The sequence below is a fragment of the Pseudomonas sp. fls2-241-R2A-110 genome, assembly GCF_030209165.1.
Classification (GTDB): domain Bacteria; phylum Pseudomonadota; class Gammaproteobacteria; order Pseudomonadales; family Pseudomonadaceae; genus Aquipseudomonas.
Genome location: NZ_JARVSN010000006.1, coordinates 226,498 through 273,088 on the forward strand (window position 1 = coordinate 226,498; position 46,591 = coordinate 273,088).

Here is a 46,591-nt window from a genome sequence, read left to right on the forward strand (position 1 = left end):
AAAAACCATGACGAGCAGCCTTGAGGCCGGCGCGAATACCCGCCAGTGGGCCCGGGAAATCACCTTCGTCGTCATGGACCAACTGGTCGGCGTAAGGCGCGTATTTGTCCAGGTTCCTGTTACAGGAGATGATCAGGTCATCGCTTAGCTCACGGGTTTTGCGATGCAGATGCGCGATCAGCGGCTCGCCATGCCATTGCAGCAGCCCTTTGTCCTGACCACCCATGCGTTGGCCTCGTCCCCCCGCCAGGAGCAGAATGGAGCAGGGCGGCAAATCTGTATTCGGGGTCATGGCAGGTCTCCATGGGGGCGTCGAAAAAATGAGGCGCTGTGATATAACACCGGGCTGTTTATCCTACAACTGGACGAGCCTATGAAAGCCAAGGCTGATGTACCTTTCGCGCCGCTCAATATCGCGGTGTTGACGGTCAGCGATACCCGTACCCTGGAAACCGATACCTCAGGACAGGTCTTTGTCGACCGCTTGAGCGCTGCCGGGCATTACCTGGCCGCTCGGGTTTTGCTTAAAGATGACCTCTACAAAATTCGTGCACAAGTCGCCAACTGGATTGCCGACGATGTCGTGCAAGTGGTGTTGATCACCGGTGGCACCGGGTTTACCGGTCGCGACAGCACACCGGAAGCAGTGAGTTGCCTTCTGGACAAGCAGGTCGATGGTTTCGGCGAGTTGTTCCGGCAGATTTCGGTAGCAGACATCGGCACTTCGACCGTTCAATCCCGAGCCTTGGCGGGGTTGGCCAATGGCACGCTGGTCTGCTGTTTGCCAGGTTCGACGAACGCGGTGCGCACCGGCTGGGACGGCATTCTTGCCGAGCAGCTGGATTCGCGGCACCGCCCCTGCAATTTCGTGGCTCATCTGAAACAGGCGGCACCCTGTGAATCCCGCGGGTAAGCCAGGTAAAACCGGCAGCCTCATGCCCGTCGAGGTAGCGCTGGCGCATCTGCTGGAAATGGCGGAGTCGTCAAAAATACCTGAGCGTGTACGCCTGCCGTTGGCGCAGGCCGAAGGGCGCGTGTTGGCCGAAGACCTGATCTCGACGCTCGATCTGCCGCCTTGGCCAAACAGTGCCATGGACGGCTATGCCTTGCGCATCGCTGACTGGACGGGAGAACCGCTGCCGGTCAGCCAGAAGATTTTTGCCGGTCAGGCACCTGAGCCGTTGAAGCCAGGAACCTGTGCCCGGATCTTCACCGGCGCACCGGTGCCCGCGGGGGCCGATTGCGTCGAGATGCAAGAGAATGCCGAGGTTCAGGCGGATGAGCGAGTCCGATTCATCGAGACCCTGAGTTCCGGTCAAAATATTCGGCCGCAAGGTCAGGAAACGACTGTTGGCGAGCTTGTATTGCCCGCAGGTACGCGCCTGGGTCCCATCGAGCTGGGCCTGGCGGCGTCGTTGGGACGCGCTGAGCTGGAGGTGGTGCGCAAGGTTCGGGTTGCAGTCCTGTCTACCGGGGACGAATTGGTCGAACCGGGTCAGGCGCTTGGGCCGGGACAGATTTACAACAGCAATCGCGTGCTGCTGTGCAGCTGGTTATGGCGCCTGGGTTGTGAAGTGATCGATGCCGGCATCCTTCCCGATGATTTATCGACCACCCGTGCTCGCCTGGAAGAGTTGAAGGATGTCGACCTGATCCTTTCTACCGGCGGCGTATCGGTGGGTGAGGCGGATTTCCTGGGCATTGCCTTACGCGAAGAAGGTGAATTGTCCTTGTGGAAACTTGCCATCAAACCTGGCAAACCGCTGACAGTCGGACATTTTCACGGTGTGCCGGTGATTGGCTTGCCCGGTAATCCGGCGTCGACCCTGGTCACCTTTGCCTTGTTGACCAGGCCCTATCTCTTGCGCCGTCAAGGGGTGCAAGAGGTTGAGCCGTTAAAGTTTCAGGTGCCCGCGGGATTCGACTGGCCCAAGGCTGGCAATCGCCGAGAATACCTGCGCGCACGCCTGGAAAATGGCCGGGCAATCATCTACAAGAACCAGAGCTCTGGCGTACTTCGCAGTGCCGCCTGGGCCGATGGTCTGGTCGAGGTGCTGGAAGATCGCACGCTGGTCGCCGGTGAATCTGTGAGCTTCATTGCGCTGAGCGAGTTGCTTGGCTGATCCCGGTCCCTTCGTAGTCGCGCAAGCCCGGTTGCATCTACCGGGCCTTGCGTGATGTTTGAGATCAACGTGCCAGAAGTGTCACGACCTGTTCAAAGCGGCTGTTGGCGACCCAGCCCAGCAACCCAAGGACCACGGCTGTTCCTCCCGCCGAATAGGCCAGCCGGTGTTTGATGGATTTAACGTCATTACGCACTTGGTCCATGTCTCTGCGGATGGATTTGAGGTGTGTCTCCAGTTCAATGACACGAGGTTCCATTTCAACGCCTCCAGTGGACTTTGCACTGTTCTCAGATTCAGCATGATGATTGATGCGACTTTCTGCGAGCGGTGGCACCGCACCGATCGGTAACCTGAAGTCATGGCTTTGCATGGGCTGAAACGCTCCTTGCATTGACATCACTGGAGCGGCCGATACCGCCGTCGATTGTGCTTTTCAGGGCTTTTGAAGCGGGGTTGTTCATTGCGTGCACGTCCTTGTGGGGTTGCTAATGATGATTGAGAACCACAGACACCACGGTCTACTAATCACCCTGGCTGGTCAATTGAGCCGATTCCTCACGTTTCGTAAGAAAAATCCCAGCCCTGTAGGACGCCAGCGCACTGGCGTTGAAATAATTCAATGTCTGCCGACTTTTATGGGCACCCCTGAGGTCAACATCTCTCATATGGATTTCAATCATGGGGGCGACAACAATGGGTGAGCGCAAGGCGCTGTTGATTCTGCACGGTAAGCAGGCACTCAACGAGGAGGTCCGCGCGGCCGTCGAAGGCAAGCGCAAGCAGGGCTGGGAGCTGGCCGTCCGATTGACCTGGGAAGCGGGTGACGCGCAGCGACTGGTAGGAGAAGCGCTGAGTGCAGGGTATACGCACCTGATTGCCGGCGGCGGTGATGGCACCCTGCGTGATATCGCCGAGGCCATGGCAGCGCAGTCGACCCAGGCCAGTCTGGTGCTGATGCCTCTGGGTACCGCAAACGATTTTGCTCGCGCCGCCGGCGTGCCGCTTGAGCCGGCGCCAGCCCTGGACCTGTTGGAGGCTGCGCCTCACGCCATCGATCTGGGGGAGGTTGGAGGGCAGATGTTTTTGAACATGGCCACCGGTGGATTCGGTAGTCGGGTCACGGCGAACACGTCCGAAGACTTGAAAAAGGTACTCGGCGGGGCCGCCTATCTGTTCACCGGTTTGTCGCGCTTCAGCGAGTTGCATGCCGCGTACGGTGAGTTGCAGGGCCCGGACTTTCACTGGAGTGGCGAGTTATTGGCCTTGGGCATCGGCAATGGCCGGCAAGCGGGCGGTGGCCATGTGCTGTGCCCGCACGCGCTGGCTGACGATGGTCTGCTGGATATCAGCATCTTGCCCGCGCCGCAGGAGGTGGTGAGTACGTTGAAGACGTTGCTGGCCGACGGATTCGGCATCGACAACATGTTTGTTCGAGCCCGCTTGCCATGGGTCGAGATCAAGGTTTCCGAAGGTCTGCACATTAATCTGGATGGCGAGCCCCTGGAGGGCGAAAATCTGCGCTTCAGTGCGCGGCCGGCAGCGTTGCGCGTGCATTTGCCTGAACACTCGCCACTGCTCAGTACATCGAAAAGCGGCTAGTCGTCCAGGCTGATGATTTGCTCGCGCACGGCAAACAGGACCAGGCCCGCCACGTCGTAGATCTGCAAGCGCTTCATGATCTGCGAGCGATGGGTTTCAACAGTCTTGATACTCAGGCCCAGGCCATTGGCGATTTCCCGGGTGGATTTTCCGCGGACAATCAGTCGCAGGATTTCCAGTTGCCGCGCGGTCAGGTTGTGCGAGTCCGTTGTCTGCTGCTGCTTCTGGTTGCGGATCAGTGCCTGGTTGATCACCGTGTGAGCGATGGCCGGGCTCAGATAACGTTCGTTGTTACGCAAGGCGTCCAGGGCATGTTCCAGCTCGGTCGCCGTGGTGTCCTTGAGCAAGTAGCCGTGGGCTCCGGATTCCAGCGCTTGCATGATGAGCGCAGGATCGGTGTGCATCGACAGGATCAGCACCTTGCTTTGCGGGCGCACCCGCTTGAGACGTTGCAAGGCTTCAAGGCCACCGGTCTCTCTCATGGAGATATCCAGCAGAACGATGTCGGGGGACAGCTTCTCGACCATTTCCAGTAGTTGCGAGCCGTCGTTGGCCTCGCCGATTACCGCGTAGCCAGGAATGTCCAGCACCAGAGCGCGCACGCCTGCCCTGATAAGCGAGTGGTCATCCACCAGAAGTAAGTTACAAGTCAATGCATAACCTTATTCGAACTGGCCCGTTCAAGCGCTCGGGGCGCCCAGGGAAAGAGTGCTTCGATTTGAGTGCCTTTACCCGGCTCGCTGGTCACGGCCAGGGTGCCGCCCAGTTGCTCGATCCGTTCCAGCATCCCGGCCATCCCGCGTTGTCCCTCTCTGCCGGGGTCGACTGCTGGCGCGAAACCCAGGCCGTCATCACTGATTAACAGCGTCAGGCCTTGAGGCAAACGTTGCAAGCGGACCAACAGATTTTTCGCTTCGGCGTGACGCTGAATATTAGTCACCGCTTCCTGGGTGATTCGAAAGGCGGCCACCGACATTTCCTCCGGTATTCCGGTCAGGCGCTGGTGGCATTCCAGGCTCCAGTGTATGGAGGTATTGGCCAGGGTCTTGAGCAGATGTGCCCGCAGGCTGGCTTCCAGGCCGAGACTGGTCAACTGTCTGGGGTTGAGGATGGCCGAGACATCGCGAACCTTGGCCAGGGTTTCGTCCAGAGTGTCGCAGAGCGTCGAACACTGGCCCTGCATTTCTTCCGGCATCCGGCGTTTGAGCCATTCACTTTGGAGTTTTGCAGCGGTCAGCAACTGGCCGATGTCGTCATGTAATTCGCGGCTGAGCCGGTGGCGTTCGTTTTCCTGGACTTGCAGCAGGCGGTCCGCCAGTTCTTGCGGCTCAAACTTGATCGACTTGCGTGAGAAATGTCCTTGCCCCCAGACAACCGCCAGCACCACCAGGTTGAGGACCAGCAAGCTTGCCGGCAGCGGTGCCGAAGCACTGAAAATCAGCACACTGCCAAGCGCCGAGCACAGGCATAACAAAAGCATGAGCCGTCGCGCATTTTTTGCGGAGGGTGGCCATGGCGTGAGTGATTTGAGGCTGGCGTACATAGCGGATGGAGCCAATGAATGTTCGCTGCGGGCAGATCCGCCATGGTCGCTGACGGGACTGTATTTGAAAATCTGTAGTGACTCGCTTCAAGCAATGTGCAGTCGCGCGATTTAGAAAGCTTCCAACTTGAATGGGCGCTGTTCTTGCTTCGGCGTCATCTTGCCATTAATTGACGTCAACTAATGGTCGGCATAATACCACTTAACATACCGTTGGTCGCGTTTGGTATATATGTCCATACGGTCAGGAAACAGGGCGTTTGGACGATGCTTCCACAATGGAAAAAGTTTACGAAAGGGGGGAGTTTTTATTTATATCGAACTGTCGTTGGCAGGTATGAAATATTCAATTGCGACATGAGCGTACTCAAGTTACCGAGCAGCTTCATGGCAATAAGAATAGGTAACACGGCAGGGTGTCTGACGAATTAAGCCTGGCGTTCCGAATAAGAAACGAGCGTGAACGGTTTGGAATTAACCGATGGCTGAAATGGACGGTGTCCGACCTGAAACGCAAAGGCTTCGATCAGGGAAGTCTGTTCACTGTCATCCAGGCTGAGCTGGCCGGTGGTCTGATCGATAAGTTCGAGTTGCCAGGCCATCAACGTGAAGCAGTCTTTCAAGGCATCCAGCGCCTGTTCATGCAGGTCCATGTGGTTTTGGGCGTGATTCAACAAACCATGAATATGCAGTGAAAATTCAGACACGGCTTCCAATGCGAGGGCGTCGGCCCTGCTCGCCAGTTTGAGCAGACTGCTGAGCATGCAATCGATTGCGTCTTTGTCATTGCTGATGAGTTGCAGATGGCTCAGGCACTCCTCCGACTTGGTCAGGAGCGTTTCAGCTTCGACAAGAAACTCGGGTAGCCGCTGGGCCCACTGCTTGGGTTGGTTTGGCATGCTTATCTCCACAACGTCTTGTCAAATGAGGGGATGTCGCGTGTGTCAACGCGGGCGTCCAGCGCCCTGACACTGCCATGCCGGCATGAGATCGCGCTCCGGCAAGCCTGGACGCAGGCTGGGGAACTCGAGAGGGTGGATGGCCACTTACCTGCGATCGCACACAAAAGCCTGACTCCGTTCATGCAATGAGAATGGCGTCACATTAATGGCTATTGGATATTGCGAACATCAGGTTGGGCCTGATTGTTACTAGGGGAATCCCTTACGCTTGGGAACCTAACGTGCAAACCGAGGTCGCGCCGCAGGGGAATGTAGCAGATGAAGTCACGTAGCCAGTAAAGCATGATGTTAATGTGACATCAATGTTCGTTCGTGGCATTTTGTCTTGGGGTCAAGATCCGGCGATAACAGCCGATAACTCCCTTTAGTGAATTCATCAGAACAAGCCCAGGAGTCATTGATGGCCGGCATTCTCGACACGGTAGACCAACGCACACAACTAGTGGGTGAGAATCGCCTGGAAATTCTCATGTTCCGGTTGGCCGGCCGGCAATTGTTCGCCATTAACGTCTTTAAGGTGCAGGAAGTGTTGCAACTGCCAAAACTGACGCTGATGCCGCAGCGCCATCCGTTTGTCTGTGGCGTGGTCAATCTGCGGGGCCAGACGTTGCCGGTGATCGACTTGTCCCAGGCCATCGGCATGCGTCCACTGGTGCCTAGCCCGACCAGCACGATTATCGTCACCGAATACAATCGCTCGGTACAGGCGTTCCTGGTGGGTGGCGTGGACCGCATCGTCAACATGAACTGGGAAGCGATCCTGCCACCTCCGACCAGCGCCGGCCGCCAGCATTACCTGACGGCCATCAGTAAAGTCGATGACCAGTTGGTGGAAATCATCGACGTCGAAAAAGTGCTGGCTGAAATCGTGCCGTACAACGCCAAGGTCTCCCGTGAAAAACTCGACGACCCGGTGCTGGAACGCGCCCGTGGTCGTGAAGTGCTGTTGGTGGACGACTCCAATGTGGCCCTGTCGCAATTGCGCGATACGCTGGGTCAGTTGGGCGTGAAGATGCACATCGCCAGTGACGGCTTGAAGGCGCTGAATATGCTCAAGGCATGGGCCGATACAGGCGTGTCCATGACCGACAAACTGTTGATGGTGTTCACCGACGCAGAAATGCCGGAAATGGACGGCTATCGCCTCACCACCGAAATCCGCAACGACCCGCGTCTGCGTGGCCTTTACGTTGTGTTGCACACTTCGTTGTCGGGCAGCTTCAACGACTCGATGGTGAAGAAGGTCGGCTGTGACAATTTCCTCTCCAAGTTCCAGCCGGACAAACTCGTTGACGTGGTGCGCCAGCGTCTGATGCTCGACGAAGTCCCTGCCTGATTACAGCCCGACAGGCTGGCGCTGATGCCAGCCTTTGATTCGGCGATCAAGCTCGTATAGGGTGGCGTTTTTTGTCCACCAGGGAGCTGGCCATGTTGCGTCTGAGCGCGCTTTACCGTTATCCATTGAAATCCGGCAAGGGCGAGAGCCTGCAATCGATCGGCCTCGATAAACTGGGGTTGCACGGTGATCGGCGCTGGATGCTGGTGGACGAGGCCAGCGGGCGCTTTCTGACCCAGCGTGCCGTGGCGCAGATGAGTCAGTTATCGGCGTTGTGGAACGCCGACGGCGGCTTGACCCTCAGCGCCCCAGGCCGAACATCCATCGACATCGCATTGCCTGCCAGCGACGCGGAACTGCGTGGCGTGACGATCTGGCGCGACACCTTGCGCGTGCCGGATGCCGGCGTTGAGGCGGCGGCCTGGGTCAGTGAATTCATCGGTAAACCGACGCGTCTGGTGCAAGTGCCGCTTGATCGCGCGCGAACGACCCAATCGGGTTACGGCAAGGACGATGATCAGGTCGCGTTCGCCGATGGCTTCCCGCTGTTGCTGATCGGCCAGGCGTCCCTGGAGGACTTGTCGCAAAAGGTCGGGCGCCCGCTGGAAATGCTGCGCTTTCGGCCCAACCTGGTGATCGAGGGCAGCGAGGCGTATGCCGAGGATGGCTGGAAGCGTCTGCGCATCGGCGATGTCGAGTTCCGTGTGGTCAAGTCTTGCGCGCGCTGCATTCTGACCACTATCGACCCGCAAACCGGTGAACGCAGCGAAGATCGCGAACCCTTGGCCACCTTGCAGAAATACCGTGCCGAGGCCGATGGCGCGATGTTCGGCCAGAATCTGGTCAACGACAGCAACGGCCAACTTGAAGTCGGTATGCCGGTGACGATCCTGGAATAAACCACCCTGAACAAAAATGCCCGCGTCCCAAAAGGACGCGGGCATTTTTTTGTTGCGGTGAAAACCCGGGGTTTTAGCCGCGGTATTCGCACAGGTAAGCGGTGTCGACGGCTACTTTCAGCTGGAACTTGCTGTTGGCGGGCACGTTGAACTGGCTGCCGGCGGCGAAGGTTTCCCAATCGGTGCTGTCAGGCAGTTTGACGGTCAGGGCGCCGGTCACCACGTGCATGATTTCACGCTGGCTGGTGCCGAATTCGTATTCGCCCGGAGCCATGACGCCGATGGTCGCAGGACCTTCAGCGGTGCCAAAGGCGATCGACTTGACGGTGCCGTCGAAGTACTCGTTGACTTTAAACATGGGCGATTCCTCGAAAAGGGCTAAAAAGGGCTGGCCAGTATGCACAAGGCCTCGAACGCCGTCACCTCTCGAGGGGGAGAACCTGCGGCAACAAACGCGCTGTATTGCGCGCATCTTCCAGTGCCCGGTGCTGTTGGCCATTGAACTGCATGCCCGCCAGTTGCAATGCGGCGTTGAGTCCCAGCGGACGCTCCAGGCGTCGGGCCTTGGCAAAGCGCTGTTTGAGATTCATGTGCGGCACGCTGCCCAGAGCACTGTCCAGTTGCAGACGCTGCCACTCTTGCAGCAGTTGCTTGCGATCGTAGTCGCCCCAACTGGCCCAGCCCTCCAGAATCGACTGATGTTGCTCCAGCCATTGCTCGAACGACGGCCATACCTCGCTCAGCGTCTGCGCTGCGTCGACATTGGCCTGAGTGATATGGGTCAGCTCCCGGCAAAACGGCGTCAGCAACGGCCGCTTCAACGGTCGAACGAAGCACTGGAAAAAATCCACTTCGCGCCCTTTACGGTCGACGAGGGTGGCACCGATTTCGATGATTTCCATTTCTGTAACAGGCCATCCACCGTCATCGGTGGTGGCTTCCAGATCGATTACCAGCCAATGAGGCATCGCAGGGTTCCTGGTATCCGCGTCCTGATAGGACTTGAGCGTAGCCAAACCCGACGGATCCGCCTAGCGGCTTATTCGACCTCCAACAAAATCTGACGATTTTTAACCTGATCGCCGACCCGGACCTGCAAGCGCTTGAGCACTCCGTCGATGCCTGACTTGAGCGGATGCTCCATTTTCATTGCTTCGAGCACCACCAGCAGCTGACCTTTGCTGACCGGGCTGCCTTCACTGACCAATACATCGACGATCGCCCCGTCCATCGGTGCCTTCAGGGTACCGCTGCTGACGCTGGCCTGAGCGCTGACCAGCGCCTGGGTCCGATCGATCAGCCGCAGGCTGCCGGGACGGGTGGACAGCCACAGTTGACCCGCGTCGAGACGGTAGGCATAGCGTTGGCGAATGCCATCGATGTCCAGCGTTGCCCAGCGCCCGTCGCACTGGATGACCTTCAAGTGGAGGGTTCGAGGACCGACCGTCAACCTGTAAGGTTGGTCAGGCAGAGCGTTCAGTTCCACCTGCCAGTCCTGATCTTCCACGCCGATGCGATAGTGCAGGGGCACACTGGCGTTGTTGCGCCAGCCGGCCAGCGGGGCGATGTAGGTCTGCGCCGAGGCGTGATAGAACAGCGCGGCAGCAATGGCCAGTTCTTCAGCGCCCGGAACGTGCGGATGCAGGCAAGGGTGGTCGGCGAAAAAGCTCGGGATGAACCCGGTGCTGAACTCGCCGCTGATGAACTGCGGGTGTTGCAGCAAACTGGCGAGTAAACGCTGATTGCTTTGCACCCCCAGCAACACGCTGTCCTGTACTGCCCGCAGCAACTTGCGCCGGGCCTCTTCGCGGGTAGCACCATGGGCGATGATTTTGCCGAGCATAGGGTCATAGAACGGGCTGATGGCCTGGCCTTCGATCAAGCCATGATCGATGCGCACACCGTCCTGCAACGCAAGTTCCCAGGCCTCGATCCGACCGGTTTGCGGCACAAAACCCTGCGCCGGATCTTCGGCGTACATGCGCACTTCCATGGCATGCCCGTTGAGTGGCACCTGCTCTTGTCGCAATGGCAGAGGCAAGCCTTCGGCGACGTGCAACTGCCAAGCCACGAGGTCCAGGCCGGTGATCAATTCGGTGACCGGATGCTCCACTTGCAGCCGGGTGTTCATCTCCAGGAAATAAAACTGCCCGCGCGCATCCAGCAGGAACTCCACGGTACCGGCGCCGATGTAATTGACTGCGCGCCCAGCCTTGAGCGCCGCGTCGCCCATGGCCTGACGCAATTCGGTGGTCATGACCGGGCAGGGCGCTTCTTCGATGACTTTTTGATGGCGCCGCTGGATCGAGCAGTCGCGCTCGCCGAGGTGGATCAAGTGACCGTGTTGGTCGCCGAACACTTGCACTTCGACATGCCGTGGATCGATCAGCGCTTGTTCGAGGATCAGCTCGTCGCTGCCAAACCCGTGCAGGGCCTCGGAGCGCGCGGTTCGCAATTGTTCCAGCAGGTCCCCAGCGCTGTGCACCAGGCGCATGCCGCGTCCGCCACCCCCGGCGCTGGCCTTGATCATCAGCGGGTAACCGATGCGCCCGGCTTCGCGGGTCAAGGTCGCATCGTCCTGTTCAGGGCCTTGATAGCCGTTGATGCAGGGTACGCCGGCCGCGAGCATGGCGAGCTTCGACAGGCGCTTGCTGCCCATCAGCTCAATGGCTTCGGGGCTGGGGCCGATGAAGGTGATGCCGGCGCGTTGGCAGGCGCGGGCGAATTCGGCGTTTTCGGAAAGAAAACCATAGCCGGGGTGAATCGCGTCGGCACCGGTGCGGCGGGCGGCGTCGAGGATGGCCGGGATGTTCAGGTAGGACTGCTGCACCGGGGCCGGGCCGATGTTGACGGCCTGGTCGGCCATTTGTACGTGCAGGGCGTCAGCGTCGGCATCGCTGAAGACAGCGACGGTGCGGTAGCCCAGGGCTTGGGCCGTGCGCTGGATGCGGCAGGCGATTTCACCACGGTTGGCGATCAGGATTTTTTTGAGGGCGGGCATTGGATCTTCTCTCAAGTTGTGCGGTGACAGTTATGGCCTCATCGCGAGCAGGCTCGCTCCCACAGGGAATGCATTGCAATGTGGGAACTGGCTTGCGTGCGATGCTTTTAAGAAGCCCACCCCGGTTTGCGTTTTTGCACGAACGCCATCGTCCCCTCGACCCCTTCCGCGCCAGTCACCGCTTCGCTGAACCACTCAGCCGCTTCGTCCAACAACGCATCGGATGGCTGGCCGGCGCTCGCCAGCAATAGCTTTTTCGTCGTCGCATTCGCCCCCGGCGCGCAGCACAGCACATGGGCGAGCACTTCATCGAGACGCTCGGCCAAGGCTTGTGCGTCATGCTCGACGAAATGCACCAGCCCCATGCGGCGCGCCTGGGTGCCATCGAACCGCGCCGCCGTCAGCGCCAGTCGACGTGCATGGGTCAAGCCGATGCGCTGGACCACGAACGGCGCAATCTGCGCCGGCAGCAGACCCAGGCTGGTTTCCGGCAGGCCGAATTGCGCGTTGTGATCGGCCAGGGCAATGTCGCTAACGCACGCCAGGCCCAATCCACCGCCGAGCACCGCGCCTTGCAGCACGGTGATGACCACTTGCGGCGCGTGTTGCACCGCTTGCAGCAGCGCACCGAAGGCTCTGTTCAAGTCGCGATAGGCGCTTGCCCCATGAGTGCGAGCATTGGCCATGTCCTTGATGTCGCCACCGGCGCAAAAATGCCCGCCGGCACCACCGATTACCACTGCGCGAACCGCTCGATCATCGTGCACCGTCGCCAGCACCGCGCGCAGTTCGTCGACCATCTGCAAGCTCATGGCGTTGCGGCTGTCCGGACGATTGAGGGTGATGTGCAGCACGCCGTTGTGTGATTCCAGCAGCAAGGTCTGACAAGCAGGCAGGGCGCTCATTTCTTTTTCCCCGGCAGGATGCCCATGAGTTTGCAGATGATCCCCAGCATGATTTCGTCGGCGCCGCCGCCAATCGACACCAGCCGCACGTCACGGTAGGCGCGGGCCACCGGGTTGTCCCACATGAAGCCCATGCCGCCCCAATATTGCAGGCAGCTGTCGCTGACCTCGCGGCCCAGGCGCCCGGCCTTGAGTTTGGCCATCGACGCCAGGCGCGTGACGTCCTGGCCTTTGATGTATTGCTCGGTGGCCTGGTAGACCAGTGCGCGCAAGCATTCGATTTCGGTTTGCAGTTCGGCGAGGCGGAAGTGAATGACCTGGTTATCGATCAGCGCGCTGCCGAACGTCTTGCGTTCCTTGCAATACTCGATGGTGCTGTCGACGCAGTATTCCAGGCCCTTGATCATGTTCGCCGCACCGAACAGGCGTTCTTCCTGGAACTGCAGCATCTGCATCATGAACCCCGCACCTTCGTGACCGATGCGGTTGCGCTGCGGCACGCGCACATTGTCGAAAAACACCTGGGCGGTTTCCGAACTGCGCATGCCGAGCTTGTCCAGGTGCGAGCTGAGGCTGATGCCCGGGGTGTTCATCGGCACCATGATCAGCGACTTGTTGACGTGCGGTTTGTCGTCCGAGGTGTTGGCCAGCAAACAGATGAAGTCGGCGCTCGGCGAGTTGGTGATCCACATTTTGCTGCCGTTGATCACGTAGTCGTCGCCGTCCTTGCGGGCGGTCGTTTTCAACCCGGCCACGTCGGAACCGGCGCCGACTTCGGAGACGCCGATGCAGCCAACCTGTTCGCCGGTAATCGCCGGGCGCAGGAACTCTTCGCGCAATTCATCGGAGCCGAAGCGGGCGAGGGCCGGTGTGCACATGTCGGTTTGCACGCCGATGGACATCGGAATCCCGCCGCAGTGGATGGTGCCGAACTCTTCGGCCGCAACGATCGAATAGCTGTAGTCGAGGCCCATGCCGCCAAACTTTTCCGGTTTGGAAATCCCCAGCAATCCGAGGTCACCGGCCTTGCGGAAGATCTCGTGAATCGGGAAGCGCCCGGCCTTTTCCCATTCATCGACGTGCGGGTTGATCTCATGATCGACGAACTGGCGGACGGTGCGACGCAGTGCTTCGTGTTCCTGGGTGAAGATCATTCTTATTGTTCTCCTGTGACCTGCGATCAGAATCTCGCGACGCCAAAACTGTTGGTTTGCAGCGGCCGTACGTCAGCGTCATGACAGATGTCCAGCAGATACCCGAGCAACGTGCGGGTATCGCGCGGATCGATCAAACCGTCGTCCCACAGATTGGCGCTGGCATAAAGTGCCGTGGACTGGCTGTCGAGTTTCTGCGCGGTGACCTGCTCCAGCATGTCGAGCATTTTCGGGTCGGGCACCAGACCGTCCTTGAGCTGCTTGGCCTCGGTGACGATGCGCAGCACTTTGCCGGCCTGGGCACCGCCCATCACCGCCGTGCGGCTGTTGGGCCAGGCGAAGATGAAGCGCGGGTCGAGACCACGGCCGCACATCGCGTAGTTGCCGGCGCCGTAGGAGCCGCCGACGACAATGGTCAGCTTGGGCACTCGGGCGTTGGCCACCGCTTGAATCATCTTCGCGCCATGCTTGATCACGCCTTGCTGTTCCGATTCGGTGCCGACCATGAACCCGGTGGTGTTGTGGAAAAACAGCAGCGGTGTCTGGCTCTGGTCACAGAGCTGAATGAACTGCGCCGCCTTGCTCGCCCCCCTGGGCGTGATCGGGCCGTTGTTGCCGATGAATCCGCAGGCGCGTCCCTGAATGTGCAAGTGACCGCAAACGGTCTGCTGATCGAATTCGCTCTTGAACTCGAGGAAGTTCGAAGCGTCGGCAATTCGCGCGATGATTTCGCGCACGTCATAGGGTTTTTTCGGGTCGTCGGGAATCAGCCCGAGCAGTTCGTCGATAGGGTAGAGCGGGTCTTCCCAATACCGGGCGGGCGCGGCGGGCAAGCGCGCGTTCCACGACAGCAGGCTGACGATTTCGCGTACCTGGCGCACGCCATCGGCGTCGTTCTCGGCCAGGTATTCGGCAGTACCGGCGGTTTGCGCGTGCATCTCGGCGCCCCCCAATTCTTCGTCGGTCGCGACCTCGCCGGTGGCGGCCTTGAGCAGCGGCGGGCCGGCCAGAAACAGCTTGGCTTTGCCCCGCACCACCACCACGTAATCCGAGAGGCCTGGCTGGTAAGCACCGCCCGCCGTGGCCGAGCCGTGGACCACGGTGATCTGCGGCAGGCCCATGGCTGACATTCGCGCCTGATTGGCAAAAGTGCGCGCGCCTTCAACGAAAATCTCTGCCGCGTAATTGAGGTTGGCGCCGCCGCTCTCGGCGAGGGTGATGACCGGCAGTTTGTTTTCCATGGCGATCTGCTGCAGGCGCAGGGATTTTTTCAAACCGCTGGGGGAAATGGTCCCGCCCTTGATCGCGCTGTTGTTCGCCACCACCAGCACCCGCACGCCGGAGACGTAGCCGATGCCGGCAATCAGACCGCCACCGGCCGAGCTGCCGTCCTTGTCGTCGTGCAGTTTATAGCCGGCCAGGCTCGCCAGTTCGAGGAACGGCGCGCCAGGGTCGAGCAGTAGATTGAGGCGCTCACGGGGCAGCAACTGGCCGCGCTTGTCGAACTTGTCTTTGGCTTCGGCTGCTTTGTTCAGCAGGTTTTGCTCAAGCTGTCGGACCTGCTCGATGCCGGCCAGCATCGCGGTTCGGTTGTGGGCGAACTGTTCACTGAGCGGGTCGACCTGAGACTGGATCACCGGCATGGCTTATTCCTTATCCTTGAGCACTTCGGGTAAGTACGCGCGGTGGAAACCGTTGTACGACACACTGTTGGTGGCCTTGTGAATCGGCCACGCACGGCCGCCCAGGCTCGCCGCGCCGTCGATACGCAAGGTGCTGCCGCTGATGAACGCGGCGGCCGGGCTCAGCAGGAAAACAATCGCCGCGCTCACTTCCGATTCCGTGCCGATGCGTTTGAGCGGCACGTGTTCGCGCAGGGTCGGAATCACCGCTTTGAACGCGCCCTCGTAAGTGTCCATGCCGCTGGAAGCGATCCAGCCCGGCGCCACGGCGTTGACCCGCACCCCGGCGTAACCCCATTCGAAGGCGGCGGTCTTGGTCAGGTTGTCCATGCCCGAACGCGCCGCGCCCGAGTGGCCCATGCCGGGCATGCCGCCCCACATGTCGGCGAGCATGTTGACGATGGCGCCGCCGTGCTTGCTCATGGATTGATTGAACACCTCCCGGGCCATCAGGAAGCCGCCCACCAGGTTAGTGCGCATCACGGTTTCAAAACCTTTCTGATTGATCGAGGCCAGCGGCGAGGGGTATTGCCCGCCGGCATTGTTGACCAGGCCATGAATCGGCCCGTGCTTGCGAATCAACTCGCTGACCAGGTGCGTGACCGCTTCTTCCTCGCGAATGTCGCAGATGGCCCAGTCCGCCGTGCCGCCGTCTTCGGCTATCTCGGCAGCGGCGCTTTTCAACTTGTCGGCCTTGCGTCCGACCAACAACACATGCGCGCCGAGGGCCGCCAGTTCGTGGGCGGTGCAACGGCCGATGCCACTGCCGCCGCCGGTGACGATGATGGTTTGGCCGGAAAACAGATCGGCTCTGAAAATCGAATCGTAAGCCATGGCGACAGTCCTCTAGTTGACCTGGTCGGCGATGCGCTGGGGCACCGGAATCTGGATCTCCAACAGCTGCTGGGCGAATGCCTTGCCTTGCGGATCGATGCGCAGGCTGGCCACGCCACCGCCGCCGAGCGCGTTCTCCAGAAGAAAATTGAAGCTGTGGGTGCCGGGCAAATACCAGCGTTCGACGCGTCCGTGAATCGGGTCGAGGACGTGGCTCATCCAATCGACCATCACTTCAGGCGTCAGGGCTTCGGCGATCCACGGCAGATACTCGGGCTCGCGGGCCATGACGCCGATGTTGCTGTGATTGCCTTTGTCACCCGAGCGGGCCACGGCGAGTTTGATCAGCGCCACGCTGGCATCGGCGCGGCCAGTGGGTTGTGGCGGATCGAACGGCACGGGCAGGTCAGCCGGGTCGAGCACATCGACGGCGGGCAGGGCGCACGGGTGGCGTTGCCCCTTGAGATCAATCTCCAACGTGCACGCAGTTTTGTCGATGAGGAACGAGAACAGCCGGATCAGCGGATACACCGTCGGGCGGCCCCCGACAATGCCGGTCAACCCCGGCGCCATGCCCGTCGCGGCCTGGGCGATTTCCCGGGAGAACACAATCAAGGCTTGTTTGCTCGGATGGCGCACGGCGAGCTTGATCACCACTTCGCGACTGTCCTGGCGCTGGCCGTGCGGGCCGTAGGTGGCTTCGCTGCCGAGCAGCTCGATGTTCACTTCGCTGTAGGGCGCCCAGCCGCGCTGGCTGAAGATTTCCGAGGTCTTGTTGATGATCGCCTCGCTGACTCGACGGGCCTTGTCGACCGCGTCGATCCCCGCGATCAGGCAACTGGCGGTGCAACGGAACCCGTCCGGGTACGTGGCGCTGACCTTGTACTGATCGGGGGACGGCAGGCCTTTTGCGCCGTGCACCTGAACCGCGTTTATGCCTTGTTGCACCAGTTTGACTTCAGTGAAATCGCAGACCACGTCCGGCAAAAGGTAGGCCTGCGGGTTGCCGATTTCATACAGCATCTGTTCGCCGACGGTCAGCGGCGTGACCAGTCCGCCGGAGCCTTCGGGTTTGCTGACGATAAATTGGCTGTCGGCGCTAACCTCGACGATGGGGAAACCGATGTGTTCGTAATCGGGCACGTCACGCCAATCGGTAAAATTGCCGCCGGTGCATTGGGCGCCGCATTCGATGATGTGCCCGGCCAGGGCGGCTTGGGCCAGCTTGTCGTAGTCATGCCAGGACCAGCCGAATTCATGCACCAGCGCGGCGCTGACCACCGCGCTGTCGACCACGCGTCCGGTGATGACGATGTCGGCACCCAGGCGCAGGGCTTCGACGATACCCGGTGCGCCGAGGTAGGCGTTGGTCGAGACGCACATCGGTGGCAAGGGCGCGCCGCTGAACATCTCCTGGGCGCCAAGGCTGCTCAGCTGTTTGAACTGCGGTTGCAAGTCATCGCCCAGCAGCACGGCGATTTTCAGCGCCACGCCGGCTTTGTCGCACGCTGATTGCAGGGCGGCGGCGCAGGCTTGCGGGTTGACCCCGCCAGCGTTGCTGATGACACGGATCTGTTGTTCGGCGAGTTGCCCCAGCAGCGGACTGAGGACTTCGATGAAGTCACCTGCATAGCCTGCCTGCGGGTCTTTCATCCGTGCGCCGGCCATGATCGACATCGTTATCTCGGCTAAATAGTCGAAGACCAGATAGTCCAGACGCCCACCTTCCACCAGTTGCGCGGCGGCGGTCGAGGTGTCGCCCCAGAACGCGCTGGCGCAGCCGATGCGAATCGTTTTAGGCACAGTCAATTCCATAACCCTCTCCGACAGAAGTGCATCGAGACTACCAAGCAAGCGCTTGGTTTGTAAACGGCTGAAATATCTTCTCCCCGAGCGCTTGCTTGGTAGCCGTTGCCAGCTTAAATTGCCCGCGCATCCCGCTGTTTTAGCGGCGAGCGGCGCCTCTGATTGATCGACTGTAGGAGAGAACGGGTGGACGAGCAAAAAGCCCTGAGGGTCATGCGCGAATTGGTAGACAGCGGCCAATTGACCGACCCGGACAGCGCCCGCGGCAAACTGCTGCAAGTGGCGGCTCACCTGTTTCGCAACAAAGGTTATGAACGCACCACCGTGCGCGATCTGGCCGGCGCCGTGGGCATTCAGTCGGGCAGTATTTTTCATCACTTCAAAAGCAAGGACGAAATCCTGCGGGCGGTGATGGAGGAGACTATCCGCTACAACACCGCGTTGATGCGCGCAGCCCTGGCGGAGGCGAGCAACGTGCGCGAACGGGTATTGGCGCTGATTCGCTGCGAATTGCAGTCGATCATGGGCGGCAGTGGTGAGGCGATGGCGGTGTTGGTGTATGAATGGCGTTCGCTTTCCGAAGACGGGCAGGCGCAAGTGCTGGCCTTGCGTGACATCTATGAAGCGCTTTGGCTGCAGGTGCTGGGGGAAGCCAAGGACGCCGGTTTTATCCGTGGGGATGTGTTCATTACGCGTCGCTTCCTGACGGGTGCATTGTCCTGGACCACCACCTGGTTTCGTGCCGATGGCAGCATGAGCCTCGATCAATTGGCCGATGAAGCACTGATTCTTGTACTCGAAGAAAAACATTAAGTTTGTTCTGAGGCCGCAGGAAACTGGCTAAGTGGCCGAAACCGCCTAGTTTGAATGCATTGATGCGTATTTTTGGGGAGTGGGTTGTTTTGATGTCTTCGCCAATCAGGATGGCCTCGCGGCTTTTGCTGGCATCGCTTGCAGCGTTATGCGTATTGCCGTCCCAGGCTGCGCAATTGGTGCGGATCGGTGCCGCCCATTTTCCACCCTATACCGTGCGCCCCGAATCCGGTGCCGACACGGGCCTGCTCCCGCAATTGGCGGAAGCCTTGAACCGGTTGCAGAGCGACTATCAGTTCGTCCTGGTACCGACGTCGATTCCCCGGCGATTCGGTGATTTCAAGCAAGGCCGGGTCGACATGGCGATTTTCGAGAACCCCGACTGGGGCTGGAAGGACATTCCCCACACCAGTGTCGACATGGGGCTTGAAGACGCCGAAATTTTTGTCGCGCAACGCCAGCCTGATCGCCAGCAAAACTATTTTGCCGATCTCACCGGCAAACGTCTGGCGCTGTTCAGCGGCTATCACTACGAGTTCGCCAACTTCAATGCCGAACCGAAATTTCTCGCGCAAAACTACAACGCCACGCTGACCTATTCCCACGACAGCAACCTGCTGATGGTGCTGCGCGGGCGGGCGGACATTGCCCTGGTGACGCGCTCCTACCTGAGCGATTACCTGCTGCGCAACGAGAAAGTCGCCGACCAGTTGCTGGTGTCCCAGCGCATCGATCAGGTGTATCACCACTACGCCATCCTCAGCCCGGCCGCCCCCATCAGTGGCGAAGCGTTCGGCAAATTGCTGAAAAGGCTGCGGGACAATGGCCAAATGCTGAAGATTTTCGATCCGTACAAGATCGCCGTGGTGCCAGTTCCAGGAAGCTGAAAACACGCCACAGGTCGCGTATTTCGCGCGTTGCTTAAATTTCCTGCCCCGCTGCCGCCATGGATCTGTGTTCGCAGGACTCGTGTGGGAGCGAGCTTGCTCGCGATGAGGGCTGCGCAAGCACCACAAGGTTGACTGCGGAACGCTGGCGGCACAGTCTTCCCGCTCCAGTTTTCATAGAGGAGACAGTCAATGCCTTTCGCCACGGTTGACGGACAAGCCCTTCATTACATCGATCAAGGCACCGGCCCGGCCGTTCTGCTGGCCGGCAGTTACCTGTGGGACCAAGCCATGTGGGCGCCGCAGATTGCTGCCTTGTCGCAACACTATCGGGTGATTGCCCTGGACCTGTGGGGCCACGGTGAGTCCGGTCCTCTTCCCGAAGGCACACAGTCATTGGATGACATCGCGCGTCAGGCCTTGGCCCTGCTCGATCATCTGCACCTGGAGCGTGTCACGCTGGTCGGCCTGTCGGTCGGTGGCATGTGGGGCGTGCGTCTGGCGCTCTCGGCGCCACAGCGAATCAACGGCCTGGTGCTGATGGACACCTATGTCGGTGTCGAACCGCAACCGACTCGCCAATACTATTTCTCGCTGTTCAAACAGATCGAAGACACCGGCGTGATTGCCCCACAACTGCTCGATATCGTGGTGCCGATCTTCTTCCGTCCAGGGATCGATCCACAGTCGGCGCTGTATCAGGCGTTTCGCGCGATGCTGGCGGCGCTACCGCCGCAGCGTCTGCGTGAAAGCATCGTGCCGATGGGGCGAATTACGTTTGGACGTGATGACCTGTTGCCGCGTCTGGGCGAGCTGAATGCCGAGACCACGCTGGTGATGTGCGGTGATCAGGACAAACCGCGGCCACCGAGCGAAACGAAGGAAATGGCCGAGTTGATCGGTTGCCCTTATGTGCTGGTGCCGGAGGCCGGGCATATCTCCAATCTGGAGAATCCGCAGTTTGTGACTGAGGCTTTGTTGAAGTTTCTGTCTGAAAGAAATTAGTCGAGCTTGCTGGCCCATCGCGGGCTTGCCCGCGATGGGCCAGTTAATTCACTTCGGCCCGAGAATCTTCGCCAATTTGTCCGGCGACGGTGCACCTTGCTGTTGTTGCAACTCGCCTTTGTCGTCCATATAGAAAATCGCCGGGGTGGCCTGTAGCTCCAGGTCTTCCATCAACTGCATGTTGGCCGCGAGCTTGGCCTGAATCCCTGGCGGAACATCTTTCAGGGCTTTGAGCGAACTGCCCTTGCCAGACTTTTCGTGCTCTTCCAGCGCCTTGCTCGGGTCCTTGGCGGCCAGCAGCGCGGCGGACTTGCCCGGGCTGTCTTCGCGAATGATCCCGACCATGATATGGCGCAGTTGCACCTTGCCGGCCTTGACCCACGGCCGCGCCTGTTCCCAGAACATGTTGCAGTAAGGGCAGTTCGGATCGCTGAACAGGTAGACGACACGCGGTGCATCCTTGGCGCCGTCACCGATCCAGTTGCTGGCTTCCATTTTTCCCCAGACTTCCTTGGCCATCGGCGCGTAGACCAGCTTCTGCAACGGGGCGTTGCTCAGGTCATTGCCCTCGGCGTCGTACAAACTTCCCAGTAGCACGTGTTTACCATCCGGCGTCAGGTACAGCGCCATGCCACGGTTCTGGTATTGCGCCGCGTAACCACGCAGACCATCGGGCGCATCGAACTGGCCGACGATCTTGGCGCCCTTGGCTTCGATTTTCTTGATCGCGTCAGGCAGTTCTTCAGCAGCCTGCACTGACGGCAGGTGCAGCAACGCAGCACCGAGGGTCAGCGTCAGCAAGTGGCGGAGGCGGGGCATGGCAGTTTCCTTGAAGGGGTGGCCGAGGCGGCAGGAAGAGGGGAGTCGAAGTTTTCCAGGGCACGGGCCAGGCTGGCCTGCGAGAGTTCGCCCAAATGGCTGCCCAGCAGTCGACCGTCCGGGCTATAGAACAGCGTCGTCGGCAGTGCCATGGAGCCCACGGCCTGGCCCAATCGACCGCTGCCATCGAACAGTACGTTGGCCAGGCTCAGGCCCTGGGTTTCGAGGAACGTGCTGACGCTTTGCATGCTTTCGGCCTGATTGACGAACAGGAAGGTCAGGTCCGGGCGCTGTTGCTGGGCGTTTTCCAGCACCGGCATTTCCCGACGGCAGGGCGGACACCAAGTGGCCCACAGGTTGATGACCAGCGGACCACCCTTATAGTCCGCCAGTTGCACGGTTTCGCCGGCGGCATTGCGCAGGGCGATTTCCGGCAGGCGGGTGCCTTGTTCGTAAATGCTCAGGGAGAACGTCGCCAGCAGCCAGAACGCCAGGCCGCTGGCCACGCCAAAGCCCAGCGGACGGCGCAAGCCCGGGCGTCGCCAGCCGCGATACAACGCGGTGAGCAACAGCACCAAGACCCCGGGCCAGGCGAGGAAACCACCGTCACGCAGGTCAATGATCTGCCACGGGTCGTTGCGATATTGCGCCCAATAGGCGACCACGAAACAGATCCTTGCTGCCAGCAGGCCGAGTAAAAACAGGCTGAACAGTGCCGACTCCGGATTCTCGCCGCCGCGCTTGGCCACTCGCCAGCCGACAAAGGTCGCCAGTGCCAGCGCACTGATCAGCAGCAAATGGTTAAGCGCGATGGCAAAAGTGCCGAGGGTAAAAGTCAGCATTAACGAGCATCTCGGGTGGTGGTCCAGCGTTGCAGGAATGTGTCGGCATCCACCTCACCGGTGATGCGCTGGCTGCGGCGCTCTTCGCCGTCTGCGCCGATCCACACGAAACTCGGTGGCCCCGGCACTTTATAACGGCCGAGCAGTTCGCGGCTGGCGGCATTGTCGGCCGTCACGTCCAGCCGTAGCAAGCGCACGTCACTCAAGGCTTGCATCACGTTGGCCTTGGCGAAGACCGTTTTTTCCATGACCTTGCACGACACGCACCAGTCCGCGTAGTAGTCCAGCAGCACCCATTGGCCCTGGGCCTTGGCGGCATCCAGTTCCTGTTGCAGTACTTGTGGGCTGTTGATCGTGGTGAACGCCTCGTGGCCACTTGGGCGGGTGGTGTTGCCGGAAGCTGCGGCGCTGTAGATCTGCAACGGTTTGAGCAGATCAGCGCTGCCGCCGGCGGCGCCGATCAGCAGCAGGCTACCCCAGATCCCGAGCAGCAGTGAGCTGGCGCCAAACAAATGGGCAATGCGGCCAAACCCCTGCGACTGTTTCCAGGCACTGAACGCGGCGATCAGCAGCAACGCACCGCACAGGCCGATCCACAACGACTCATCCAGCACCGGACGCAACATCAGCAACGCTGTTGCCAGGAACAGAAAGCCGAACACGCCCTTGAGCAGGTTCATCCAGGCGCCGGGTTTGGGCAGGAAGCGATTGCCCACTGTCACCAGCAACAGCAGTGGCACACCGATGCCGATGCCCATGGCAAACAGAATCAGCCCGCCATGCAACGCGTTGCCGCTTTGCGCGATATAGAGCAGGGCACCGGCCAATGGCGCGGTCATGCACGGGCCAACCAGCAAACCGGACAAGGCCCCCAGCACGCCAGCGCCGACCAGGCTGCCCCCACGCTGATTACGCGAGACGTTTTCCAGTCGATCGCGCACGGCCACCGGCAGTTGCAACTCGAAGAAGCCGAACATCGGCAATGCCAACAGCACAAACACTGCCGCGAAGCTGCCCAACAGCCAAGGGTTCTGCAATAACGCCTGAAGGTTTGCACCGAGCATCGCGGCCAGCACGCCCATCGCGGCATACACCAGCGCCATGCTGACGACGTAACTGCCCGCCAGGGCAAACCCGCGTTTGGGCGCGGCACCACTGCCGACGATCAAACCGGCCAGGATCGGCAGCATCGGCAACGAGCAAGGGGTAAACGCCAGCAGCAGGCCCAATCCGAAGAACACCAGCAAGCTCCAGCCCAGTGCCCTTTGTTGCAGGTCACTGGCCAGGGCTTGATCCGGCGCCTGGCTTAAGGTCGCCGTGGCAGCGCTGCCGCCCAAATCCACGACTTGGGTTTGCGGCGGATAACACAAGCCCGCGTCGGCACACCCCTGGAAGCCTACTTTGACCTGACCGGTGACTCCCGCTGGAATCTTCAGTTCAAGGCCCTGGCGATAAACCTGTTGCTCACCAAAGAACTCGTCACTGTGGGATTCGCCTTCGGGTAATACAGGATGTTGCTCCGGGGCCAATCCCTCGAATTTCAGACGTTTCTGATAAAGGTAATAACCGTCGGTGATTTGCCAATAGAGCTGTGTTTCGCCCGATTCAAGGCGTTCGGACGTGAAGATGAAAGCTTTGCCAACGGGAAGAAAGTCGGGTTTGGTTTCAAATGGATTGTTGCCAGTCTGTGCCTGAGCGAGGCTGGCAAACAATCCAAAAACAAACAGGAAAAAAACACGCATCGGCAACGCCTTGGAATTTACAGGTTCAGATCACGATGAGGGGCATCGATTAACCGGGTGTTAACGCAAGGCGTCAGCGTGTGTCTTGCTATTTCAAACGTGCTCCGCGGTTCAGCTTGTGTATTTAGCGAGCATCGTTATAGGTCAGTCGGTATTCGGACAGGGCACCATGAGTGAGCTTCCAATCCTGTGCGAAGGTCAAGGCTGACTCGATTTGTGCCGCGGTCATGTCGTCACCGATTTGCGCAAGATTACTGATCGCGGTATCGAGTTGGGAAAAGTCACGAGTACTGTCAATCACTAGCCATATCAACCCATAACCTTTCACAAGGTCTCGGTCATATCCATATTCATTGGCGTCTTCCTCGTCTGTGTAGTCAAAGGAGAGCGCGTACCCATAATCGAGTAACGCGTTGACGTCGCTGATGTGCACCCTTTTTTCCAGCCATTGGCGCTTTGCGGCTTTGTCGTTGCTGCCTGGCCTGCGATTGCTGTACCAGAGCATGGCTTTCGGAAAACCGGCATCGGCAGCTTTTTTAAGCAGATCATTAACCGCCGCATAACGAACGACGCCTTCTGGAATAAGGGTTGTATCCTTGTCATACCGTAGCGCCAGGATGTATTGCCCTTCTTGAAAATTCGCCTCGGCGGATTTTTTCAACCAGTCAATATCCTGGGTCAGTTCATACATCTGAAGCATTGCTTCGCCACTGCCTCCATCGGCTGCTGCCTGAGCCAGCGTTTTGGCTTTCTTCACAGAGGCCTCGTCTGCCAGCCGCATCAAGGCGTAAACATGATCCTGGGCGGCGGCGAGCCGGTACCATTTTTTTGCTTCTTCGGTCACGGCTTTGTCCTGTCGCCTGAACACTTCGCCCAAGGCAAACTGCGCCGTAGCATCACCGGCACAGGCCGGAACCTTCAAATAAGCTTCCGCGTGGGTGAACTCGCCCAGGTTGTACAGTTCCATTCCTCTTTTTTTTGCAATTTCTTGCTGCTCTTGTACGGATTTGATTAATAAAGTCAGGTTTTCGAGAAAACCGAACAGCATCGTCAGTGCATCTGGATGGGTATACATCATTGATTCCTGTGTTCATGGAGGGTTGAGGTGCCACCCGACACAGGCTATTGAGTGAAGAGAAGTGAAGTGCGGTACATAGTTACCGCATGCCATGAAGTGACGACTTGCCGGGACAGCCATCGTTGACCGCGACATAATCCCGGGTTAATCGGTAGCCGTTTTAATCAACGCATTTGCACAGGTAGAACCATGCACGTACTGGTTTGCGAAGACGATGAGCTAATCGCCAGCGGCATTGTCGCAGGGCTCACCGCCCAGGGTCTGACCGTGGAGCATGTCGCCACAGCCTCCGCCGCCAGGGCCATGCTCAAGGTCGCCGAGTTCGACGTGATGGTGCTCGACCTTGGCTTGCCTGATGAAGACGGCCTGAAGTTGTTGCAGCAGTTGCGACAGCATGGCCTGGAAATTCCGGTGCTGATTCTCACTGCGCGAGACTCGGTCACCGACCGTGTCGACGGCTTGCAAGCCGGTGCCGACGATTACCTGCTCAAGCCATTCGACTTGCGCGAACTGGCAGCGCGCCTGCACACGCTGTTGCGGCGAGTGGCGGGACGCAGCGTCAACCTGATCGAACACGGCCGCCTGACTTATGACCCGAGCAGCCGCGAAACCATGCTGGGCGGTCAGCCGGTAGACCTTTCGCGTCGCGAGCAGTCGCTGTTGCAGGCCTTGCTGCACAACCGCGGCCGGGTGCTGTCCACCGAACAACTCAAGGACAGCGTCTACGGTTTCAACGACGAGCTGGAAAGTAACGCCCTCAACGTGCATATCCATCACCTGCGGCGCAAACTCGGCAATGGCATTGTCGAGACAGTGCGCGGCCTGGGCTATCGCCTGGGGCCGGCCGATGGCGGAGAAGAGTCGAAGTGATGAGTCTGCGTTTGCGCCTGAGCCTGACGCTCGGCGCCGCCTTTGCGTTGATCTGGGCCCTGGCGGCGGCCTGGATGCTCAGCGACTTGCGCAATCAGATGATGTTTTCCCTCGACCAGCGGCTGGTGGCGTCGGCGCGTATGGTCGCCGGCCTGATGGAGCAATTGCCGCCGCTACCGACCAAGGGCGAGGGGACGCATTTCAGCGCCGAACAATTGAACATCCCCGGCGGCATGGCCTGTCAGGTCAGTTCCTTGCGTGGCGAAATCCTCGCCCGCAGTCACAGCGAGCCGCAACAAACGCTGGAAGCCGAGAAACTGGGCTTCCACGATCAGATGATCGATGGCGCGCCATGGCGCAGTTTCACCCTGTCGCGCGGTGATCTGCGCATCACCACCGCCGACCGGCAGATCGAGCGTGAAGCCCTGAACATGTCGATCCTGCTGGCCGCGTCGGTGCCGGTGGGCGTCGCATTGCTCGGCTGCCTGTGCCTGCTCTGGCTCGGCATCGGCCAAGGGCTGGCGCCACTCAACCGGATGCGTGATGCGTTGATGCGGCGCAGCGCCGACTCCCTTGAACCGTTGCAAATCCAGCCGCTGCCCAGTGAGCTGCAACCGCTGCTGGACACCCAGAATCAGCTGTTCCAGCGCATCGGCAAGACCATCGAACGCGAGCGACGCCTGACGGGCGACGCGGCGCATGAATTGCGCAGCCCGCTGACCGCAATCAAGACCCACCTGCAGGTGGCACGCATGACCGACGGCGCCGCGCGGGATCAGTCTCTGGCCCGGGCCGAAGAGGGCGCCGACCGCATGCACCGCACCCTGGAACAATTACTGTTGCTGGCGCGCGTCGAAGGCAGTCTGTCGTTCGATGACGGTGTGCAGTGCAGCGCCGAGCAAGTGGCGAAACTGGCGATTCAGGATGCGGCCAGCGGCGATCGTCAGCGGATCAAGTTCCAGGCGCCGGCGAAGTTCTCCGCTGCACCGGTGCAGATGCCGGCCGTGTTGTCGATTGCGGCGTTACGCAACCTGCTGGACAACGCCCTGCGCCATACCCCGGGTGATGGGCCGGTGGAGCTGACCCTGGAAACCACCGGCAATCGGGCACGCTTTCTGGTCCGCGATCACGGCCCGGGCATTGCCGAAGACGACTTGCAACATCTGACTCAACGCTTCTGGCGCAACGGCCAGAGCACCGGCTGCGGCCTGGGGCTGGCAATCGTCCAGGCGATCGTCCAGCGCTGTGGCTGCACGTTGCATTTCGACAGCCGTCCGGATGGGTTGCGCGTTGAGCTGACCATGCCGTTGCAACCGCTCTAACCAACACCCCAATCCCCTGTGGGAGCGAGCTTGCTCGCGATAGCGGCTGCACATCCAACTTGATGTGACTGATATACCGCCATCGCGAGCAAGCTCGCTCCCACAGGGGGGGGTGCACATCAAAAGTAACGTCTCTCCATTAGTCGCGGGGCTCGAACGGCGCTATCGTCCCCGGCAGCTTTTTCTCAATGGATTGAGGTACAGCGCCATGGATGCACCCCTGCATATTTGTCAGGCAACCCCCGCCGACGCCGGCATTATCAGCCGGATCGTCGAGCGTTCCATTCGCGTCGGCTGCGCGCTCGACCACCGCAACGATCCGCGAACCGTTGCCGCGTGGACCCACAACAAAACCACCGAACACATACAGCCCTGGCTGACCGATCAACGGTTTTACCTGAACATCGCGCTGTTGCAGGACAAACCGGTGGGTGTCGCGATGGCGGCGATCAACGGCAAGGTTGCGTTCTGCTACGTGCAGCCTGAATGGTTTCGTCGCGGTGCCGGAGAGGCGCTGGTGCACGACCTCGAAGGCTGGTTGATCGAACGGGGCGCACGCCAGGCCCGACTCAACAGCACCCGCACCAGCGAGGCCTTTTACCGCCATCTGGGATACCGGCCCTGCGCCGACACCTTCGCCGTGGCAGGCCTCCATGCCATCCCCATGCACAAGACTTTGGTGCCCCGTTTATATAACCAACCCCAAAACATTCTTAAGTGAACGGCATTACCTGTGGGAGCGGGGTTGCCCGCGATAGCGCCTTATCATTCGACATCGACGCTGGCTGACCCACCGCAATCGCGGGCAAGCCCGCTCCCACAGGGGGTATCGATTCACTTCAGAATGCGCAGTTGCGCCGATCCAACACGAAACATGGTTCACGGCATCACTGTCCGGCCATTGATGGGCCGGACCGACTCCCTAAGATGGAGCGCAGACGCCTGAACCCCGCGAGCCTGAGCGAGCCTCTCCATGACTTCAGCAAGAACCCTTTACGACAAACACATCGATTCCCACACGGTGTGTCGCCTCGATGACCAGGGCCACGTCCTGTTGTATATCGATCGCCAGGTCATCAACGAATACACCAGCCCCCAGGCGTTCAGCGGGCTGCGCGAGGCCGGACGCGGGGTCTGGCGTGCCGGCACCGCGTTGGCGGTGGTCGATCACGTCAACCCCACCACACCGCTGCGCATTGCCGCCATGCCCGACCCCGGTGGTGCGAGGCAGGTGTCGTACCTGGCGGACAACTGCCGGGATTTCGGCATCGAATTGATCGACATCCTCAACAAACGCCAAGGCATCGAACACGTCATTGCGCCTGAGCAGGGTTTCATTCTGCCGGGCATGGTGATCGCTGCCGGCGACAGCCACACCACCACGTATGGCGCCCTCGGCGCGTTCGGTTTCGGCATCGGCACCTCCGAGATCGAGCACCTGCTGGCGTCCCAGACCCTGGTCTACAAACGCCTGAAAAGCATGCGCGTGACGGTGGACGGCGAGCTGGCGCCGGGGTTGACCTCCAAGGATGTGATCATGGCGCTGATCGGCCAGATCGGCGCATCCGGGGCCACCGGCTACGCCATCGAGTTTTGCGGCACGACCATCAATGCCTTGAGCGTCGAAGCGCGCATGACCATTTGCAACATGGCGGTGGAGGCCGGGGCCCGAGGTGCCTTCATGGCGCCGGACGAAAAAGTATTCGCCTACCTCAAGGACAAACCCCGGGCCCCTAAAGGTGAATTGTGGGAGCGCGCCGTCGAGAAGTGGCGGGACTTGCACAGCGACTTGGATGCTCAGTTCGACCGCGAAGTGACAGTGGACGCCAGCGCCCTGGAACCGATGGTCACCTGGGGCACCAGCCCGGACCAGGCCTCGCCCATCGGCGCCCACGTGCCTGATCCGCAAGATGTCAGCGACTTGATCCTGCGCCAGGACATGCGCCGCGCCCTGAAATATATGGGGCTGGAAGCCGGCATGCCGCTCAGCGACATCGTCATCAGCCACGCCTTCATCGGCTCGTGCACCAATGCGCGCATCGAAGACCTGCGCGATGCCGCCAGTGTGGTTCGCGGCAAACACGTCGCCGAACATGTACGGGCGATGATCGTGCCGGGCTCCACCGAAGTCCGGGATCAGGCCGAAGCCGAGGGGTTGGCGGCGATCTTTATCGAGGCCGGTTTCGAATGGCGCCAGTCCGGTTGCTCGATGTGCCTGGCGATGAACGACGACGTGCTTGCCCCCGGCGACCGCTGCGCCTCCAGCACCAACCGCAATTTCGAAGGCCGTCAGGGCGCCGGCGCCCGCACGCACTTGATGAGCCCGGCCATGGTTGCCGCCGCCGCCATCACCGGCCGCTTGACCGACATCCGTCACTTTGGAGCCCGCGCATGAGCCTGCAACCATTCACTCAAGTCACCGGCAATGCAGCCCCGATGCTCGCGGCCAATATCGACACCGACGTGATCATGCCCAAGCAGTTTCTCAAGGGCATCGACCGCGCCGGGCTGGATCGGGGGTTGTTTTTTGACCTGCGGTTTTTGCCGGACGGTTCGCCAAATCCCGAATTCGTGTTGAACAAGCCCGCATGGCAGGGCGCGAGCTTCATGGTGGTCGGGCCGAATTTCGGCTGCGGGTCGAGCCGCGAGCATGCGGTCTGGGGCTTGAAACAGATGGGGATTCGGGCGCTGATCGGCAGCAGCTTTGCCGGGATTTTCTATGACAACTGCCAGCGTAACGGGGTGTTGTTGATTACCCTGGAAGAAGCAGTGTTACAGCAGCTCGGGCAAGTGGTCAGTGAGCCGGACAGTGCGCTGATCAATGTCGATCTGGACGCTCAGGAGATTCGCCTTCATGCGGGGCAGATCATCCCGTTTGAAATCGACACTTTGCGCAAAACCGCGTTACTCCTCGGCCTCGACGCCATCGGCACCACCTTGCAGCGTAGCGAGCAAATCAAAGCCTTCGAGCGTAGTCACCTGGCGGCCAACCCCTGGCTAAGCTGAACCACAAATCCAAATGTGGGAGCACTACACCGACAACCCCTTGAAGTGCTCCTGCAAAAATTCCACACACGCGCGCAACTTCCCGGAATACGCCAACCGCGTCGGGTACACCGCCCAGACGTTGGCGCTCTGGGTGTATTCAGGCAGTACCTGGACCAGCCGCCCTTGTTCCAGCAACGGTTTCACATCCCACAATGAGCGCAGCAACACGCCGCGCCCATCCAATGCCCACTGCAAGACAATCTCCCCATTGTTGGACGACAGCGGCCCGCTGACCCGCACACTGTCCTGAACCCCGTCGCGTTCCAGGTTCCAGATGCCGAACGCGTTGTCGCGCTCCTTGATCACCAGGCAATGCTGCTGTTCCAGATCCGCCAGCGTCTGCGGCGTACCGTGGCGTTCCAGGTAAGCGGGGGCGGCGCACAACACCCGTCGGTTGCTCACCAGATGCCGACCAATGTGCTGGCCGGGAATGTCGTCGCCGACACGGATCTCCAGATCAAAGCCTTCGTTGACGATGTCCACCACTCGATCGAACAGGTCCAGGCGAATCTCCAGTTCCGGATAACGCTCGGCCAGCAACGAGAGAGCCGGTGCCACATGGTTACGGCCGAAACCGAAAGTGCTGCATAAATGCAGACGTCCGCGAGGGCTGTCGTGGGCGTCGGAAAGTTCGTCGTGCAGTTGCTGGAAGTCATCGAGAATGCGCAGCGCCCAACGCTGAACCCGCTCACCGTCCTCGGTCAGTGCGATGCGTCGGCTGGTGCGATGCAGCAGGCGCGTGCCGAGGGTGGTTTCGAGAATCTGGATGCGCTTGCTGACGTAGGCGGGCGACAGGCCCAGTTCATCGGCAGCGGCGGCGAAACCGCTTTTGCGGATGACAGTGAGTAAAACGCGCAAGTCTTCGGGTAGGGGCACGGTGTCTTTCTTGAGGGTCATGACAGAACGAGCACTGGCGGCATGAGCCGCCAGCATAGCATCGCGGGAGAGGTTGCTATTCAGCGCAAAGCTTGGCTGCGGCCCGGGCATGACGCCCGCGCTTGAGGGCAATCGGCGCCATTTTGCTGCGGTCCAGTTCACCTTCCCACGCCGCCACCACCAACGCTGCCACCGCGTTGCCGATGATATTGGTCAGGGATCGGCATTCAGCCATGAACCGGTCCACGCCGAGGATCAAGACCATCGCCGCCACTGGCACCGTTGGTACCACCGCCAGGCTCGCCGCCAACGCCACGAACCCCGCGCCAACCACCGCGCCCGCGCCTTTGGAGGTGAGCATCGCCACCGCCAGCAAGGTCAATTGCTGCTCCAGCGTCAGGTCGATATTGGTGGCCTGGGCCAGAAACAGCACCGCCAGGGTCATATAGATATTCGTACCGTCGAGGTTGAACGTGTAGCCGGTCGGCACCACGATACCGACCACGCCCTTCGACGCGCCGAGGCTTTCGAGTTTCTGGATCAACTGCGGCAGCGCCGATTCCGAAGAGCTGGTGCCGAGCACGATCAACAACTCAGCCTTGATGTACGCCAGCAATTTAAAAATGCTGAACCCGGCATAGCGGGCGATGCTGCCCAGCACACAGGCGACGAAGATAAACGCGGTCAGGTAGAACGTGCCGATCAGTTTCAGCAGCGGCAACAATGAGCCGAGGCCGTACTTGCCGATGGTGAAGGCAATCGCGCCGAATGCACCGATCGGCGCCACGCGACTGATGATGCCGACGATGCGGAAAAACACTTCGCTGGCCTGGTTGATGATGCCGACCAAGGGCCGACCCTTTTCGCCGACCATCACCAGCGCAATGCCGAACAGCACCGAAACGAACAGCACTGGCAAGATTTCACCCTGGGAGAACGCCTCGAAAAACGTCGTCGGAATCACGTGCAACAGAAACCCGGTCACGCCTTCGCCGTGTTGCGCCTGGCCGACGATCCCGCGCAGGCCAGTGACGGCCCGCGGTGGGCGTGGACTCAGATCAGTGCGTCGCGGCTATCAGCGCAGGAAGCCGAGGACTTCGGCGAGCAGCAGTTCGGGGGCTTCTTCGGCGATGTAATGGCCGGCGGGCAGGGCTTTGCCGCGCACGTCGGTGGCGACGAGTTGCCATTCCTTCAGCGGCTCGAAACAACGTCCGACGGTGCCTTCGGCGCCCCACAGAATCAGCAATGGCAGGTGCAGGAACTGGCCGGCGGCGATGCTGGCGCGGTCATGGTCCAGATCGATGCTGGCGCTGGCGCGATAATCCTCGCAGATCCCGCGCGCGGTGCCCGGCAGTTTCAGGCAGCGCAGGTATTCGGCGAAGGCTTCAGGCGTGAACGGCTTGAGCCCGGCGCTGCGGCTTCCCATGACGCTGCGCAAGTAGGCTTCAGGATCAGCTTCGATCAGGGTTTCCGGCAGCGGCGCCGGGCGGATCAGGAAGAACCAGTGCCAATAGGCGCGGGCAAAGGCTTCGTTGGTTTGCTCATACATCGACAAGGTCGGAGCGATATCCAGCAGCACCATGCGTTGCACGTTATCGGGATGATCCAGCGCCAGCCGATGGGCAACCCGGGCACCACGGTCGTGGGCCAGCACCGAGAACTGGTCGAAGCCCAGGGACTGCATCAACTCGACGCCGTCCTTGGCCATTTCGCGTTTGCAATAGTGTGTGTGGTGATCGTCGGCTGGCGGTTTAGCGCTGTCGCCGTAACCGCGTAGGTCGGCGGCAACCACAGTGAAATGCTCGACCAGTTGCTCGGCAATTTTGTGCCAGATGACATGGGTTTGCGGGTGACCGTGCAGCAACAGCAAACCCGGCCCGGTGCCGCCGATGCGGTAGGTGATGTCAACGCCGTTGACGTGGCGCTGGTCTTTCAGGAATCCGGCGAACATGGGGAATGACTCCTTGTTGTAGTTGCCTGCATCCTGGAAGTGTTGCCCGGTCAGGGCAAGGCGCAAAGCGTGTAGGGCTTGTTCATGAAGTGTGTTTCGGTGGCGTTGCTGATGGCCTCATCGCGGGCAAGCCCGCTCCCACAATGATTTGTGTACGCCTGCCCATGTGGGAGCGGGCTTGCCCGCGATGAGGCCTGATCAGGCAGCGGAAATCTCAGCCCTGCTTGAACATCTCTTTGGCCCGCTGCTCAATCTGCGCCTGGGTCAAATCCTCCTTGCGCGTGGCCAGAAACCACAGATGCCCATAGGGATCTTTCAAGGTCCCCGAGCGATCGCCATAAAACTGATCCTTGACCTCGGACACCACCGTGCCACCGGCCGCAATCGCCTGTTTATAGGACTTGTCCACGTCGTTCACATACAGATGCAGCCCCACGGACGGCGACTTGTCCGGGTTGCTCAACGGCCCCTGATCGCACGGCGTGCCGAGCATGATCGGGCAATCGCCAATCCTCAGCTCGGCATGCCCGATGCCGCCATCCGGCATGGTCAGGCGCATGACTTCGGTCGCACCAAAAGCCTTCTTGTAGAACTCGATGGCTTCGGCCGCTTTCTGAATGCCCAGGTAAGGCGTGATGCTGTGATAGCCCTCTGGAATGGGTTTTACGCTCATGACGGTTCTCCCTTGTTGTTGTGAATTGAAGGTGTTCCTTCGCCGATTTCCGGTCGGATAACTATAGGTCAGCCCTTTTTGCGTCACCGAGTGCCCGACGAGCAGCACCACTGTCCGGCCATCAACAGCGCAGCAGCAAATTGCTCGGCTTTATCCATTTTTAATCGACAAAACCCCCGAGAGTACGGGGTGAACGGGTCTGCCGTTTATGTGGCGCGGCCCGACAACATCAATAACCCGGGCTTGCAGAAGCTGGCCAAGGCATTGAATTCGGATGAGGTTCGGCAGTTCATTTTGACTCGCTACAAGGGGCAGATTGCACCGGGGGTTCTAAGTCTTTATTGACCGGTCGGGCCCTTTCGCGGGCAAGCCCGCTCCCACACTGAATCTGTGGCGTTCACAAATCCCCCGGCCTCCAGTACCTCACCCCAATTGCAGCCAGTGAGCTAAATCGACAACTGCATCAAGCGTTCACCCTGCACGTTTTCCGTAGGCCTGCGCTTGTTTACCGCCAGCTCGCCGATCTTGATCAGGCGCGTGCGCGTGACGTTGCGGCTCAAGCCGAGCAGGGCGGCGGTGTGCACCTGATTGTAATGGCTGAAGCGATAGGCAGCTCGCAACAAGGCGTCTTCGACTTTCTCGTGCAGCGCACCAGCCTGTTGCTCGAAGAGCTTTTGAAAGGCCCGGTCGAGCAAGGCTTCCGGTGAGTCGTCGACGTTGGTGTGGTAATCGTCCTGACGCTCGATACGCATGTTCGACAGGCGCAGGTCATCGCGTTCGATCACGCCGTTGCGGCAGATCAGCAGGGTGTGATGAATGACGTTTTCCAGTTCGCGGATATTGCCTGGCCAACTGTAGCTGCGCAGCTTCAGTTCGGCTTCTTTGCTGATGGTAACGGTGCCGTAGCCGAGGCGCTGACTGTAGGCTTCGACGAAATGTCGGGTCAGCGGCAGGATGTCGCCGGGGCGGTCGCGCAGTGGGCTCAGCTCCAGGCTGACGACGTCGAGGCGGTAGTACAGGTCCTCGCGAAAATGCCCGGCGTTGATGGCTTTTTCCAGCTGCACGTTGGTCGCCGCCAGCACCCGTACGTCGATGGGGATGCTCTTGCGCGAACCCAGGCGCACCACTTCGCGCTCCTGCAACACCCGCAGCAATTTGACCTGGATCGCCATCGGCAGATCGCCGATTTCGTCGAGGAACAAAGTGCCGCCGTCGGCCTCTTCGAACCAGCCGGCTTTGGCGCTCAGCGCGCCGGTGAACGCACCTTTCTCATGGCCGAACAGCTCAGCTTCCACCAGGGATTCAGAGAACGCGCCGCAGTTCACCGCCACGAACGGTCGGTTGCGGCGGGCGCTGAGGTTGTGGATATGCCGCGCCACCAACTCCTTTCCGGTGCCGGTTTCGCCGATAATCAGCACGCTGGCTTCACTCGGCGCGACTTGTTGAATGTGCGCGAGCAAGGCCTGGGATTTTGGGTCTTCGAACACCTGTGCGGTAGCGCGGATCGAAGTGGCCAGAGCGGGCGAGGGCGGTAGGGTCAGAAGTTGCATTGGGCAGGCTCCAGCAATGGAAGGCTATGAATAGAAAGTCGGGATCGGCAGGGACTGGTTCAACGCCCAGTCGCCTAGTTCATGGAGTTTGTAATCCACCGGATCGTGCAGGGTTTGCGTGCGCAGGTTGCGCCAGTGACGGTCCAGTCGCAGGGAAGCGTGAGTCGAGCGTGCGCCGGTGACTTCGAACAACCGGCTACAGATGTCCAGGCCGTTGCGCGTTGCCGCGACCTTGGCGGTGGCGATGGCGGTGGCCAAATGTCCGCGCTCTTCGGCGCTCAGGTTCGTGCCTCTTGCCCACGCCTTGTCGAGCAATTCGGCAGCGCGCTCGACCAGCAAGCGAACGCCTTCGAGGGCGACCCAGAACTCACCGTAGTGACCGAGGACATAAGGATCCTGACGCACATCCTGTGCACTGGATTTGTGCCACGCACGGGTTTCGGTCAGGGTGTATTGCCGCGCTTCTTCGAAGGCGCCTTCGGCGATGCCGAGGAACATATGGGTGAACGTCAGTTGGGCAATCAACGGCCGCAGGCAGGCAAACGGTGTACTCAGGGGGCCGGGGTCGAGCAGTAATTCCGATTCCTCGACCCGCACCCGTTCGAACGTCGCGCTGCCGCTGTCGGTCTGGCGCTGGCCCATGTTGTTCCAATCGTTGTGCAAGGTAATGCCGCTACGACCGCTGGGAATCGCGGCGATCAACAGCTTGCCGCCGGCGTTTTCATCCACCGCCGAGGCGATCAGCATTTCTGAATCGCTGGCGCCGGAGCAGAAACTTTTCTTGCCGGAAAACTCACGCCAGCCGCCGAGGTTTTTCACCACGGTGCGGGTGTCCAGCGGGTTGAGGGCGTTGCCCCAGAACCAGTTTTTGCGCGCCGTCTGCTCGAACCAGGGTTGCCACTGTTCGGGCTTGGCGAACAGGCGCACGGTGGCGAGCATCAAGTGATGAAAACCAAAGACATGGGCAATCGAGCTGTCGACCTTGGCGAACTCGCGCACGATGCTCAGGGTGTCACTCCAGCTGGCGCCAAGGCCGCCGTATTGGGTGGGAATGCTTAACGCGAGGAGACCGCTGTGGCGCAGCGCGTCACGCTCGGCCTTGGGCGTGCCGCCACGCTCGTCGCGCTCGACAGCGGTCAGGGCAAATCCGGCGGCCAGGTGGCGGGCGGTCTGCAAGGGGGATAACAGGGCGCTATGCGGCTTGGCAGTCACGCGGGATTCCTCATAAAAGTCGACACAGATCCCGTTCTGATCGTTCCCACGCTCTGCGTGGGAATGCAGCCCGTGACGCTCCGCGTCACTGGACGTGGAGCGTCCTTAGAGGCATTCCCACGCAGAGCGTGGGAACGATCAAGCCAAGGAAAGGTTTTCAGGCCGTGGCTTTGGTGGGCAGTACGTCATTGGCGATCATTTCGCCAAACGGCCCGGTGAGGTTGGTGACGCCACGCCCTGCCAGGCTCGCGTACGGCTCAGGCAGCAGCGGGAACACCAGCTCGGCAAAGCGATACGCCTCTTCGAGGTGCGGGTAACCGGAGAAGATAAAACTCTCGATGCCCAGGTCCGCGTATTCCTTGATCCGTGCCGCCACTTGCTGCGGATCGCCCACCAGCGCAGTCCCGGCACCGCCACGCACCAGGCCGACACCGGCCCACAGGTTGGGTGCGATTTCCAGGTTGTCACGACGCCCGTCATGCAGCGCTGCCATGCGTCGCTGGCCTTCGGAGTCGAAACGCGAAAAGGACTTCTGCGCGGCGGCGATGGTCTCGTCGCTGATGTGCTCGATCAGTTTGTCGGCGGCTTTCCAGGCATCCTCGGCCGTCTCGCGAACGATCACGTGCAAGCGAATGCCGAATTTCACCGTGCGGCCGTTTCGGGCAGCCCGTTCACGCACATCAGCGATTTTTTCCGCCACGGCGGCCGGCGGCTCACCCCAGGTCAGGTAGACATCGACCTGCTCGGCGGCGAGTTCATGGGCCGCTTCGGAAGAGCCGCCGAAATACAGCGGTGGATACGGTTTTTGCACCGGCGGATACAACGCCTTGGCGTTCTGCACTTGCAGGTGTTTGCCTTCGAAATCGACTGATTCGCCTTGCAGCACGCGGCGCCAGATCTGCAGGAACTCGTCGGTCACTTCATAGCGCTCGCTGTGATCGAGGAAGATCCCGTCACCGCGGTTTTCATCGGGATCGCCGCCGGTCACGACGTTGATCAGCAAGCGGCCATTGGACAATCGATCCAGCGTGGCGGCCATGCGCGCCGAAACCGTTGGCGAAATGATCCCCGGACGGATAGCCACCAGATAACGCAGGCGTTCAGTCAGCGGCACCAACGCCGAGGCAATCACCCACGAATCTTCGCAGGAACGCCCGGTCGGAATCAGTACGCCGTGGTAACCGAGGCTGTCAGCGGCCTGTGCCACTTGTTTGAGGTAGTTGAGAGTGACCGGGCGGGCGCCCTGGGTCGTGCCCAGGTAATGACCGTCGCCGTGGGTCGGCAAAAACCAGAAAACATCCATGAAGAAATCCTTAAGCGATTTTCAGCAGATTTTTAGGGTGCACGCCAAACAACGGCGCGGCGCGTTCTGCAGCAAGGCGAATGCGGGCCTTCAAGGGCTCACTGGTTATTTGGTAATTGGAGAAGTCGGCTTCGGTGGCGTAGACGCCAATCGGCAAGGTCAAGGCCTGGAAGAAACTGAACAGTGGCCGCAATTGATGATCGAGCATCAGCGCATGACGCTCGCTGCCACCGGTGGCGGCCAGCAGCACGGGAGTGTCGATCAGCGCATTGAGATCGATCAGGTCGAAGAGGTGCTTGAGCAGGCCAGGGTAGGAGCCGCGATACACCGGCGCGGCGACGATCAGCAGGTCGGCGCTCTCGATGGCTTGCAGCTCGGCTTCGATCTCGGCGCTCAGTTCCTGACGCGACAGGGCGGCACCCAGTGGTCGGGCGATGTCGCCCAGTTCGATGAGCTTGCTCTCGATCGGCAAATGCTCGGCCAACTCCGCCAACAGGGCGTGAGTCAGCACCAGGGTGCGGGACGGACGCCAGGTTCCGCCGGAGAGGGCAACGACTTTCAATGGGCGCGACATGATCAGTTCCTTTTTAAACAGTTGCTCAGCGAGCAGTGAGTAGTCACAGGGCTTGAGCAAGAGCTGTACCAATCCTTCAAAGCCCCGTTTTCCGCGGCTTGCAGCGTGTTGAGCCACAGGCACTGTTCAATTGGCGAGGCTGTTTGTTGAAACGCTGTTGCCTGACAAACAGTTGCGTGGACAACAGTTGTGTTGGCACTGAGGTTGTTTATAAAGGTTGATCGTTATTCCTCAAAAGACCTTAAATTAATATTTATAGATCCTTTGGGTATATTAATTGCTTGAGTTGACTGACATTAGTCAAAGTCGATAGCCACTATCGAGAGCGTTGATTTCTGCCCTTCGAGGGCGGCGGGTAGCCTGTGTTCATTGCCCCGAACCCAGATGCCAGGACGCCAAACATGAAACCTCTGATCGCCACTTTCTTGATGCTCGCAGTCTCCGTTCTCGCCGGATGTGCCAGCCATGTTTCACCAGAATTGCGTCCGTACACCGCGGAAGAAACCAAAGAATTGGCATTGGAAGACCTGAACCGTCGAGGTCTGTCCTTTGAGGAATACCACGCGAAAAAAGCTCAATTGCTCGGCCAGCCACAAAAGTCGTTCAGTTTCGACAAACAAGGCGAAATGAACGCCGGGCGTGTTGTACAGCTTCACGGTCGCCCAAGCTGATCGAAAACTGTACCGCTCGAAGTTTTACCTAACTGTCCGTGGGTTTCCCTCGGGGCGTGCGATAGGGTCAACCTCTGACTGACCCTGACGGACTGCCGCTCATGACCCTCTCATTCGATCTGCTACTGGGTTTCGCCCTGTTTGCACTTGTCACCTCGATTACGCCTGGCCCCAACAACACCATGTTGCTGGCATCCGGTGTGAACTTCGGCTTTAACCGCACCATTCCGCACATGCTGGGCATTACCTGCGGTTTCTTTGTGCTCGTCGTGGCGGTCGGCTTTGGCCTGGGTGCAGTCTTTCAAACCTATCCGTTGCTCTATACGATTTTGCGTTACGTCGGTGCCGCGTATTTGCTGTACCTGGCATGGAAGATCGCCCATTCCGGGCCGGTCTCGGAGAGTGAAAAGGGCGAGAGCAAGCCGATCAGCTATCTTGGCGCAGCGGCATTCCAATGGGTCAACCCCAAGGCCTGGATCATGGCCATCGGTGCCATCAGCACCTACACGCCGATGCAGGGTTATTTCACCAACGTGATCGTGATTGCGGCGGTGTTCGCCTTGATCAACTTGCCGAGTGTCAGTGTCTGGGCCGGGTGTGGCACGTTGTTGCGCAACGTGTTGAAGGATCGCCGCTGGTTGCGGCTGTTCAACTGGGGCATGGCCTTGCTGTTGGTGGCTTCGCTGTATCCTTTGTTGATTGAAGGCTTTAGCTGACGCATTGCTTCAACCGGTTGCCCGATGCCTGTTAAGCTCAACTTCAGGAGCGTTCCTACGCACTTTTAAATGAAGTTGTTCTTCTTTAACGGCCTCCGATCAGGTATTTCTAAAGCCCTGAAATATCAGCGCAGCTCACAAGGCTGCGCTTTGGCGTTTCAGTGACGAGCTTCCTGATCCCGGAACACGCTCTGCGAGTCTTATATGAATAAACGTCCTCTGTATTTCGACTACGCCGCCACCACGCCGGTGGATGAGCGGGTCATCAAGGTCATGGTCGATTGCCTGGGTTTCAACGGCAATTTCGGCAACCCGGCGTCCAGCTCCCATGCATTCGGCCAACAGGCCCGGCAAACGGTCGAGCACGCGCGTCACCAGGTCGCCGAATTGGTGGGTGCCCAGGCCGAGCAGATCGTCTGGACTTCCGGTGCGACCGAATCCAACAACCTTGCACTCAAGGGCGTGGCCCAGGCGCGCGGCGTGTCCGGCGGCCACATCATCACCAGCCAGATTGAACACAAGGCGATTCTCGACACGGCGAAACAGCTGCAAGACGCTGGCGTCGCCGTGACCTATCTGGTGCCGGACGCCGAAGGGCTGATTACCCCGCTAGCGGTCAGCGAAGCGATGCGCGAAGACACCTTTCTGGTGTCGCTGATGCTGGTCAACAACGAGTTGGGCACGGTCAACGACATCGCCGCCATCGGCCAGGTGGTGCGTGATCGCGATGCGTTGTTTCATGTCGATGCAGCTCAGGGCGCGGGTAAAGTGGCGATCGATCTGGCTCGGTTGCCGGTGGACCTGATGTCGTTTTCGGCGCACAAGCTCTATGGCCCCAAAGGCATCGGCGCGCTGTATGTCGGCCCTCGCGCGCAGCAGCGCTTGCAGGCGCAGATTCACGGCGGCGGTCACGAGGGCGGTTTGCGCTCCGGCACCTTGGCGACTCACCAGATCGCAGCCATGGGCGTTGCATTCGCGTTGGCGGGCGCCTCGTTCGAAGATGAGCAGGCCAAGATCGTGCGGCTGCGCGAGCGCCTGCTTGATCAGCTGCTGAGCATTCCCGGCGTTCGTCTGAATGGCAGCCCGACCCAGCGCATTCCCCATACCCTGAGCCTGACCTTCAACGAAGGCGAGTTCAATTCCGCGGCGTTGAGCCAATCGATCGCGTTTTCCGCGACCTCGGCCTGCAACTCGGCCAGCAATGCTCCGTCCCATGTGCTGTTGGCGCTGGGACATGATGCCCGCGCGGCCGGCCGCACCATTCGCCTGAGTCTCGGCCGGTTCACTTCCGACCAGGACGTCGACCTGGCGGCACAACTGATTAAAGCGGCCTGCGCCAGTGCTCCGGCATTTTGGCAGTAGGGCCTGAAAGTGCCGGCGTTTGATCGGCACTCAACAATAATGATGCAGTGATGAGCAGGAGACATGATGAGTACGCAGCCTTCGATCAATGGATCGGTGCCCGAACGCCTGGCGCAAACCCGTGAACTGATGAGCCGGGAGGGCATTCATGCTCTGCTGGTGCCGTCGGCCGATCCGCACTTGTCGGAATACCTGCCGGGCTATTGGCAAGGGCGGCAGTGGTTGTCGGGCTTTCATGGCTCGGTCGGCACGCTGATCGTGACACCGGACTTTGCCGGCGTGTGGGCCGACAGCCGTTACTGGGAGCAAGCGACCAAGGAACTCAAGGGCAGCGGCATCGAGCTGGTCAAGCTGCAGCCGGGTCAACCCAGCCCGCTGGACTGGCTGGCCGAACAAACCCCTGAAGGTGGCGTGGTCGCGGTGGACGGTGCGGTGATGGCCGTGGCTTCGGCGCGTACGCTGGGTGGCAAGCTCGAAGAACGCGGCGCTCGCCTGCGCACCGACATCGACCTGTTGAACGAAGTCTGGCGCGACCGTCCAACACTGCCGAACGAGCCGATTTATCAACACTTGCCACCTCAGGCGACTGTCAGCCGTGGTGAAAAACTCGCGAAATTGCGTGAGGTCCTGAAAGATCGCGGCGCTGATTGGCACTTCATCGCTACCCTCGACGACATCGCCTGGTTGTTCAACCTGCGCGGCGGCGACGTGTCGTTCAACCCGGTGTTCGTTTCCTTTGCCTTGATCAGCCAGGAGCAGGCCACCCTGTTTGTGGCCCTGAGCAAGGTTGATGCCGAACTGCGCGCGGTCCTTGAGCAGGACGGCGTGACCCTGCGCGACTACAGCGAAGTGGCGGCTGCCTTGAGCGCCGTGCCGAGCGGCGCGAGCCTGCAAGTCGATCCGGCGCGGGTGACTACCGGTTTGCTGGATAACCTGAACAGTGGCGTGAAACTGGTCGAAGGCCTGAACCCGACCACCCTGGCCAAGTCGCAGAAAAGCCTGGCCGATGCCGAGCACATTCGCCAGGCCATGGAACAGGACGGTGCAGCGCTGTGCGAATTCTTCGCCTGGCTGGACACGGCGTTGGGGCGTGAGCGCATCACCGAGTTGACCATCGATGAACACCTGACGGCTGCGCGTACTCGCCGTCCGGGATATGTGTCACTGAGCTTCAACACCATTGCCGCGTTCAACGCCAACGGTGCGATGCCGCACTACCACGCCACCGAAGAAGAACATGCGGTGATCGAGGGTGACGGCTTGTTGCTGATCGACTCCGGCGGTCAATACCTGGGTGGCACCACGGATATCACGCGGATGGTGCCGGTCGGTACGCCGACCGCCGAACAGAAACGCGACTGCACTCGGGTACTCAAAGGCGTGATTGCGCTGTCCCGCGCGCAATTCCCGCGTGGCATTCTCTCGCCGTTGCTCGATTCGATTGCCCGTGCGCCGATCTGGGCTGAAAGCGTTGATTACGGTCACGGCACCGGTCATGGCGTCGGCTATTTCCTTAACGTGCATGAAGGTCCTCAGGTCATCGCCTATCAGGCCGCTGCAGCGCCGCAAACCGCAATGCAGCCGGGCATGATCACCTCCATCGAGCCAGGCACTTACCGTCCGGGTCGTTGGGGGGTGCGGATCGAGAACCTGGTGTTGAATCGCGAAGCCGGCAAAAGCGAATTCGGCGAGTTTCTGAAATTCGAAACCCTGACCCTGTGCCCGATCGACACTCGCTGCCTGGAGCCTTCGCTGCTGACGCCAGACGAAAAGCAGTGGTTCAACGCTTACCATGCCGAAGTGCGCGAGCGCTTGAGTCCGTTGCTTGAAGGCGCGGCCCTTGAGTGGTTGAACACGCGTACCGCGGCTATTTGATCGCAGCCGTTCAGGCGCCCTTTCGCGGGCGCCTGATTATCGGGAGTTAACTCAGGGCTTCAAGGATGAAGTCCAGCCGATCCTGACCAAAGAACATCTGGTCACCGACAAACATGCTCGGTGCGCCAAACACGCCTCGTTGGACTGCTTTCTCGGTGTTGTCCTTTAGAGCGGCTTTGACTTCCTCATCGGTGGTGAGAGCCAGTACCTGGTTTGCGTCGAAGCCATTTTGCGTTAGCACGGCCGCGACAGTCGCCGGATCATTGAGGTTACGCCCCTCAACCCATAGCGCGTGGAATAGGCAATCGATAAACGCCGGAAAGCGCTCGGGATGGCGCATCTGCATACCCATGACGGCGCGCATGAGCATCAGGGTATTGATGGGGAATTCAGCGGTGAACTTCAAAGGTACGCCGTAGCGTTTGGCGTAACGGTCCAGGTCCTCAAACATGTAGCGACCCTTGGCCGCAATGGTTGCCGGTGAGGCGTTGCCGGTGGCTTTGAACACACCACCCAGCAGCATCGGCTTGTAGATCAGCTGACTGTTGGTCTGCTCGCAGATTTTCGGCAGTTGGGTGTATGCCAGGTAGGTGGCGGGGCTACCCAGATCGAAAAAGAACTCCACGGTTTTGCTCATGGTCGGTGCGCTCTGCTTATTGTTGTAGGGGAGGGCTTACCAGCGTTCATTCCAGGGGCGCAGATCCAGCTCGAACGTCCAGGCGTCCCGAGGCTGGCTGTGCAGATACCAATAATTTTCGGCGATGTGCTCGGGATTGAGGATGCCATCCTCGTCCTTGGTCGCGTACTTCTCTGGAAAACTTTCGCGAATGAAGTCCGTATCGATGGCGCCGTCGACCACGACATGAGCAACGTGGATGTTCATCGGTCCCAGTTCGCGGGCCATGCTTTGGGCCAGTGCGCGAATGCCATGCTTGGCGCCGGCAAAAGCGGCAAAGCCGGCGGCGCCACGCATACCGGCGGTGGCACCGGTGAACAGGATCGTACCTCGTTGCCGTTTGGCCATCCGCTTGGCGACTTCACGTGCATTGAGGAAACCTGAGAAGCAGGCCATTTCCCAGATCTTGAAATACTTGCGAGCGGTTTCTTCGAGGATGCTGCACGGCACGTTGGCGCCGATATTGAAAACGAACGCTTCAATGGGGCCAATGCGGGTTTCGATCTCCTCGACCAGTGCAATCACATCCTCTTCCTTGCGTGCATCGCAGGCGAACCCGTGCGCGTCGCCGCCATTAGCCTTGATCGCATCGACCAACGGCTGGAGTTTGTCTGCGCTGCGGCGCGTGACGCAGGCAATGTAGCCTTCCTGCGCAAAACGCTTGGCAATGGCGCCGCCAGTAGCATCACCCGCGCCGACAACCAGTACGACCTTCTTGTTATTCATGGGTTGATCCCTTTGATGAACGATCGTTAACTGAACGAACGTTATGCTACGATTTGGTAGGCGTCAAGGCGATCAAACCTGAGGGCAAGGCAATGCGTTACTCGGCCAATCACAAGCTGGAAACTAAAGAAAAGCTATTGCAGAGCAGCGCGGTGTCGGCGAAGAAGGCCGGATTTTCGACCGTGGGCGTGGATGGCTTGATGAAGGCGATTGGCTTGAGTGGGGCAGCTTTCTATAGCCACTTTACGTCCAAGGACCAGTTGTTCGCGTCCATCGTCGAGCGTGAACTGAGTCAGAGTCTGGAGCGATTAGGCGCTGACCAGGACTGCGACAAGCTCGAGCGTTGCTTGAAGCAATACCTGAGCATGGCCCATGTCGAACATCCTGAATCCGGTTGCGCTTTACCGACCTTGGGGGCCGAGATCGCCCGATCAGATGTTCTTGTGCGCGAGGAGGCGCAGGTCTGGATTTGTCGGTTGCAGGAGAGTTGGGCGAAGATCCTGCAAAGCGACAGTCTTGCGTGGGCCATTCTGTCGCAATGCGTCGGTGCGCTGGTCGTGGCGCGAATGCTGGCCTCGACGGATATTCAACGTACCGTGCTGCAGTCCAGTCACGATGAGATTGGCCGCCAGATTGCCGGGCGGCATCAACCTATTTGCAAATGACGATCATGCTACGGCTGGTATAACCGGCAGGGTTGAGGCCGAATGGATAATCGCCAGGCTCTTCCACGGCGTCCCCGGACTTGGCAATGACCTTGTAGCCCTTGGGCGCACACGAGTTGGCGGCGCTGGTGTAACACTTGTCCCAGGACGAGGATAGCCCGGAACAGTTGATATGAAGCCCTTTCTTGCCATGCTTGACTTGGGTTTTCGACGTCGCCGCACAGCCCGCCACTGCGAGTACGGCGATCAGTAACAAAATTCGTTTCATTGCTGTCCTTATAGCGTTCCCGGATCTTGTGTCCGAGTCTGGCTGCATTCGCTTTCACTTTAAGCGTTCTGATATCCCTATCCTGAAAAATCCATGCCTGGCACTGGGTTGCGGGCCTAAACATGGCCTAATTGAGCGGCAAATACCAGACCCGCGTCAAAACCTGCATCAATCTGCGGCGACCGCAGGCTTGGCAGCGCTGCCCATGGTCATGGTCGCACCGACAGACGCCAGAATGATGCACATGATGGCCATCCACTGTGACAGTGACAGGTATTCATGGAGGAACAGCAGACCTGACAGGGCGCCGAATGCAGGTTCAATGCTCATCAGTGTGCCAAAAGTCCGGGCTGGCATTCGGGTCAGCGCGACCATCTCCAGTGTGTAGGGCAGGGCGGTCGACAGAATGGCGACGCCGATGGCCACGGGGATCAGTGATGGCGTCAACAGGGCAGCCCCGGCATGGACGATACCGATAGGGGCGACGAACAATGCGGCGATCATCACGCCCAACGCTGCGGTCTGCACGCCGTTGTCAGCACCGGCTTTCTGGCCGAACAGGATGTAAAGCGCCCAGCAGGCGCCTGCGCCCAAGGCATAGGCGGCGCCCATGAGATCAATTCCCGCGGCCGTTGCACCTGTTGGTATCAATAGCAGCAAGCCGACGGCTGCCAGGGCTATCCATAAGAAGTCGATCGCACGGCGTGAGGCATAGATTGCCACCGCCAGCGGCCCGGTGAATTCCAGTGCGACCGCAATACCCAGGGGGACGGTGCGTAAGGACATATAGAAGAGGAAGTTCATGCCGCCCAATGCCATGCCGTAGACGACGACAGTGCGCAGGGATTTTGCGGTGAGCTTTGCCCGCCATGGGCGCAGCAAAATAATCATGATCAGGCTGGCGAAGATCAGCCGCAGGGTCGTAGTCCCTTGAGCGCCGATTATAGGGAACATGCTCTTGGCCAGCGAGGCTCCGGACTGGATAGATGCCATGGCTATTAATAGCAGCCCGACCGAGAACAGGGTCGAAGCAAAGCTGCGAGGCTGGTCATTCATTGCGTGGCATCGTCCGAAGGAGTGAGGGGGAGTAACGTGCGTTGGGCAATATACTGCGCATTCGCGAGGGGCGCGTCTATATATAAGCAATGATTTCGACGATCCTGACAGAAAAGCATAAATAGGTGTTGACGGCAGATTCTGGAAGTCTATAATTCGCCCCA

General features: G+C 60.0%; 46 protein-coding genes and 2 pseudogenes (1 of these 48 cut by a window edge). 19 read left to right on the plus strand and 29 right to left on the minus strand.

What is annotated here, in order from left to right; genetic code table 11:
• Positions 1-292 carry the 5' end (the start) of a molybdenum cofactor guanylyltransferase MobA gene (gene mobA, locus QRN31_RS05205; protein ID WP_285430610.1) on the minus strand. 311 nt of this gene lie to the left of the window's left edge, so 292 of the gene's 603 nt are visible here — the first part of the coding sequence; it begins with the start codon at positions 290-292; the stop codon falls past the left edge of the window.
• An 81-nt stretch (positions 293-373) separates the two neighbouring features.
• On the opposite strand from mobA, the gene moaB reads away from it, so the two are divergent.
• Together moaB and QRN31_RS05215 are read left to right on the plus strand one after the other, a co-directional pair.
• On the plus strand, positions 374-913 hold the full coding sequence (moaB, locus tag QRN31_RS05210; protein ID WP_285430612.1) for a molybdenum cofactor biosynthesis protein B: 540 nt from the start codon (positions 374-376) through the stop codon (positions 911-913).
• Positions 914-935: 22 nt separating this feature from the next.
• On the plus strand, positions 936-2,123 hold the full coding sequence (locus tag QRN31_RS05215; RefSeq protein ID WP_502942447.1) for a molybdopterin molybdotransferase MoeA: 1,188 nt from the start codon (positions 936-938) through the stop codon (positions 2,121-2,123).
• Positions 2,124-2,187: 64 nt separating this feature from the next.
• Here the strand turns inward: QRN31_RS05215 and QRN31_RS05220 are convergent, their stop codons facing one another.
• Entirely contained in the window at positions 2,188-2,496 is a 309-nt protein-coding gene (locus QRN31_RS05220) for a hypothetical protein (RefSeq protein ID WP_285430616.1), read from the minus strand.
• Positions 2,497-2,819: 323 nt separating this feature from the next.
• Between QRN31_RS05220 and yegS the strand changes: the two genes are divergently transcribed.
• Positions 2,820-3,725, plus strand: a complete 906-nt coding sequence (gene yegS, locus QRN31_RS05225) for a lipid kinase YegS (protein ID WP_285430666.1) — start codon at positions 2,820-2,822, stop codon at positions 3,723-3,725.
• On the opposite strand, the gene QRN31_RS05230 is transcribed toward yegS, so the two are convergent.
• From QRN31_RS05230 to QRN31_RS05240, 3 genes are all read right to left on the minus strand, one after another.
• Positions 3,722-4,378, minus strand: a complete 657-nt coding sequence (locus tag QRN31_RS05230) for a response regulator (protein WP_285430618.1) — start codon at positions 4,376-4,378, stop codon at positions 3,722-3,724. The genes yegS and QRN31_RS05230 overlap by 4 nt on opposite strands.
• The gene (locus QRN31_RS05235; RefSeq protein ID WP_285430667.1) at positions 4,375-5,268 is read right to left on the minus strand and encodes a sensor histidine kinase; all 894 of its coding nucleotides are present in this window, start codon (positions 5,266-5,268) and stop codon (positions 4,375-4,377) included. The genes QRN31_RS05230 and QRN31_RS05235 overlap by 4 nt, the downstream gene beginning before the upstream one ends.
• Before the next feature lie 428 nt (positions 5,269-5,696).
• Entirely contained in the window at positions 5,697-6,167 is a 471-nt protein-coding gene (locus tag QRN31_RS05240; RefSeq protein ID WP_285430619.1) for a hypothetical protein, read from the minus strand.
• Positions 6,168-6,630: 463 nt separating this feature from the next.
• Here QRN31_RS05240 and QRN31_RS05245 point away from each other — a divergent pair, with 463 nt between their 5' ends.
• Both QRN31_RS05245 and QRN31_RS05250 read left to right on the plus strand, forming a co-directional pair.
• Entirely contained in the window at positions 6,631-7,566 is a 936-nt protein-coding gene (locus QRN31_RS05245) for a chemotaxis protein CheV (RefSeq protein ID WP_131060074.1), read from the plus strand.
• Between the two features lie 92 nt (positions 7,567-7,658).
• Positions 7,659-8,465, plus strand: a complete 807-nt coding sequence (locus tag QRN31_RS05250; protein WP_285430622.1) for an MOSC domain-containing protein — start codon at positions 7,659-7,661, stop codon at positions 8,463-8,465.
• 73 nt (positions 8,466-8,538) lie between these two features.
• On the opposite strand, the gene ppnP is transcribed toward QRN31_RS05250, so the two are convergent.
• The 8 genes from ppnP to QRN31_RS05290 form a co-directional block, all read right to left on the minus strand.
• The gene (gene ppnP / locus QRN31_RS05255; protein ID WP_010461229.1) at positions 8,539-8,823 is read right to left on the minus strand and encodes a pyrimidine/purine nucleoside phosphorylase; all 285 of its coding nucleotides are present in this window, start codon (positions 8,821-8,823) and stop codon (positions 8,539-8,541) included.
• Between the two features lie 61 nt (positions 8,824-8,884).
• Positions 8,885-9,433 (minus strand): 3'-5' exonuclease, encoded by a 549-nt coding sequence (locus QRN31_RS05260; protein ID WP_285430624.1) that lies wholly within the window; start codon positions 9,431-9,433, stop codon positions 8,885-8,887.
• A 71-nt stretch (positions 9,434-9,504) separates the two neighbouring features.
• Positions 9,505-11,466, minus strand: a complete 1,962-nt coding sequence (locus QRN31_RS05265; RefSeq protein WP_285430626.1) for an acetyl/propionyl/methylcrotonyl-CoA carboxylase subunit alpha — start codon at positions 11,464-11,466, stop codon at positions 9,505-9,507.
• Between the two features lie 107 nt (positions 11,467-11,573).
• Entirely contained in the window at positions 11,574-12,371 is a 798-nt protein-coding gene (locus QRN31_RS05270) for an enoyl-CoA hydratase/isomerase family protein (RefSeq protein ID WP_285430628.1), read from the minus strand.
• Entirely contained in the window at positions 12,368-13,525 is a 1,158-nt protein-coding gene (atuD, locus tag QRN31_RS05275; protein ID WP_285430630.1) for a citronellyl-CoA dehydrogenase, read from the minus strand. The genes QRN31_RS05270 and atuD overlap by 4 nt, the downstream gene beginning before the upstream one ends.
• 26 nt (positions 13,526-13,551) lie before the next feature.
• Positions 13,552-15,168, minus strand: a complete 1,617-nt coding sequence (gene atuC / locus QRN31_RS05280; RefSeq protein WP_285430631.1) for a geranyl-CoA carboxylase subunit beta — start codon at positions 15,166-15,168, stop codon at positions 13,552-13,554.
• Positions 15,169-15,171: 3 nt separating this feature from the next.
• A complete protein-coding gene (locus tag QRN31_RS05285; protein WP_285430633.1) occupies positions 15,172-16,041 on the minus strand; it encodes an SDR family oxidoreductase in 870 nt (289 codons plus the stop codon).
• Positions 16,042-16,053: 12 nt separating this feature from the next.
• Positions 16,054-17,844: an acyclic terpene utilization AtuA family protein gene (locus QRN31_RS05290; protein ID WP_285430634.1), complete on the minus strand. Its 1,791-nt coding sequence runs from the start codon at positions 17,842-17,844 to the stop codon at positions 16,054-16,056.
• A gap of 189 nt (positions 17,845-18,033) precedes the next feature.
• Between QRN31_RS05290 and QRN31_RS05295 the strand changes: the two genes are divergently transcribed.
• The 3 genes from QRN31_RS05295 (at position 18,034) to QRN31_RS05305 (ending at position 20,552) form a co-directional block, all read left to right on the plus strand.
• A complete protein-coding gene (locus tag QRN31_RS05295) occupies positions 18,034-18,660 on the plus strand; it encodes a TetR/AcrR family transcriptional regulator (RefSeq protein WP_285430636.1) in 627 nt (208 codons plus the stop codon).
• 92 nt (positions 18,661-18,752) lie between these two features.
• The gene (locus QRN31_RS05300) at positions 18,753-19,547 is read left to right on the plus strand and encodes a substrate-binding periplasmic protein (RefSeq protein ID WP_285430638.1); all 795 of its coding nucleotides are present in this window, start codon (positions 18,753-18,755) and stop codon (positions 19,545-19,547) included.
• Positions 19,548-19,739: 192 nt separating this feature from the next.
• Positions 19,740-20,552, plus strand: coding sequence for an alpha/beta fold hydrolase (locus QRN31_RS05305; protein WP_285430639.1), 813 nt, complete (start codon positions 19,740-19,742; stop codon positions 20,550-20,552).
• Between the two features lie 48 nt (positions 20,553-20,600).
• Here QRN31_RS05305 and dsbG read toward each other — a convergent pair whose 3' ends face one another.
• The 4 genes from dsbG to QRN31_RS05325 form a co-directional block, all read right to left on the minus strand.
• Positions 20,601-21,371 (minus strand): thiol:disulfide interchange protein DsbG, encoded by a 771-nt coding sequence (gene dsbG, locus QRN31_RS05310; RefSeq protein ID WP_285430641.1) that lies wholly within the window; start codon positions 21,369-21,371, stop codon positions 20,601-20,603.
• Positions 21,347-22,213 (minus strand): TlpA disulfide reductase family protein, encoded by an 867-nt coding sequence (locus tag QRN31_RS05315; protein WP_285430642.1) that lies wholly within the window; start codon positions 22,211-22,213, stop codon positions 21,347-21,349. The genes dsbG and QRN31_RS05315 overlap by 25 nt, the downstream gene beginning before the upstream one ends.
• Positions 22,213-23,955, minus strand: a complete 1,743-nt coding sequence (gene dsbD, locus QRN31_RS05320) for a protein-disulfide reductase DsbD (protein ID WP_285430643.1) — start codon at positions 23,953-23,955, stop codon at positions 22,213-22,215. Before dsbD ends, QRN31_RS05315 begins: the two co-directional genes overlap by 1 nt.
• A gap of 124 nt (positions 23,956-24,079) precedes the next feature.
• On the minus strand, positions 24,080-25,030 hold the full coding sequence (locus tag QRN31_RS05325) for a tetratricopeptide repeat protein (RefSeq protein ID WP_285430644.1): 951 nt from the start codon (positions 25,028-25,030) through the stop codon (positions 24,080-24,082).
• Positions 25,031-25,222: 192 nt separating this feature from the next.
• Between QRN31_RS05325 and QRN31_RS05330 the strand changes: the two genes are divergently transcribed.
• From QRN31_RS05330 to leuD, 5 genes are all read left to right on the plus strand, one after another.
• On the plus strand, positions 25,223-25,903 hold the full coding sequence (locus tag QRN31_RS05330) for a response regulator (protein WP_285430645.1): 681 nt from the start codon (positions 25,223-25,225) through the stop codon (positions 25,901-25,903).
• Positions 25,900-27,225 carry an ATP-binding protein gene (locus tag QRN31_RS05335; RefSeq protein ID WP_285430646.1) on the plus strand — a complete coding sequence of 442 codons (1,326 nt, stop codon included), beginning with the start codon at positions 25,900-25,902 and terminating at the stop codon, positions 27,223-27,225. Before QRN31_RS05330 ends, QRN31_RS05335 begins: the two co-directional genes overlap by 4 nt.
• A gap of 208 nt (positions 27,226-27,433) precedes the next feature.
• The gene (locus QRN31_RS05340) at positions 27,434-27,946 is read left to right on the plus strand and encodes a GNAT family N-acetyltransferase (protein WP_285430647.1); all 513 of its coding nucleotides are present in this window, start codon (positions 27,434-27,436) and stop codon (positions 27,944-27,946) included.
• Between the two features lie 252 nt (positions 27,947-28,198).
• Complete coding sequence (gene leuC, locus QRN31_RS05345; RefSeq protein WP_285430648.1) at positions 28,199-29,620, plus strand: 3-isopropylmalate dehydratase large subunit; 1,422 nt, start codon at positions 28,199-28,201, stop codon at positions 29,618-29,620.
• Entirely contained in the window at positions 29,617-30,231 is a 615-nt protein-coding gene (gene leuD / locus QRN31_RS05350) for a 3-isopropylmalate dehydratase small subunit (protein WP_285430649.1), read from the plus strand. Before leuC ends, leuD begins: the two co-directional genes overlap by 4 nt.
• 24 nt (positions 30,232-30,255) lie before the next feature.
• Here the strand turns inward: leuD and QRN31_RS05355 are convergent, their stop codons facing one another.
• From QRN31_RS05355 to QRN31_RS05370, 4 genes and pseudogenes are all read right to left on the minus strand, one after another.
• Positions 30,256-31,206: a LysR substrate-binding domain-containing protein gene (locus QRN31_RS05355; RefSeq protein WP_222587819.1), complete on the minus strand. Its 951-nt coding sequence runs from the start codon at positions 31,204-31,206 to the stop codon at positions 30,256-30,258.
• A gap of 19 nt (positions 31,207-31,225) precedes the next feature.
• Positions 31,226-32,167, minus strand: a pseudogene (locus QRN31_RS05360) (cation:dicarboxylate symporter family transporter); the annotation flags it as partial.
• 57 nt (positions 32,168-32,224) lie between these two features.
• Positions 32,225-33,100, minus strand: a complete 876-nt coding sequence (locus QRN31_RS05365) for an alpha/beta fold hydrolase (RefSeq protein ID WP_285430651.1) — start codon at positions 33,098-33,100, stop codon at positions 32,225-32,227.
• A 214-nt stretch (positions 33,101-33,314) separates the two neighbouring features.
• Positions 33,315-33,773: a VOC family protein gene (locus QRN31_RS05370; RefSeq protein ID WP_285430652.1), complete on the minus strand. Its 459-nt coding sequence runs from the start codon at positions 33,771-33,773 to the stop codon at positions 33,315-33,317.
• A gap of 210 nt (positions 33,774-33,983) precedes the next feature.
• Between QRN31_RS05370 and QRN31_RS05375 the strand changes: the two are divergent.
• Positions 33,984-34,118, plus strand: a pseudogene (locus QRN31_RS05375) (MetQ/NlpA family ABC transporter substrate-binding protein); the annotation flags it as partial.
• 101 nt (positions 34,119-34,219) lie between these two features.
• Here QRN31_RS05375 and QRN31_RS05380 read toward each other — a convergent pair.
• From QRN31_RS05380 to msuE, 4 genes are all read right to left on the minus strand, one after another.
• Positions 34,220-35,323 carry a sigma-54 interaction domain-containing protein gene (locus tag QRN31_RS05380; protein ID WP_222587813.1) on the minus strand — a complete coding sequence of 368 codons (1,104 nt, stop codon included), beginning with the start codon at positions 35,321-35,323 and terminating at the stop codon, positions 34,220-34,222.
• Positions 35,324-35,347: 24 nt separating this feature from the next.
• Positions 35,348-36,535, minus strand: a complete 1,188-nt coding sequence (locus QRN31_RS05385; RefSeq protein ID WP_285430653.1) for an acyl-CoA dehydrogenase family protein — start codon at positions 36,533-36,535, stop codon at positions 35,348-35,350.
• Between the two features lie 157 nt (positions 36,536-36,692).
• Positions 36,693-37,838, minus strand: a complete 1,146-nt coding sequence (gene ssuD, locus QRN31_RS05390; RefSeq protein ID WP_285430655.1) for an FMNH2-dependent alkanesulfonate monooxygenase — start codon at positions 37,836-37,838, stop codon at positions 36,693-36,695.
• Between the two features lie 10 nt (positions 37,839-37,848).
• On the minus strand, positions 37,849-38,412 hold the full coding sequence (gene msuE, locus QRN31_RS05395) for an FMN reductase (protein ID WP_285430656.1): 564 nt from the start codon (positions 38,410-38,412) through the stop codon (positions 37,849-37,851).
• 401 nt (positions 38,413-38,813) lie between these two features.
• Here msuE and QRN31_RS05400 point away from each other — a divergent pair, with 401 nt between their 5' ends.
• The 4 genes from QRN31_RS05400 (at position 38,814) to QRN31_RS05415 (ending at position 43,036) form a co-directional block, all read left to right on the plus strand.
• Positions 38,814-39,083, plus strand: coding sequence for a hypothetical protein (locus QRN31_RS05400; protein ID WP_285430657.1), 270 nt, complete (start codon positions 38,814-38,816; stop codon positions 39,081-39,083).
• 101 nt (positions 39,084-39,184) lie between these two features.
• Complete coding sequence (locus QRN31_RS05405; protein WP_285430658.1) at positions 39,185-39,799, plus strand: LysE family translocator; 615 nt, start codon at positions 39,185-39,187, stop codon at positions 39,797-39,799.
• Between the two features lie 204 nt (positions 39,800-40,003).
• Positions 40,004-41,161 carry a cysteine desulfurase family protein gene (locus QRN31_RS05410; RefSeq protein ID WP_285430659.1) on the plus strand — a complete coding sequence of 386 codons (1,158 nt, stop codon included), beginning with the start codon at positions 40,004-40,006 and terminating at the stop codon, positions 41,159-41,161.
• Positions 41,162-41,227: 66 nt separating this feature from the next.
• Positions 41,228-43,036 carry an aminopeptidase P family protein gene (locus QRN31_RS05415; RefSeq protein WP_285430660.1) on the plus strand — a complete coding sequence of 603 codons (1,809 nt, stop codon included), beginning with the start codon at positions 41,228-41,230 and terminating at the stop codon, positions 43,034-43,036.
• Positions 43,037-43,082: 46 nt separating this feature from the next.
• On the opposite strand, the gene QRN31_RS05420 is transcribed toward QRN31_RS05415, so the two are convergent.
• Positions 43,083-43,673 carry a 2-hydroxychromene-2-carboxylate isomerase gene (locus QRN31_RS05420; RefSeq protein ID WP_285430661.1) on the minus strand — a complete coding sequence of 197 codons (591 nt, stop codon included), beginning with the start codon at positions 43,671-43,673 and terminating at the stop codon, positions 43,083-43,085.
• 36 nt (positions 43,674-43,709) lie between these two features.
• The gene (locus QRN31_RS05425) at positions 43,710-44,438 is read right to left on the minus strand and encodes an SDR family oxidoreductase (RefSeq protein WP_090186249.1); all 729 of its coding nucleotides are present in this window, start codon (positions 44,436-44,438) and stop codon (positions 43,710-43,712) included.
• 92 nt (positions 44,439-44,530) lie between these two features.
• Here QRN31_RS05425 and QRN31_RS05430 point away from each other — a divergent pair, with 92 nt between their 5' ends.
• Positions 44,531-45,103: a TetR/AcrR family transcriptional regulator gene (locus QRN31_RS05430; RefSeq protein ID WP_259152103.1), complete on the plus strand. Its 573-nt coding sequence runs from the start codon at positions 44,531-44,533 to the stop codon at positions 45,101-45,103.
• Here QRN31_RS05430 and QRN31_RS05435 read toward each other — a convergent pair.
• Both QRN31_RS05435 and rhtA read right to left on the minus strand, forming a co-directional pair.
• Positions 45,090-45,371 (minus strand): hypothetical protein, encoded by a 282-nt coding sequence (locus QRN31_RS05435; protein ID WP_222587803.1) that lies wholly within the window; start codon positions 45,369-45,371, stop codon positions 45,090-45,092. The genes QRN31_RS05430 and QRN31_RS05435 overlap by 14 nt on opposite strands.
• A gap of 168 nt (positions 45,372-45,539) precedes the next feature.
• A complete protein-coding gene (rhtA, locus tag QRN31_RS05440) occupies positions 45,540-46,427 on the minus strand; it encodes a threonine/homoserine exporter RhtA (protein ID WP_285430662.1) in 888 nt (295 codons plus the stop codon).
• Between the last annotated feature and the right edge of the window lie 164 nt (positions 46,428-46,591).

Coding starts and splice junctions, on each gene's coding strand:
- moaB (WP_285430612.1), top strand. CDS start 374: ATGAAAGCCAAGGCTGATGTACCTTTCGCGCCGCTCAATATCGCGGTG.
- QRN31_RS05215 (WP_502942447.1), top strand. CDS start 936: ATGCCCGTCGAGGTAGCGCTGGCGCATCTGCTGGAAATGGCGGAGTCG.
- QRN31_RS05220 (WP_285430616.1), bottom strand. CDS start 2,496: ATGCAAAGCCATGACTTCAGGTTACCGATCGGTGCGGTGCCACCGCTC.
- yegS (WP_285430666.1), top strand. CDS start 2,820: ATGGGTGAGCGCAAGGCGCTGTTGATTCTGCACGGTAAGCAGGCACTC.
- QRN31_RS05235 (WP_285430667.1), bottom strand. CDS start 5,268: ATGTACGCCAGCCTCAAATCACTCACGCCATGGCCACCCTCCGCAAAA.
- QRN31_RS05240 (WP_285430619.1), bottom strand. CDS start 6,167: ATGCCAAACCAACCCAAGCAGTGGGCCCAGCGGCTACCCGAGTTTCTT.
- QRN31_RS05245 (WP_131060074.1), top strand. CDS start 6,631: ATGGCCGGCATTCTCGACACGGTAGACCAACGCACACAACTAGTGGGT.
- QRN31_RS05250 (WP_285430622.1), top strand. CDS start 7,659: ATGTTGCGTCTGAGCGCGCTTTACCGTTATCCATTGAAATCCGGCAAG.
- ppnP (WP_010461229.1), bottom strand. CDS start 8,823: ATGTTTAAAGTCAACGAGTACTTCGACGGCACCGTCAAGTCGATCGCC.
- QRN31_RS05260 (WP_285430624.1), bottom strand. CDS start 9,433: ATGCCTCATTGGCTGGTAATCGATCTGGAAGCCACCACCGATGACGGT.
- QRN31_RS05265 (WP_285430626.1), bottom strand. CDS start 11,466: ATGCCCGCCCTCAAAAAAATCCTGATCGCCAACCGTGGTGAAATCGCC.
- QRN31_RS05270 (WP_285430628.1), bottom strand. CDS start 12,371: ATGAGCGCCCTGCCTGCTTGTCAGACCTTGCTGCTGGAATCACACAAC.
- atuD (WP_285430630.1), bottom strand. CDS start 13,525: ATGATCTTCACCCAGGAACACGAAGCACTGCGTCGCACCGTCCGCCAG.
- atuC (WP_285430631.1), bottom strand. CDS start 15,168: ATGCCGGTGATCCAGTCTCAGGTCGACCCGCTCAGTGAACAGTTCGCC.
- QRN31_RS05285 (WP_285430633.1), bottom strand. CDS start 16,041: ATGGCTTACGATTCGATTTTCAGAGCCGATCTGTTTTCCGGCCAAACC.
- QRN31_RS05300 (WP_285430638.1), top strand. CDS start 18,753: ATGTCTTCGCCAATCAGGATGGCCTCGCGGCTTTTGCTGGCATCGCTT.
- QRN31_RS05305 (WP_285430639.1), top strand. CDS start 19,740: ATGCCTTTCGCCACGGTTGACGGACAAGCCCTTCATTACATCGATCAA.
- dsbG (WP_285430641.1), bottom strand. CDS start 21,371: ATGCCCCGCCTCCGCCACTTGCTGACGCTGACCCTCGGTGCTGCGTTG.
- QRN31_RS05315 (WP_285430642.1), bottom strand. CDS start 22,213: ATGCTGACTTTTACCCTCGGCACTTTTGCCATCGCGCTTAACCATTTG.
- dsbD (WP_285430643.1), bottom strand. CDS start 23,955: ATGCGTGTTTTTTTCCTGTTTGTTTTTGGATTGTTTGCCAGCCTCGCT.
- QRN31_RS05325 (WP_285430644.1), bottom strand. CDS start 25,030: ATGTATACCCATCCAGATGCACTGACGATGCTGTTCGGTTTTCTCGAA.
- QRN31_RS05330 (WP_285430645.1), top strand. CDS start 25,223: ATGCACGTACTGGTTTGCGAAGACGATGAGCTAATCGCCAGCGGCATT.
- QRN31_RS05340 (WP_285430647.1), top strand. CDS start 27,434: ATGGATGCACCCCTGCATATTTGTCAGGCAACCCCCGCCGACGCCGGC.
- leuC (WP_285430648.1), top strand. CDS start 28,199: ATGACTTCAGCAAGAACCCTTTACGACAAACACATCGATTCCCACACG.
- leuD (WP_285430649.1), top strand. CDS start 29,617: ATGAGCCTGCAACCATTCACTCAAGTCACCGGCAATGCAGCCCCGATG.
- QRN31_RS05355 (WP_222587819.1), bottom strand. CDS start 31,206: ATGCTGGCGGCTCATGCCGCCAGTGCTCGTTCTGTCATGACCCTCAAG.
- QRN31_RS05365 (WP_285430651.1), bottom strand. CDS start 33,100: ATGTTCGCCGGATTCCTGAAAGACCAGCGCCACGTCAACGGCGTTGAC.
- QRN31_RS05370 (WP_285430652.1), bottom strand. CDS start 33,773: ATGAGCGTAAAACCCATTCCAGAGGGCTATCACAGCATCACGCCTTAC.
- QRN31_RS05380 (WP_222587813.1), bottom strand. CDS start 35,323: ATGCAACTTCTGACCCTACCGCCCTCGCCCGCTCTGGCCACTTCGATC.
- ssuD (WP_285430655.1), bottom strand. CDS start 37,838: ATGGATGTTTTCTGGTTTTTGCCGACCCACGGCGACGGTCATTACCTG.
- msuE (WP_285430656.1), bottom strand. CDS start 38,412: ATGTCGCGCCCATTGAAAGTCGTTGCCCTCTCCGGCGGAACCTGGCGT.
- QRN31_RS05400 (WP_285430657.1), top strand. CDS start 38,814: ATGAAACCTCTGATCGCCACTTTCTTGATGCTCGCAGTCTCCGTTCTC.
- QRN31_RS05405 (WP_285430658.1), top strand. CDS start 39,185: ATGACCCTCTCATTCGATCTGCTACTGGGTTTCGCCCTGTTTGCACTT.
- QRN31_RS05410 (WP_285430659.1), top strand. CDS start 40,004: ATGAATAAACGTCCTCTGTATTTCGACTACGCCGCCACCACGCCGGTG.
- QRN31_RS05415 (WP_285430660.1), top strand. CDS start 41,228: ATGAGTACGCAGCCTTCGATCAATGGATCGGTGCCCGAACGCCTGGCG.
- QRN31_RS05420 (WP_285430661.1), bottom strand. CDS start 43,673: ATGAGCAAAACCGTGGAGTTCTTTTTCGATCTGGGTAGCCCCGCCACC.
- QRN31_RS05425 (WP_090186249.1), bottom strand. CDS start 44,438: ATGAATAACAAGAAGGTCGTACTGGTTGTCGGCGCGGGTGATGCTACT.
- QRN31_RS05430 (WP_259152103.1), top strand. CDS start 44,531: ATGCGTTACTCGGCCAATCACAAGCTGGAAACTAAAGAAAAGCTATTG.
- QRN31_RS05435 (WP_222587803.1), bottom strand. CDS start 45,371: ATGAAACGAATTTTGTTACTGATCGCCGTACTCGCAGTGGCGGGCTGT.
- rhtA (WP_285430662.1), bottom strand. CDS start 46,427: ATGAATGACCAGCCTCGCAGCTTTGCTTCGACCCTGTTCTCGGTCGGG.